This is a genomic window from Flagellimonas sp. ABD4_174 (assembly GCF_056160185.1).
Genome location: NZ_JBSWWP010000003.1, coordinates 1 through 57,671, shown reverse-complemented (window position 1 = coordinate 57,671; position 57,671 = coordinate 1). Strand labels below are relative to the sequence as shown.

Genomic DNA, 57,671 nt, shown 5'->3' with positions numbered 1-57,671 from the left:
AATTTATAAATTACTGCCGTTGGTTTTTAAGTTGCTTGCCTTTGTAGTACGGGGGCAAATTGCAGAACGTATAGATAGCTGGGCCAAGGTTTATCTAACCGAGGGTTTTAACGGAAATATACTTTATTCTAAAAACGAATCCATTGTATTTGCCAAAAACCAATGAGTTTCTTGTGATCTTGAGTAACAACCGTTATGGGAAGACCTATAGATCTTTCGAAAACGATCTATATAAGCTCATAGAGTAATCAAATCGCCAGAGTGCGGAGTAACTATTTCAGTTGGGGTCCGAACCGGTAACCCATCTGGATTTTAAATCCGCTAAATACTTGTATTTTAGCAGTGTGCATCTGTTGTTTTATATCCATGGATAGAAGCAATAGTGGAATCATCAATCAAATCAACGAACATGGAATACATACGCACAATTTTTTTATCGACTTTTTATATTTTTCTTGTTTTATCTTGTCGGGAAGAAAGGAAATTAAACCTAACATTGTTAAGCGACCAAATTCCAATAGATATCCCACTGGTCTTTGGAGAGGCAAATTAAATTTAACTAAGGCAGCTTAAAATACTCAACACACAAGTTTCAATAACACATCACGATGAACAAAATAATAGGATTATTGCTCTTTACCCTCACTTTGATTTCATGCAAAACCACCGGGGTCGAAATTATAGTGGATAATGGATTGTTGATTAAAAATGCACAGATCATATCACCAGAAGATCAAACCATATCCTCTAATGATTTTATTGTTACGGCAGGAGACAGTATCGTGTATGTAGGAGAGAAAAAGCCCAAGGTAAAAGGGGCGTTTACCACTATTGATGCAAAAGGAAAATATATAATTCCTGGACTGATCGATAGCCATGTGCATGTAACCGGGACCGATGCACTATCCGACGACGAGGAACTGCAACACCCCGAACTAGTAAAATTGTTTAGGGAACAACTTCCAAAAAGCTATTTATATTTTGGATATACCACCTTGATCGATTTGGGGACCGCCAAACCCGACAGATTGGTCGATTTTCAAAAAATGGAAGTAAGGCCAGATCTATATTATGCAGGGGGAGGCGCTGTAATCGGAAACGGCTATGGACTGTCCAATTGGGAAGATGAGGTTCCCAATTTTGTTTATCAGGAGAACGAGGCCTATCCCTTTCTGGATAATTATGTAAAAGAAAACCATACCCCAGAGGCCGTGGCGAAAAGAATAGCTGAATCCGGTGCAATTGTTTTAAAAACCTATTACGAGCCAGGGTTTGATCCTGCACAGCCGCGTTTTCCCACACCTTCTCAAAAATTGATGTCTAATTTGAAAAAGGAAGCGCACAAAAACAACTTGGTTTTGGCGGTTCATGGAAATTCGTTGGAGGCCCACGGATTTTTGGCAGAAGCAGAAGTAGATGTTATGGCCCATGGATTGTGGAACTGGGGCAACCATAGGTTGGATTCCACTATGGTGCTTCCTAATGAGATAAAAGACGTACTGGATGCGGAAATTAAAAGTAAGATAGGGTATATGCCAACCCTACAAGTGATCAATGGACTTTGGGAACTAACCAATGCCGAATATCTGGACAATACGGAGTTGGAACATGTGCTGCCCAAGCCGTTGCTCGATTACTACAAGGCAAATTCCAATATAATGTATGCCAATGTATTTGGTAATGCCCCAAAACATATTATCGCAACCAATTTTAACCGTATCTCTGAACAAGGCAAGCTCAGCATGAAATATATGAATGACAATGGCGGAAAGTTGCTGTTCGGCACAGATACACCATCCTCACCCACCTATGGAAATCCTCCGGGCTATAATGGGTATTTGGAAATGTTGGAAATGGCAAATGCAGGAATTCCCTTGAATAAAATTTTGGCTATGGCGACCATAGAAAATGCAAAAGCATTCCACCTTCAAAAAAGATACGGTACGGTAGAAGTGGGTAAAAAAGCCAATCTTCTTATTCTTAACAAGAATCCATTACGGGATATCACGGCTTATAATGATATTGAACAAGTAATTATTAATGGGCAATCCTTAAATAGAATGGACTTATCGGCGAAATATGTAGATGAGTAACCATAGAGGATATGATAATTGGAAACAATGGTATTTTTGTCAAAATAAAAATATGGGCCAAGGTAGAACCTTTTCACATGGATACCATTGTGGAACATACCACCGGCCAAATCATGTCCATGGAATTTGATGAAAAAAGATTAATAAAACACTTAAGGAGACATTATAATTAAAAAACAAATGAATAGAAAATATTTGCTACTGACTATAATAGGATTCAATGTAATGTTCTTTGGCTTTGGCCAAACCAACGTCAATAAATTGTATTTAGATCAAGAGCAGCCCCAAGCTAGTCCTAAATTATTTGCTCCCTCAATCGTAAACACGGACAGCATTGAAATCAATACAGTATTTAACCCGTCATTCACGGAACTGTTTTTTACAAGAATAATCGACAAGAAATTTGTCATTCACCATGCTGAATTCATTGAGGGTAAATGGAGTGAACCGAAACCCCTACAAATGTTTAAAGAGCAAGATAAAGAATCCGTTGCCATCGACCCCTCCATTAGTAAAGATGGAAACACCATGTATTTTCTTGGAATAAGTCCAGAAGATAACTCCAAAAAATCCAAACCTGATATCTACAAAAGCCAGAAAATAGATGGCAATTGGCAATTGGCCACAAAAGTTGGCCACCCCATATCCACTCAGGAATATACAGAATCGTACCCGGTTGTGGTCGCCGATGGCAGCTTGTATTTTACATCCAACAGACCTGGTGGCCTGGGGAAGGGAGATATCTATCGTGCTCAATATTTAGGAAATGGAAAGTTTGATACACCAGTGAATATTGGTCCACAAGTCAACTCTGAAAAAGGAGAAAGAAGCACTTATGTCTCTCCGGATGAAAGTTTTCTGATCACTGCAAATACGTACACTGATGAAAAAGGATTTGCGGTCTCGTTCAAGAAAAATGGCAAATGGCAGAGACCTGTTCCTTTTGAGCTTGGTGAGAATATAGATGAAAATTGGGTGTACTATTGCCCTTATATGTCACCGGACAACAACTATTTTTTCTTCTCAAAAAGATATAGTTCCCCACCAAACAGTGGTTGGAACGGGGTTACAAAAGGAGAAGTATACTGGGTGAATTCCGATGAAATTTTTAAAAAAGATAATTGAAAAGGAGTTGATAAAAATTAGGACCGGTAATAATTATGAAATTCAGAAAAGCTAGCATCAACGATGTCCCGACCATCATAGAAATGATTGCGGACGATACATTGGGCAGCAAACGGGAAAATTATACCCTTCCATTGCCCAAAGCCTATTATGATGCTTTTGAACGAATCGATACTGATAAAAACCAAGAACTCACTGTGGTTGAAAACGAAGTTGGAGAGGTGATTGGAGTTTTTCAAATGACGTTTATTCCCTATCTCACCTACCAAGGCGGTATTCGGGCCCAAATTGAAGGTGTACGTGTGCACAAGGAGCATCGTGGTATGGGAATAGGTAAAAGTGTATTCGAATGGGCCATAAATAGGGCAAAGGAACGTAATGCGCATCTATTGCAGTTGACCACGGATAAAAAACGGCCAGATGCCATTCGGTTTTACGAATCACTAGGGTTTAAAGCCAGCCATGAAGGTATGAAAATGCATTTTTGAACCCGACTTATACCTGATTTTTAGGAGTATAAAGCTCCATAGGTTCTTGCCTTCCTTCGAGTTCCATATTGCCCAACGGAACAAATTCTATATCACTAAACTTCCAAAGCGACACCAATTTTTCCGAAACAATGATCTCCTGCTCCATGGGCTTGCATAATTTTTGAATGCGAGCGGTAACATTGAGAACATCACCGGTATAGAAAATCTCTTTTTTTAGAGCACCGATCTCCCCTGTGGTAACCTTGCCCATATGCAACCCGGCCCTAAAAGAGGGAACAACGCCATATGTCTCTTCAAAATAGATTGATTTTTGTTGTAGACTCTTCCGCATGGCGTAAAAGCACAACAAACAGTTTTGGTTTTCAATGCCCTTCTGTAATTCCCAAGTAATTACAATTTCATCCCCAATATATTGATAGACCTCGCCCGTGTGTTCGATAATCGCATTGGACAGTTGATCATAATAATCCCTTAAAAATTTAAAATATAGCTCGTGTCCCAGTTGTTCAGCGAAAGAGGTGGAAGACTTCATGTCCAAAAACATAAAAATCCGGGATTCCTCCTTTGGAGTATGGTATTTTCCGGTTATGAGATTAATCATAAAGGTATGGCCCAGATATTCATTGATGTCCGAATACAGTAAGGACAAGAATATACTGAACGATAAAGAAATAAATGTGCTCAAAAATGTAATGCTAGCAACGTATTTGGAAAACTTTTGCCAAACCTCGGTGTCCAAAATGGATGTGCCAAGTTCAATACTTGCCGCCAAGGGAAAGGTAACTAGGTTGATAATAAGTATAAACAATAAGTAAAATCCCATTTTATAAAGGATTTTCTTCCAAAACGATTTGTTCTTGAATCGTTTGTCCAACCAAAGTACCTCTACTGCCCCCATTACGGTTCCCATTAAAAAAACGGCGAGGGAGGCAAAAATCAGAATGTCCCAAGATAGCGTAATGTCCGTTTCCGGTCGTTGATTTTGGTACTCGGTTGCCATGGATTCGATCAGGAGGATGAACCAACTCAATATCAACCAAATTGCCCCAAAGGGAAAAATTCGTTTAAAAAGATAACGCTGTTTGGGGTTTAAGAGTGGTTTCATATGGTAAAGGTATATGGAAATAGCATATGTATGGACCATTTGATTGCTATAAACCTTAAGATTTACCATCAAAAAATTATAGATATATCAATTTAGCGATATTTATCGGTGTTCCAGTACTATAAATTACTACTTTAGGAGAATATGCTCTCAAGGATTTCATTATCAGTTTGTTGAAATTGTATGTGTAATGAGTTCCATGTTGCGCATGCACATAAAAAAACTATTCAAACAATACTATAATGGAGAAGATCATGTACGATCGGGAATTTAATAGGTCTATTAAAGACCCCGAGAATTTCTGGATGGAACAAGCAGCAAATATCAGTTGGTTCCAAAAACCGCAAAGGGCATTGACCAAAGATGAAAATGGATTTTATCGTTGGTTCAAGGGAGGAAAACTCAATACCTCATATTTGGCATTGGATGCCCATATAGAAAACGGTCGGGGTGAGGAAATTGCACTTATTTACGATTCTCCCGTTACGCAAACGATGGAGAAAATTACCTATTTAGATCTAAGGGACAGGGTAAGCCGTTTGGCAGGCGGAATGAAGCGGCTCGGTGTTGAAAAAGGCGATACCGTGATCATTTATATGCCGATGATACCACAGGCAGTGATTTCCATGTTGGCCTGTGCCCGCTTGGGTGCCATCCATTCGGTAGTATTTGGTGGTTTTGCGCCCCACGAACTTGCTATTCGCATCGATGATGCCAAACCTAAATTGATCATTACGGCAACCTCCGGTATAGAAGTGGATAGAATAATACCCTATAAACCTATGGTGGACGAAGCTATAGGTTTGGCAGCGCATAAGCCAGAGCACGTAATTGTCTACAACAGACGTTTGGGAGCAGCGCGTCCGGATGGAGAAAACGATATCGACTACTCCACTTTAATGAAGATTGCCGACCCGGTTCGGTGTACCGAGGTAGATGCCACAGACCCCTTGTACATATTGTACACCTCCGGAACTACGGGAAAACCAAAAGGAATCATTCGGGATAATGGAGGACATGCCGTAGCCATGTACTATAGTATGAAAAATGTGTACGGTATTAATCCCCGCGAAGTATTCTGGGCCGCCAGCGATGTGGGTTGGGTAGTGGGGCACAGCTATATTGTATACGCCTCCTTGATATATGGTTGCACAACGGTTCTTTTTGAAGGGAAGCCGGTCCGTACTCCGGATGCCTCAACTTTTTGGCGTGTGGTCAGTGACCATAATGTAAAGGTGATGTTTACCGCCCCAACAGCAATTCGAGCAATCAAGAAGGAAGATCCCCAAGGCTCATTTATAGATCAATTCGATATGTGCGGCCTTCGGTATTTGTTCCTGGCAGGTGAACGATGCGATGTTTCCACCTTAAAATGGGCAGAAGGGAAACTTAAAGTACCGGTAATCGATCATTGGTGGCAAACAGAATCAGGTTGGCCCATTGTGGCCAACATGATGGGCTTTAAAGAACATTTCAAAGTAAAACCGGGGTCGGCCACGAAACCGGTATGTGGTTATGATGTACAGATTTTGCGTGCAGATGGTACGGCAGCCGATAAAGGAGAAGAAGGCTATGTTGCGATAAAACTACCTCTGCCCCCAGGAACTTTGCCCAATTTATGGGGAGATACCAACAGATTTGTAAAAGGGTATCTTGACAAGTTCGATGGCTACTATTTTTCAGGGGATGGGGGATATTTGGATGAAGATGGATATGTTTTTATAACTGGGAGGGTAGACGATATTATCAATGTGGCAGGTCACCGATTGTCCACTGCAGAAATGGAAGAGGTGGTAGCCAAGCATCCGGATGTTGCCGAATGTTGTGTTGTGGGAATTGAGGATGATTTAAAAGGACAGATTCCCTTGGCCATAACTGTGCTTAAAGCAGGTGCGGACATCGAAAGTTTACAGTTGCAGGCCGAAGTCGTGGCCGATGTAAGAAAGGAAATTGGTCCGGTGGCGTCTTTAAAAAAGGTGTTGGTGGCCGAACGATTGCCCAAGACCCGATCGGGCAAAATTTTGCGCAAAGTGATACGCGCCATTGCAGATGGAAAACCATATACCACACCTTCCACCATTGATGACCCCGTTATTTTACAGGAAATCCATGATCTATTTGAAGAGCAAATGGTAGGTTCATTTGAGCAAAAGGCGAAACAGTCGAGCTAGATATTGTGCTTAGTTTTTGTTGACTCTGAACGTTACACCTCTGTTGGTTATCACTCTTCCCGTTTTCATGGTCAAGAGGGCTTCATCAGAAATGATCGGGGTACAGCTTCCACTGCTGTTCGAAACGAGTACACGGTAAATAAATCCGTTGGAGTTCACATCCGGAGTGTTCAAAATAAGATTGGCGGTTTGCGTTCCGGTGTATTCGGAGCCATCGATTATGGTGCTAAAATTACTGCCCCCATCCGTGCTCACTTCCCACTGATAGGTGTCCGCGTTTGTTGTTGCCACGGTAAAACCTCCACTATTGCCCACTACTACCGTTTGATCTGTTGGTTGTGTGGTTATGGTGAACGGCGTTACCGTTATGGTTTGTTGCACATCAATACTGTTCCCGGCATCATCGGTAACCCTATAGGTACGGGTAATGGTTTCGGGGTTGCTACCTCCATCACTAACGTCACTTATAAAGGTCACTGTCGGATTTGAAGCACAATTATCGGCCTCATCGGAAATAACCGTAATATCCGCTGCAGGGATATCATCGCTACAATAAACAGAGATAGGAGATGGTGCACTGGCAGTTGGGGCAATTGTATCTACCGTAATTGTAGTGGTGGCCGCAATATTTGGATATGGAGGGTCGCCTGCCATACCGCCATATTCCACCAAATACCCTTTAGGTTGATAACTTCCGCTGGATGCCCCTGTGTTGGAAAGGTCGTTCCAGGAACCATCCAGTCCAACTCCCGGAGCAGTGATATGGGCATAATCCTCATCTCCAGATTGATTGGGTTCCCCTGTATTCCAAAATTCATACCCAAAGGCTGTTCCTCCAGAGGTTCCTCTCCAAAAGAGAGTACCGGCTTCCGGTCCGGTTACCCAATACCAATCACCTTCGGTGGCGGCATCGCTGGCACCTATCCAACCAGCACCGGGGGCTTGAGCACCCAATAGATCGGATTCGTCCTGCACCGTAATAGTGGCCAAGTAGCCTTGTAAACCATAAAATGTCCGTAAGGCAGCGGCATCCCTAGCTGCTGTCCAAGTAATGCCCAAAGAGGGAACATATTCGTAGTAGTGGCCTGTAGACTCCAAATAATTGGCCTCGTTCAATACTATGGAAAAAGTCCGGGTATCTCCAGAACTTACCATGGCCGTAGTCTGGAATTCAACGGCCGAGATCGCTGCTTCAAATTCGGCCAAGGTAGCAGGTCCGTTCAACAATAATCTTCCTTCGGAAGTATCCCAGCTTGCAGTGATGTTGGGGTGTGTGCCGGTAAGGTTCAAGACATCGCCCGAAACATCGTAGTTGGAGGTTATTTGAATATAAACAGCATCCACTGTACTGCTATCGGGATCTGTAATACTAATCGATTCCACTACTGGTATGGCATTTCCTGGGCAATATAATTGGTTTCCGGTTGCGGTTATGCTCGGTGGGTCGTCTGCGTCCACGGTGTCATCCCTAAAATCCAGATCGCCGCCGGATCCAAGGTCTCCATCGGAATCCGGTAATATCAAGGAACCTCCAATGGCATTGGTAGGGTCGTCAATATCCCCTCCGGGGTCACCATAGCCTGTTGTGGTATCCACGGTATTGTCTAGTCCGTCATTATCGTTATCCGACCCTGATAGTGCTAGGGATGCTTCTGTCGTGTCACCTGTGCCATCATTGTCGCTATCGGTATCCAAAAAATCGGGAGTACCGTCACCATCCGAATCAATTGCGGACAAGCCACTGCTTTCATAGGCATCGTCGAGACCATCGTTGTCGGCATCATTGCCCGACGGTGCCGTATACCCTGTCGATGTTTGGGCCTCCACATTATCGGGAATGCCATCGCCATCACTATCCAGGTCTTGATAGTTAGGAATGCCATCACCGTCGGTATCTACTGTGGTGCAGTCTACCGTACCGGGGTAACTGGCACCATGGACCCTTGCGCCAATCTGATAGGCCATGACCCTAAACGATTGGAAATTATTGGTGCTGACATTAAATGTAATCTCTGTAATTGAACCCGATGGTATTCCATTGGCACTTGCCAACCAGCTTCCATTATCGTATTGTATTTGCATATCGGACGTGGATACTACCGGGTCGGCACTTAAGAATACACTTACCGTGGTGCCGATGGGGATCACTTGTGAAAATTGAAATGAAATGATCGATTGCCCCGGATATGTGGTCGTAGAGTTATAGGCATACGTGGTGCTTGGGTTTCCTTCGGCATTGGAAGCATCACTGAAGTTTTGAATATTTGTTGCGGTCTGTACAAAATTTCCCGTAGCTCCACCACATTCATCCACATCCAGGACGCCATCATTGTCATCATCCACATCGCTGGCATCGTCAATGCCATCACCATCTAAGTCGGCACTGCCTACACTGCAAGTGGAGTACAATTTGGAAAATGGAATGTTCTGTTTGGAAATAGAGGGGCCTTGGTAGGCAACCGATAGGTTTTCCCCTCCGCCATTTTCAAAGAAAAGTACCTGGATATCGTGCAAACCGGTTGTTAGTGTAATGTTCCCCGATCGCTCTCGGGAACTATGTGCCCCATCGTTATTGACCACCTGGGTCCCATCTATATATAATTTGGAGCCATCGTCCGATGTGGTATAAAAAGTATACGAGCCAGGAGTGTCTATTTGAATAAAACCGGTATACCTAATACTAAAGTTATCTGTATCACCCGGGTCTTCTTGGTTTTGTAGATTATCCACATTAAAACTGGTGTACGTGCCGGATCCAATATATCCAGTTGTTGGGATATTGTCAACAGTACTTCCGGAAGGTGAACTATCGTAGAACTCAAAATCCACTTCACCTACACATAGATTTAGGGTTCCTTCGACCAAAATGTTGTCGATGTAATAGTGCTCATTTCCTGCATTATTACGCATTCTTACTCTAAGTTCAAGGAGGGAGCCTGTAGTTGGTAAGTTAATATTGTAAGAAGTATTTAATGGGTCTGAAGTTGACCCTGAAGCATTTACGAATTCAACCCAAGATCCTCCATCTACTCGATATTCTCCAATAAAATAGTCTGAACTTTCAAATCTATCAGCCCTATTTACATAAGTATCCATGCTAAAGTTAACAGTTGAGAATCCAAGAATGTTTATGGGTTGGGTAGACCAAATGCTTTCCGTGTTATTAAGGTTACGCCCTCTTAAAGCATTATTGTTGACATTTAATCTGCTTCCGTTTGTAGTGGACCAATTAGTGTAGGACATTCCTGTTGCCGTTCCACTTTGGGTATTGTTGGAGTAGCTATCAAAGTTTTCGCTCCAAATAGTGGTTTGTGAAAACGAAAAAAAAGTGCCTAAAAGGAAAAATGCCAATAATAGCATCCATCCAGTCGGGAAATGGTTCATTTTCTTTTTGGAGACTGAGGTTGTGCCCATGTAGATTTTAGATATGGTACAAAATTATAAGCAAATGGCGCGGTGCAAAATAATTGTTGTGAAAGACGGCAAAAGGAGGGTTAACCCTGTAAATATGTGGACAATGTTGAAAATTGATTGGACTTGCAAAAAGCCAACGGACAGTGAAAAACGGAAATTGAACACCATTTTAATAGACTTTCTTGCGGTAATTGGTTGAAAAATAGATGGACTAACCCCTACTTTTGTTTGTGGCGAGGTTGCACAAGCGATATAAATTGTTGTATATTTGCAAAACTGAACGGATATAAAAGTATTCATGAGGGGACCTTGAGTCCCCTCTTTTATTACTCATTTCTTATGTTGAAGGATAAAGTGGAATCATTATTGAACCAAGCGTTGGAAGAGCATCAGTCCTTGTTTTTGGTCGATTTTACCGTAGGGGGCGATAATGGGATCAAGATTGTTTTGGATGGGGATAATGGAGTTAGCCTGCAGGATTGTATGAACGTGAGTAGGGCCATTGAGCACAACCTAGATCGCGAAGAGGAGGATTTTTCTCTGGAAGTTACATCTGCGGGCGCTACGTCGCCTTTAATATTGCCGCGTCAGTACAATAAAAATGTTGGAAGAAAATTACAGGTCAAGACCAACTCCGAGGAATTGGAAGGTACGCTGGTCGAAACCTCGACAAATAGCATTACCCTAGAGTGGAAGGCCCGCGAGCCAAAACCAGTGGGTAAAGGAAAAGTTACGGTGCAGAAAACACAGGAAATTGCCTTTTCTGACATTAAAGAAGCAAAAGTTAAATTAAAATTTTAATTGTAGTAGAATATGGAAAACCTAGCGCTCATCGAATCCTTTTCGGAGTTTAAGGACGATAAGTTTATTGACAGGGTGACCCTTATGGCGATTTTGGAAGAAGTCTTCCGAAGTGCGCTCAAGAAAAAATTTGGTTCTGACGACAATTTTGATATCATTATCAACCCCGATAAAGGTGATTTGGAAATTTGGAGAAACCGTATCGTGGTCGAAGATGGCGAGGTAGAGGAGCCAAATGAAGAAATTTCCTTGTCCGAGGCCAGGAAAATAGAGCCGGATTTTGAGGTGGGTGAAGATGTTTCCGAAGAAGTGAAATTGATCGATTTGGGTAGGCGAGCGATATTGGCATTGCGCCAAAACCTGATTTCTAAGATCCATGAGCACGATAATACCACTATCTACAAGCAATTTAAAGACTTGGAGGGTGAGATTTATACGGCAGAGGTGCATCATATTAGGCACCGTGCCGTAATTTTGTTGGATGACGAAGGCAACGAGATCATTCTTCCAAAAGAAAAACAAATCCCGGCCGATTTTTTCCGTAAAGGGGATAACGTACGAGGTATTATTGAAAGCGTGGAACTTAAAGGAAACAAGCCGGCGATCATTATGTCCAGAACTTCCCCGAAATTCTTGGAGCAATTGTTCTTTCAGGAAATTCCTGAAGTTTTCGATGGTTTGATCTCCATTAAAAAAGCCGTTCGTATTCCAGGCGAAAAAGCAAAGGTCGCTGTGGACTCTTACGATGATAGAATCGACCCCGTTGGGGCTTGTGTAGGTATGAAAGGTTCAAGGATTCATGGAATTGTCCGTGAATTGGGCAATGAGAACATCGATGTAATCAACTGGACCAATAATCCCCAACTAATGGTTACCCGGGCACTAAGTCCTGCCAGAGTATCATCCGTTAAGTTGAACGAGGAGAAGAAAACAGCTCAAGTTTATCTAAAGCCAGAGGAAGTGTCCAAGGCTATTGGTAGAGGAGGTCATAATATTAGATTGGCTGGTCAATTAACTGGTTATGAGATAGATGTGTTTAGGGAAGGTGTAGAGGAAGATGTTGAGCTTACAGAGTTCTCCGATGAAATAGAAGGCTGGGTAATAGAGGAGTTCAAGAAAATAGGATTGGACACTGCACGCAGCGTTTTGGAGCAAGACGTAAAAGATTTGGCGAAACGAACAGATCTTGAAGAAGAAACAATCCAAGAGGTAGTTCGTATCCTCAAGGAAGAATTTGAAGATTAGGCTTATATTAGCAGCGAAAAATTAGGGCAAGTAAAATAATTTATGGCAGAAAATCCAACAATACGACTTAATAAAGTTCTTAGAGAATTGAACATTTCACTGGATAGAGCGGTCGACTATCTCAACTCGGAAGGGCATGAGGTAGAGGCACGTCCTACCACCAAGATTTCCAATGAAGTGTATCAAGTTCTGTTGGATGAATTCCAAACGGATAAGAGCAAAAAGGTTGCTTCCAAGGAAGTTGGTGAAGAAAAAAGAAAGGAGAAGGAAGCTATCCGAATGCGAATGGAGAAAGAGCAGGAGGAGCGCAGATTGGCCAAAGAAAAGAAAGAAGCCGAGCAGCAGGTCGTGAAGGCCAAGGCCGAATTATCCGGTCCAAAGACTGTGGGTAAAATTGATTTGGACAAAAAACCCGAACAACCTAAAAAGGAGGAGCCCAAGAAAGAGGAAGCTCCAAAACCCGAACCGGAAAAGGTTCAGGAAAAAGCTCCTGAAAAAGAAACGCCAAAAGTCGAGGCTCCAGCTCCCGTAAAAGAAAAGCCAGAAGAGAAAACAGAGCAAAAGGTCGAGGTAAAAGAGGAAGAAAAGCAGTCTGCGGAAGAGGTAGGCACAGGAACCATAAAGACCAATTATCAAAAACTCTCCGGACCAAAAATAACCGGGGACAAAATAGACTTATCGCAATTTAAAAAGCCTGCGAAAAAGAAAAAAGAAGATACCCAAAAGTCAAAAACTGGCGGAGGATCTTCCGATGGGGCGGAGCGTAAAAAGCGAAGAAGGAGAATAGTTAAGAATGGCCCACAAGCTGGAGGAGGTCGTAATAACAGAGGAGGCGCGGGTAGAAAAGGACAGCGTTCCAATGCACCCAAGGTAGAGCCTACCGAAGAAGAAGTACAAAAACAAGTACGTGAGACCCTCGAAAAACTACAGGGTAAATCCAACAAAGGTCGAGGAGCAAAATATAGAAGGGAGAAAAGAGATCAGCACCGTCAGCAAACGGAAAAAGATCTTGAACAACAGGAATTGGAAAGCAAGATTTTAAAGGTGACCGAATTTGTTACCGTGAACGAACTTGCCACGATGATGAATGTATCCACTACCCAGATAATTTCAGCGTGTATGTCTTTGGGCATCATGGTAACCATGAATCAGCGATTGGATGCTGAAACACTTTCCATTGTAGCAGACGAATTTGGTTATGAGGTCGAGTTTGTAACGGCCGAGATCGAGGAAACCATCGATGAGGTGGAGGATGCTCCCGAAGACTTGCAACCAAGGGCGCCCATTGTTACTGTAATGGGGCACGTAGACCACGGTAAAACATCGCTTCTGGATTACATTCGTGAAGAAAATGTAATCGCAGGGGAAAGTGGAGGAATTACGCAGCATATTGGAGCCTACGGTGTATCGCTGGAAGATGGTCAAAGAATTGCTTTCTTGGATACTCCGGGTCACGAAGCGTTTACCGCAATGAGGGCTCGTGGAGCACAGGTAACCGACATTGCCATTATCGTAATTGCAGCGGATGACGATATCATGCCGCAAACGAAAGAAGCAATCAGCCATGCCCAAGCGGCCGGGGTGCCCATAGTATTCGCGATCAACAAAGTGGATAAGCCTACGGCAAATCCTGATAAGATAAAAGAAGGATTGGCGCAAATGAACCTTTTGGTCGAAGATTGGGGGGGTAAAGTGCAATCGCACGATATTTCCGCAAAAACTGGTCAAGGAGTTCAAGAGCTTTTGGAAAAAGTTTTGCTTGAGGCCGAGTTATTGGAATTGAAAGCAAATCCAGAACGTTTGGCAACGGGAACCGTGGTAGAAGCATTTTTGGACAAAGGCCGGGGTTATGTGGCGACCATTTTGGTCCAGACCGGTACATTGAACATTGGTGATTATGTATTGGCGGGAACCTGTAGTGGTAAAGTTAAGGCCATGCAAGATGAAAGAGGACATAATATTACAAGTGCCGGACCCTCCACGCCAATATCTATTTTGGGATTGGACGGAGCGCCTCAGGCAGGTGATAAGTTCCATGTGTTGGAAGATGAGCGGGAAGCCAAGCAAATTGCGGCAAAACGTTCCCAATTACAACGCGAACAATCCGTAAGAACACAACGTCACATTACATTGGATGAAATTGGACGTAGAATTGCGTTGGGTGACTTCCAGGAGCTGAACATTATCCTAAAAGGTGATGTGGATGGTTCTGTAGAAGCTTTAACGGATTCCTTCCAAAAATTATCCACAGATGAGATTCAAGTCAACATCATACATAAGGGCGTAGGAGCGATAACAGAATCCGATGTATTGTTGGCCAGTGCCTCCGATGCGATTATAATCGGATTTAACGTAAGGCCGATGGGCAATGCTCGAACTATTGCCGATAAAGAGGAGATCGATATCAGGACCTACTCTATTATTTATGACGCCATCAACGATCTTAAAGATGCGATGGAAGGCATGTTGTCTCCAGAGATGAAAGAAGAAATCACCGGTAATGCCGAGATTAGGGAGACTTTCAAGATTTCGAAAGTGGGTACCATTGCAGGATGTATGGTAACCAGTGGTAAAATCTTTAGAAACTCCAATATTAGGCTGATCAGGGATGGTGTAGTAATCTATACTGGGGAGCTCGCCTCGTTGAAGCGATTCAAGGATGATGTGAAAGAAGTTTCCAAAGGATACGACTGCGGACTACAGATCAAGAATTACAACGATATTAGGGAAGGGGATATAGTAGAGGCCTTCCAAGAAGTGGCAGTGAAGAAAAAGCTGTAACGAGTATAATTCTAATCATAAAAAAACCCGCTCATCGAGCGGGTTTTTTTAGTTATTTGGAAGTGCTTTCTTCAGGTTTCAGGAGCATGGCGTCCGGATATTTTTTTCGTACTTCAAGATATTTTCTCTCGGCCTCCAATTTGGTCTTAAATTTTCCTAGCCTTACACGGTAGGTGGGAGATTCAAACTCTATTTTGGAATACCAGTCAGGGAAATCTACCTCGACTTGGTTCAATAGGTCTTGAGCCTTTTCAAAACTCCCAAAGCCCACTTGTATCTGATAAAAACCACTGTTTGCATTTACCTTGGCATACAGTTGAACCAATTGATCGATTTTTGGGTCTTGTTGAATGGTCACTTGGGCTTGCTGTGCCGAAAGCTGAGCGGCAAAGCCTATAATTAGTGCTGTGAATAGCGTGGTTTTCATAGTGTTTCAGTATTGTGATTATAACGCTTGTTGCAAAAGTAAATTATTATAGGTTAAACAAGTTGAAGCAAAGTTATTTAGAATCTTTATAAATTATGAGTTATAAATACCTTAACATTTCAAAAAATGCTTGTATGTCTTACTTTTGTGACCACTCTTGGTAGGGTGAAAAGCTATTGTTCTCAAACTCAATAGAAAGAATCGTGCCAAGGATTTCGATAGAAATTTCACGAATATGAAAAAGGTTTTATACCGCCATCTATTTTCAAAAGTTTTAGGTTTAACTTTCCTATTGTTCTCCACATCTTTTTATGCTCAAGAAGAGGCTGATGCCGCTGCTGAACAAACAGTGGAAGCTGTCGGAGGAGACCCGGTAAAGGGAAAACAACTGTTTAATCAGAACTGTGCCGCCTGTCACGCATTGGAGCGTAAAATGACGGGACCTGCACTGGCCAATGTAGAAACAAGGTTGGCTGAGGATGAAGGTTTGGACAAGGAATGGATCTATCAATGGATCAAGAATAGTCCTGCCATGATTTCCGCTGGAGATGCTTATGCTGTAAAAATATACGCAGAGTACAATCAAGCGGCAATGACCCCGTTCCCGACGTTGTCTAATCAGGATATCGATGATATTTTGGCGTATACTGCCGCTCCGCCGCCCGCGCCTGCAGCTGCTACAGCTGCTGCCGCCACTGGAGGTGATGCTGGTGGGTCAACTTCCGGTATTTCCAACGAAATGATACTTGGTGCATTGGTGTTGGTGTTCGGTCTGTTGGTCATGATGTTGATCTTGGTGAACAAGACCTTGCGCAGAATAGCCGAAGCAAATGGTGTTGTGATTGCGCAGGAGAAAGAAAAGCGCTTGCCAATTTGGAAAGCATTTGTTCAAAATCAGTTCTTGGTGCTGGTAAGTGTAGTGTTCTTGCTTTTGGCAAGTGCATACTTTGCTTACGGTTGGATGATGCAGGTAGGTATCGATCAAGGGTATGCCCCGGTTCAGCCGATCCATTATTCGCACAAAATTCACGCTGGCGATAATAAGATTGAGTGTAAGTATTGTCACTCTTCCGCAAGGACTTCCAAGCATTCCGGGATTCCTTCCCTTAATGTTTGTATGAACTGTCACAAATCTATCTACGAATACACTGGTAATCCAGAAGGTCCTTCAGCTGAAGATTTGGCCAATGGATATAGCAATGAATTTTATACGGGCGAAATCAAGAAATTGTACAAAGCGGTCGGTTGGGACGAGGAAAACCAAAGCTATACTGGTGAAACACAGCCAGTGGAGTGGGTTAGGATCCATAACCTACCGGATTTCGCATACTTTAATCACTCTCAGCACGTATCCGTTGCAGGAATTGAGTGTCAGACATGTCACGGTCCAGTAGAGGAAATGGAAGTTATGTATCAGCATGCTCCATTAACTATGGGTTGGTGTATCAATTGTCACAGGGAGACCAATGTGAAGGTTGAAGGTAATGAGTACTATGAGGCAATTCATGAAGAACTGTCCAAAAAGTATGGTGTTGAGGAATTGACCGCTGCCATGATGGGCGGTTTGGAGTGTGGTAAGTGTCACTATTAAGAATTAAAAGAAGATAATCTCAGATATATCGTATGGCATCAAACAAAAAATATTGGAAAAGTGAAGCGGAGTTGAATCCGAACGATTCCATTGTTGAGGCGCTAAGAAACAACGAGTTTACAGAGGAGATTCCCGTTGATGACTTTTTGGGGGACAAGGAAAAACTGTCCGCCTCCAATACTTCAAGAAGGGATTTCTTGAAATATGTCGGCTTCAGTACTGCGGCAGCAACCGTTGCAGCGTGCGAGGGACCTGTTCACAAATCTATACCGTATGTGGTCCAGCCGGACAATATTGTTCCAGGTGTGGCCAATTACTATGCTACAACTATAGCGGATGGTTTTGATTTTGCCAGTATTTTGGTGAAGACCCGTGAGGGAAGGCCGATAAAAATTGAAAACAATACGGATGCAAAGGTAAATGGTGGGGCCAATGCGCGAGTGCAAGCCTCTGTTTTGTCTCTGTATGATAGTAAAAGGGTTCAAGGGCCAATGGCCAATGGTGAGCCTATGGAATGGAAGGTGCTGGATGCTACGGTGATGGCCAAGCTGAACTCTTTGAAGGGTTCTAGTAAGCAAATTGCCCTTTTGACGCAGACATATGCAAGTCCGTCCACAACAAAATTAATTTCGGAATTTAAAGAGGCTTACGGGGAAAACGTGAACCACGTGGTTTACGATGCAATTTCCGAAGATGCTGCGCTTAATGCATTTAATAAGGCGTACGGTGAACGTGCCTTGGCCGATTATGATTTTGAAAAAGCTGAATTGATAGTGTCCTTCGGAGCTGATTTCTTGGGAGATTGGCAAGGTGGGGGCTATGATTCTGGTTATGCAAAAGGACGTATTCCAAAGAACGGGAAAATGTCCAGGCATATTCAGATGGAGTCCAATATGTCCTTGGCCGGGGCCAATGCCGACAAGAGATATCCAATGACGCCAACCCAGCAGAAAATTGCGCTGGCCAAATTGTATGGCAAGTTAAATGGTAGCAGTGTAGGCGGTGGTACATCTGATGTGGATGCTGCCGTGGACCAAGTTGCGGCTGAAATCAAAAAAGCAGGCAGCAAAGCAGTTGTTGTTACCGGATTAAATGATGAGAATGCACAATCTGTTGTATTGGCGATCAATAAATTATTGGCTAGTGAGGCATTTGATCCGATCAAGCCAAAATATGTGCGCCAAGGAGATGCTGCAAAGGTGAATAAATTGATTTCGGATATGAATGCCGGTCGTGTGGGTATGTTGATTACCGACGGTGTAAATCCAGCGTATTCATTGCCAAATGCAGAAGAGTTTGTTGCTGGTTTAGATCAGGTAGATCTTTCCGTAGCTTTTGCGTTCAATAATGATGAGACGGCACAGTCGTCCGATTATGTGGCAGCATCATCCCATTATTTGGAATCATGGGGCGATGCAGAGTTCAAAAAAGGACAATATAGCTTAATGCAGCCAGCCATTCGTGAGTTGTTTGATACCAGACAGTTTCAGACGGCACTTTTGAAATGGATGGGTGTGGAAAAAACATACTACGAATACATTAAGGAAAATTGGAATAATGATATTCTGCAAGGAGGTTCTTGGAACAAAGCTTTGCAGGATGGGGTATTTGAGGTTTCCGTGATGAATACAGAAGATGACGAGGTTGCTTCGGTCAATGAAGGTGAGGAAGAGCAACCGGAAATTGTACCAATAGCGTCCGCGATACGTTCTTTGGTGAATTCCACAAGCCCGGGCACGGAGCTGGTACTTTACTCAAAGGTGGGTATGGGTGACGGTCGCCAGGCCAACAACCCTTGGTTGCAAGAGTTCCCTGATCCGATTTCGAGGGTGTCTTGGGACAACTATGTTACCGTTTCCAAGGCCGATGCTGAAACTTGGGGGTTGGAGAATACCATAGTGGCCGATGGCGGTCTAAATGGTAGTTATGTCAATCTTACTGTGGATGGAAAGGTCCTGGAAAATGTTCCTGTGATCGTTCAGCCAGGACAAGCAGTGGGTACTGTAGGGCTTTCGTTCGGATACGGTAAAAAAGCCGGAATGCAGCAAGAGATGGCCACAGGGGTCAATGCATACGCTTTATATAGTAATTTTTCCGATGTACAGTCGGTTACGATAGAAAAATCAGCAGGAGTTCATGAGTTTGCCTGTGTGCAATCTCAAAAAACACTGATGGGTAGGGGAGACATCATCAAAGAAACTACTTTGGAGATTTTCAATACCAAAGATCATGCGGAATGGAACCCAATGCCGCATGTATCATTGAATCATCAGGAAATACCTGTTACCTCTCCAGATGCAGACCTTTGGGAGGAGTTTGATAGAAGCATCGGGCATCACTTTAACTTGTCCATCGATCTAAATGCATGTACCGGATGTGGTGCTTGTGTCATCGCATGTCATGCCGAGAACAATGTTCCGGTTGTCGGAAAGATGGAGATGCGCCGTTCCAGAGATATGCACTGGTTGCGAATAGACAGATACTACTCTTCCGAAGAGACCTTTGAGCAAGATAACGAGAAGAAAGATGGCATGGATGGCCTTTGGGGAGAAAATGGTTCTCTTGGAGGCTTTAGGGAGATGGAAGATCCGTCGGCCAATCCACAGGTAGCCTTCCAGCCGGTAATGTGTCAACACTGTAATCATGCACCTTGTGAAACTGTTTGTCCGGTAGCGGCAACATCGCATAGTAGACAGGGTCAAAACCATATGGCTTACAACCGTTGTGTAGGAACAAGATATTGTGCCAACAACTGTCCTTATAAAGTTCGTAGATTCAACTGGTTCTTGTACAATAACAACGACGAGTTCGATTTTAATATGAACAATGATTTGGGTAAAATGGTACTTAATCCAGACGTTAATGTGCGTTCTAGGGGGGTTATGGAAAAATGCTCAATGTGCATCCAAATGACCCAAAAGACCATTTTGGACGCGAAGAGAGACGGTCGAGTGGTGAAAGATGGTGAGTTCCAAACTGCTTGTTCTGCAGCATGTAGCAGCGGGGCTATGGTGTTCGGAGATGTAAACGATCACGATAGTAAAGTGGCCAAATTGAAAGAGGACGATAGGATGTACCATTTGTTGGAGCATGTGGGAACAAAACCAAACGTGTTCTACCATGTTAAGGTAAGAAACACCAACGAGGCTTAATCAATAAAAAAAGAAGTAACTAGAAGATAAATTATGGCGTCGCATTACGAAGCACCTATTCGAAAGCCCTTAGTAGTCGGAGACAAAGGTTACCACGATGTAACCGTGGATATTGCCCGTCCGGTTGAGGGAAAGGCCAACAAACAATGGTGGATTGTTTTTTCTATCGCATTAGTGGCATTCCTTTGGGGTCTAGGATGTATCATTTACACCATTTCAACAGGTATTGGGGTTTGGGGTCTTAACCGAACCGTAAACTGGGCCTGGGATATTACCAACTTTGTATGGTGGGTAGGTATTGGTCACGCAGGTACACTGATTTCAGCAGTACTTTTGCTTTTCCGACAAAAATGGAGAATGGCAATTAACCGTTCAGCGGAAGCCATGACCATTTTCTCGGTTGTGCAGGCGGGATTGTTCCCGATTATTCACATGGGCCGTCCTTGGTTGGCATATTGGGTACTTCCCATTCCTAACCAGTTTGGTTCCCTTTGGGTAAACTTTAACTCACCATTACTTTGGGACGTATTTGCGATTTCGACTTATCTTTCTGTATCGTTGGTATTCTGGTGGACAGGATTACTGCCCGATTTCGCGATGATTCGCGATAGAGCGGTAAAACCATTCCAAAAGAAAATATATAGCTTGTTGAGCTTTGGTTGGACAGGTAGAGCCAAGGATTGGCAGCGTTTTGAGGAAGTTTCCTTGGTATTGGCCGGTTTGGCAACACCTTTGGTACTTTCTGTACACACCATTGTATCCTTTGACTTTGCCACATCGGTAATTCCAGGATGGCACACTACCATTTTCCCTCCTTACTTTGTTGCGGGAGCAATTTTCTCTGGATTTGCCATGGTGAACACGCTACTGATCATTATGCGTAAAGTGTGTAATCTTGAGGCTTATATTACCGTACAGCATATCGAATTGATGAACATTGTAATTATGATTACAGGTTCCATTGTAGGATGCGCCTACATAACTGAGTTGTTCATTGCTTGGTATTCCGGAGTGGAGTACGAGCAGTATGCTTTCTTGAACAGGGCTACAGGACCTTATGCATGGGCTTACTGGGCCATGATGACCTGTAATGTGTTCTCGCCTCAGTTTATGTGGTTCAAAAAGTTGCGTACTAGTATTATGTTCTCTTTCTTCATTTCCATTGTGGTAAACATTGGAATGTGGTTCGAGCGTTTTGTGATCATCGTTACATCGTTGCACAGGGATTATTTGCCATCCTCATGGACCATGTTCTCCCCAACATTTGTGGATATTGGAATTTTTATTGGAACCATCGGATTCTTCTTTGTCCTGTTCCTCTTGTATTCAAGAACATTCCCTGTAATAGCGCAAGCCGAGGTAAAATCAATTTTGAAATCATCTGGAGAGAAGTATAAAAAATTAAGGGATGCTGGTCAACCTCTTTATCAAATGCCACAAGGTGTAAATAAAGTAGTGGGTTATGAAGAGCCCATAACGGATGATGTGTTGATGGGCGAAGTAAAGCCTACAGCAGGTGATAAGGTAGGTGTAACCGAATTGCTGAGCAGCATAGGTACATTCGATGCCGCTACGGAAACACCGGACGATTTGAAAGTTATCAAGGGAGTAGGTCCGGAAATGGAGCGTACCTTGAACGAAATAGGTATTTACACCTATGCACAGGTCGCCAGAATGACCGAAAAGGAGTATAATCTGTTGGACTCTATTACCGGAAGGTTCCCAGGTCGTGCGCAGCGTGACGATTGGGCGGGTCAAGCGAAGTTGTTAAACGATAAAAAATAATTATGGCATCAAAAGTTATACAAGCACTTTACACCGATGACGATGTGTTGATGCATGCCGTAAAAAAGGTTAGGGCAGAACACCATCATATAGAGGAGGTGTACACCCCGTTTCCTGTTCACGGTCTAGACAAAGCAATGGGATTGGCCGATACAAGAATCGCTATCACTTCATTCCTGTATGGATGTTTGGGATTGACCGTGGCCGTGGTTATGATGAACTTTATTATGATCGAGGATTGGCCACAGGATATTGGAGGTAAGCCAAGTTTTAGCTACCTGGAAAACATGCCGGCCTTTGTACCGATCATGTTCGAGCTTACCGTTTTCTTTGCAGCCCACTTAATGGTGATCACATTTTATCTTAGAAGTAGGATGTGGCCTTTTAAAAAGGCGGAGAACCCAGATAAAAGAACCACTGATGACCATTTTTTGATGGAGCTAGGTGTTCACGATAACGAGAATGAACTTGCCGAGCTGTTATGGGAAACAGGAGCGGTAGAAGTAAAAGTTACAGAAAAGGAGTCTTAATAATATGAAGCAATTAGGTAAAATAAGTCTTGCTTTGGCCTTGGTACTGTTTGCAGCCTCTTGTGCAGATAAGAACAGTCCAAACTACCAATTCATGCCAAACATGTACGAAACCGTAGGGTACGAAACTTATCAAGGTGTTGATAATGGATTGTTTCCTGATGGAACAGAGGCCATGTTGCCCGTAGTGGGGACCATTAATAGAGGTTACATGCCCTACGAAATAGAAAACACTCCGGAAGGTAAAGAGATGGCAAGGTTGAACCCAAGTCCATTGGATTCGCTTAATAGTGAAAAGAATTTAGCAAGAGGCAAGGAGCTGTACGATATTTATTGTGCCATATGTCACGGAGCTAAAGGAGATGGTCAAGGAAACCTTGTAAAAAGAGAAAAAATATTGGGTGTTCCCAGCTATGCCGATGCAGCTAGAAACATTACTGTCGGAACTACGTATCATACCATTTATTACGGGTTGAACTCAATGGGTTCTTACGCCTCACAGTTCGCCAATGAAGAAGAAATGTGGCAAGTGTCCGAATATGTGATGAAATTAAAGGAAGACCTAACAAAATAATAGGATAAGAAGAAACTATGTATACCTTTTCAAACAAACTTAGACTTGGATCTTTCATAGCCATGGGGCTTGGATTTATTTTCCTAGTAATTGGTTTTGTATCTGCCCCATCAACGGTGGAGGAAGCCAAGGCCATGGTAGCAGTGCATGACGATGGTCATGGAGGAGGGCATGCAGAAGCAGCCGATGCCCATGGCGTAGCAGAAGGTCACGGAGCCGAAGCTGCACATGGAGAAACACACGATGCTTCTCACGATGAGCATTTGTTGCACCAGTTGCAAAACCGTCCATGGTCCGCACTTTACGTAGCAGCATTCTTTTTCTTTATGATTTCTTTGGGAGTATTGGCCTTTTACGCCATACAACGTGCTGCACAAGCAGGATGGTCCCCATTGCTCTTTAGGGTGATGGAGGGTATTACGGCATATCTTGTACCCGGAGGTATCATTGTATTTGTAATATTATTGCTATCGGTATTGCACATGAACCACATGTTCGTATGGATGGATGCGGACACAGTGGCACACGATAAACTATTACAGGGCAAGGCGGGGTATTTGAACCCAACTTTCTTCTTGATAAGAGCAGCTATATTCTTGGGTGGATGGATTTTTTACCGTCAGTATTCCAGAAAATTGTCCTTGGCGCAAGATGAGTCGGACGATAACAGCAACTTTGTAAAGAATTTTAGATGGTCTGCCGCTTTCTTGGTATTCTATTTAATTTCTGAGTCCATGATGTCTTGGGATTGGATCATGAGCTTGGACCCACACTGGTTCAGCACCCTATTTGGATGGTATGTTTTTGCAAGTATGTTCGTATCCGGGATCACTGTTATTGCCATGGTTACCGTATACTTAAAATCAAAAGGGTATCTAGAGCAAGTAAATGATAGTCATATCCACGATTTGGCCAAGTTTATGTTCGGTATCAGTATATTCTGGACGTACTTATGGTTCTCTCAGTTTATGCTTATTTGGTACGCGGATATACCAGAAGAGGTAACTTACTATATAGCCCGTTTCCAGGACTATAAACTGCCTTTCTTTGGAATGTTGGTTCTTAACTTTGTGTTCCCATTATTGGTTCTTATGAACAGCGACTATAAAAGGGTAAACTGGTTTGTTATCATGACGGGAATAGTGGTGCTGTTTGGGCACTATTTGGATATTTTTAATATGGTAATGCCTGCAACGGTAGGGGATCAATGGTATATTGGTCTTCCGGAAATAGGAGGTATTTTGTTCTTTGGAGGTTTGTTCGTTTACTGGGTATTCACAGCGTTGACCAAAGCGCCATTACAACCCAAACGAAACCCATTTATTGAAGAGAGTAGACATTTTCATTATTAATACGATTTAAGTCTTAGATAGATATACGATGACTGCATTATTAACATTGACTGTTTTAGTATTGGTTGCGATTGCCATTTGGCAGATGACCAAGATTTTTGAATTATCGCAAACTAAAACAGAAAACGCTGAAATAGCCAACGATTCCGATAACAAGAACAATGGATACCTATTGTTTGCTTTTTTGATCTTTATCTATGGAATCACCATTTTCAGTTTTGCCAAATATTCTAAAATGTTATTGCCCGAAGCGGCATCAGAGCACGGTGGTGAGTACGACCAATTGATGTGGGTCTCAATGGCCATAATTTTCTTTGTACAGACCATTACACAAGCTTTGTTGCATTACTTCGGATACAAGTACAGAGGGCAAAAGGGCAGAAAAGCACTCTTTTTTGCCGATAACGATAGACTGGAGTTTATCTGGACCATTATCCCGGTAATCGTGTTGGCAGGTTTGATTCTGTGGGGTCTTTACACTTGGACCAATATCATGGATATTAACGAGGACGATGATCCGTTGATCGTTGAACTATACGCCCAGCAGTTTAACTGGACAGCCCGTTATGCCGGAGAGGATAACGTACTGGGTGATGCAAACGTACGCTTGATCGATATAGGTAAAGCAAATGTTTTAGGTTTGGACGAATCCGACCCCAATGCAGAGGACGATATTATTGTAAAGGAATTGCACTTGCCCGTTGGACGCAAAGTAAACATTAAAATGAGGTCTCAAGATGTATTGCACTCAGCATATATGCCGCACTTTAGAGCTCAGATGAACTGTGTGCCCGGTATGATCACACAATTCTCCTTCACACCTACGGTTACAACCGAAGAAATGCGCTTAAACCCGGATGTTGCGGACAAAGTAAAGCGAACCAATGCCCTTAGGGCAGAATGGGCTGCAGAAGGTAAGCCTAATTCGGACCCATGGGAGTTCGATTATGTTCTATTGTGCAACAAAATATGCGGAAAATCCCATTATAACATGCAGATGAAGATTATAGTGGAGACCGAGGAAGAGTACAATAAGTGGCTTGCCGAGCAAAAAACGTTCAAAGAAACTGTTATGGTGGACGAGAGCGGAGAGCAAGCATTCAACACCGAAGACGGCGAAGAAGTAGCTTTGGAAGAAACAACTTCGGTAGAGTAACAAGCAACAAAAAATAACAAAAAAAATTAATTGGAATATGTCTGAAGTAGCCCATGTAAGTCACGATGATCACCACGATGATCATGGACATCACCATAAGGAAACTTTCATTACAAAATACATTTTCAGTCAGGACCATAAGATGATATCCAAACAGTATCTCATCACTGGTCTAATTATGGGATTCATTGGTATAGCCATGTCATTGTTGTTTAGAATGCAATTGGCCTGGCCGGGTGAATCTTTCGGAATATTTGAAGCTGTTTTGGGGAAATGGGCTCCGGACGGTGTAATGGATGCCGATATTTATTTGGCATTGGTTACTATACACGGTACCCTAATGGTGTTCTTTGTACTCACACAGGGTCTTAGTGGTACGTTCAGTAACTTACTTATTCCATTACAAATCGGAGCAAGGGATATGGCTTCCGGATTTATGAACATGCTTTCTTACTGGATGTTCTTTGTTTCGTCCGTAATTATGATTATTTCTTTGTTTGTGGAAGCTGGACCGGCCGCTGCAGGTTGGACCATTTATCCTCCATTGAGCGCACTGCCCATGGCACAGCCGGGTTCTGGTATGGGTATGACACTTTGGTTGGTTTCCATGGCAATATTCATCGCATCCTCACTTTTGGGATCTTTGAACTATATCGTAACGGTAATCAACCTTAGAACAAAAGGGATGTCCATGACACGTTTGCCATTAACAGTGTGGGCTTTCTTTGTAACTGCGATAATCGGTGTGGTATCATTCCCGGTATTGCTTTCTGCCGCTTTGTTATTGATCATGGATAGGAGTTTTGGAACATCATTCTTCTTGTCCGATATCTTTATTCAGGGAGAAGTATTGCATTACCAAGGAGGATCTCCAGTACTGTACGAACATTTGTTCTGGTTCTTGGGACACCCTGAGGTTTACATCGTATTGTTGCCAGCATTGGGTATTACATCCGAAGTAATGTCTACAAACGCAAGAAAACCTATTTTTGGATATAGAGCAATGGTTGCATCGATTTTGGCAATTGCATTCTTGTCCACAATAGTTTGGGGACACCACATGTTCGTGTCCGGTATGAATCCATTCTTAGGGTCCGTATTTACATTTACCACATTATTGATCGCCATACCATCGGCGGTTAAGGCCTTTAACTATATCACCACATTATGGAAGGGAAATCTGCAGTTGAACCCTGCAATGTTGTTTTCCATTGGGTTGGTGTCAACATTTATCACGGGAGGTCTAACAGGAATAATATTGGGAGATAGTACATTGGATATCAATGTTCACGATACATACTTTGTAGTGGCACACTTCCACTTGGTTATGGGTATCTCCGCATTGTATGGAATGTTCGCAGGAATTTATCACTGGTTCCCGAAAATGTTCCAAGGCCGTATGATGAACAAAAACTTGGGCTACGTCCACTTCTGGATTACTGCAGTTTGTGCTTATGGGGTTTTCTTCCCGATGCACTTTGTAGGTATGGCCGGAGTACCAAGACGTTATTACGAAAACACGGCGTTCCCAATGTTCGATGAGTTGACCAACGTCCAAGTATTAATGACCGTATTTGCACTGATTGCTGGCCTTGCCCAATTGATTTTTGTGTACAACTTTATATCCAGTATTTTCTACGGTAAAAAAGGACCGGTTAACCCATGGGGATCAAATACATTGGAATGGACTACCCCACGCGAGCACATCCACGGAAACTGGCCTGGGGAAATCCCACATGTGTACCGTTGGGCTTACGATTACAGTAAGACATACGAAAATGGTGAGTATATTATTGCGGGACAAGATTTTGTGCCACAGAACGTTCCATTGCAAGAGAACGAGGAAGAACTCAATCATTAAGATCAAGAATATATTATTGTACAAACTGAGCCCGTCCCATAAGGATGGGCTTTTTTATTGGATTAGATTTTATACTGAATTGTATATCTTTAAAGGAAGATCCCCTTATCAAAATGCAAACCATCATGAAAAATATTGTAATCTTACTATTGATCACCTTCCCAATATTATCCAATGCACAACGAAAGCCTAAAATAAAGGGGAGCAGAATTGTCTCCGAGCTGAGCGAAGAATTGCCTCCCTTTAACGCCATTGTGCTCAACGATGATCTGGATATTCGATTGAACAAAGCACTAGGGCCAGGGTATCACTTGATCGCCGATGATAACTTGATCGATATACTCAAGTTTGAAGTGCAAGAAGGCACTTTGGTAATTAGTTCTTACTATAATATTACGGCAAAGAAACAACTGGAAATTACAATCAATTATACAGATTTACAGGCAATAACAGTAAAGAACGGCAGCGTGGTTTCCAACGAAGTAATAGATGCCGAGCAATTGTTTGTTGATGGATTTAACAACACCAAATTGGATATTCGGGCCAATGCAGCGGTAATGGATATAAATTTGGAAGATACCAGCAGCGGAACATTTAATGTGGAAGTGGATTCCCTCAATGTAAATTTAGGGGCCCGTTCAGATGCCTATGTATATGCGCAGATGGATTCTGGAGCATTGGATTTGGAAGGTAATTCATCTTTGACCATCGAAGGTACATCCGATAGGTTGCAAGCCAATATATTGGATTATGCAAAATATAAGGGCGAGACCATGGAAGTAGGGTCTTATCAACTTATAATTAGCGGAAACTCCAATGCAAGGGTCTATGCATTTAGGGATATTGCTATAAAAGCAACACAAGATGCTAGAATTTACCTCTACGGAACGCCCAAGATAGCAATAGATGAGTTTTTGGACACAGTACAACTCATAAAAAAGGAATAGCTTTAAAAATCACCGTTAATTGAAAGGTCATCAAGTTGTGCATAGCAGAGCTTTTCAATTATATTTGTTGAACGATGAACGAAAATTTAGATCCTACCGCCGAAAACCTATCACCAGAAGAGTTCGATATAGAAAGAGCTCTCCGGCCAATTAGCTTCGATGATTTTACAGGACAGGCTCAAGTGCTCGAAAACCTAAAGGTTTTTGTGCAAGCGGCCAATTTAAGGGGTGAAGCTTTGGATCATACTCTTTTTCATGGTCCCCCCGGCTTGGGTAAAACAACCTTGGCCCACATATTGGCCAATGAACTTGGTGTAAATATTAAGGTTACATCCGGGCCTGTTTTGGATAAACCCGGGGATTTGGCAGGCCTTTTGACCAATTTGGATGAGCGTGATGTACTGTTTATAGATGAAATCCACAGATTGAGCCCCATTGTAGAGGAATATTTGTACTCCGCAATGGAGGATTATAAAATCGATATTATGATCGAGACGGGGCCAAATGCACGTACCGTTCAAATAAACTTAAGCCCTTTTACATTGATAGGGGCAACTACGCGGTCCGGATTGTTGACTGCCCCCATGAGAGCCCGATTCGGAATACAGAGTAGGCTGGAATATTACAACACCGAACTATTGTCCACTATAGTTGAGCGCAGTGCCGAGATACTAAAGGTCCCCATCACCAACGATGCAGCCATAGAAATTGCGGGACGAAGCAGGGGGACACCGAGAATTTGCAACGCACTTTTAAGAAGGGTCCGGGATTTTGCCCAGATCAAAGGGAATGGCAACATAGATCTCGAGATTTCACAATTTGGACTCAAAGCACTTAATGTGGATGCACATGGCCTAGATGAAATGGACAATAAAATTTTGAGCACCATCATCGATAAGTTTAAAGGAGGTCCAGTGGGAATAACTACCTTGGCAACCGCTGTATCCGAAAGTGCAGAAACCTTGGAAGAAGTATACGAACCATTTTTAATACAACAAGGGTTTATTATGCGAACACCAAGAGGTAGGGAGGTTACAGAACTTGCTTACAAACACTTGGGCAGAGTAAAGGGAGGTACACAGGCGGGATTGTTTTAAAGCCGATGGTTGTAACAATCCTATTAACTTTTACCGTTACGTTAAAAATCTTTTTGTATCTTGTTTATTGTATTCATTTACAAGGTTCTATTAGGTTATTTAAACCAAAGAAATTCCCTACTTTTCCCTCATGCCAATTAAAAGTACATAAGGTTGTATTCCCAAAGTACACCACATTTTATTAAGATCAACGTGCATTTTTCTATGTAGATGACGGGAAACCATCCTAAATATTCGCCAATATCCAATTCTGATAAGATTCCGGAGCTTTCCGGTCAAATACGTAAGTTAATGGTCCAAGTAGGTATTGGGGTAGGCCTTATTTTGATATTGGCCATTACATTGTTATTGTTTCAGTTTGGTATTGGAAGTACTAGTGGTAACCTGGCCCCAGTTCCCGATGATGTATACCGTATGGATTACAATGTGTACAATCTGTCATCCACTATAAAAAATGAAAAAATCAAACTTGGATTCGAGATTTTTAGAAATACAACATTGCATGTAGGACCCAAACAAAAAGATTCAGTCAAAATATATGCAGGCAATAACTTGGCCTGCGCCAGTTGCCATATAAGCGGAGGAACCAAACCCTTCGCAGCACCATTGATCGGTGTGGTAAAACGTTTCCCCCAATTTAGAGGTCGAGAAAACAAAATGGGAACCATTGAAGAAAGGATCAATGGATGTATGGAGCGGAGCATGAATGGTAGAATATTGCCTGTAGCATCACAAGAAATGCAAGCCCTTATAGCTTATTTGGATTGGTTGGGCCGAGCAACTCCCCCGAACGGCAAGATTGAGGGACAGGGCTTCTTGAAGATTCAAATCCCTAATAGAGCAGTAGATCTTGCTCATGGCGAATCCGTTTACAAAGAACATTGCGTTATCTGTCATGGTCTGGACGGACAGGGGCAATTATTGGCCGAAAACGACCAATATCTGTACCCTCCATTGTGGGGCAGTGATTCCTATAACAATGGTGCGGGCATGACCCGCGTAATCACCGCGGCCCAATTTATAAAAGGTAATATGCCATTTGGCACTACATACGACAAACCTGTTCTTACCGATGAGCAAGCCTACGATGTGGCAGGGTACATCAATCAAAAAGTAAGACCTACCAAGCCCAATAGAGAGGCAGACTTTCCAGATCTTGTCAAAAAACCCGTATCTACTCCCTATGGTCCTTATGTGGATCCCTTCTCTCCCGAGCAGCACCAGTTAGGCCCGTTCCAGCCTATCATGGATTACTACCTTAAGGAACATCAACTTCGTAAAACCAAGTAAACACTACAAGCAATGAAAACAACAAGAACAACATCAAGACGAAATTTTATGGGAGCTATGATGCTGGGTGCCTCTGCATCCACATTAATGGCCTTTACCAATCCCGTTTTAGCGGGGATGGCCGATTATACCGAGTCGGAAATGAACGATGCGGAGGCATGGATGAAAACAATAAAAGGAAAACACAGAGTGGTATACGATGGTTCATATCCACATCACGGATTTCCCATAATTTGGAACTGGGCCTATTATTTGTCCAACAACGAGATGGGTTCCATGGATAATGAAATAACGGCCATGACGGTACTACGGCACGACGCTATTCCGTTTGCTTTTCACACCGACCTATGGAAAAAATACCCCTTGGGCACTATGTTCCATGTAAAAAAAGGGGACGGCACAGTATATGATCGCAACCCGTACTATGAACCGCAGGAGGGAGATTTCCCCATGCCTGTTATCCAGGGTATTAAGGATATGATCGGTCGCGGGGCCATGTTCTGTGTCTGTAATTTGGCCATAAAGGTCTATAGCGGAGCCGCGGCACAACAAATGGGCAAAGATGCATCGGAAGTGTACGAGGAATGGAAAGCAGCTGTATTGCCTGATATTCAGATTGTTCCTTCCGGCGTGTGGGCCTTGGGCAGGGCACAGGAAGAAGGTTGTGGTTATATTTTTGCAGGGAACACAATTTGATCAAGATGAAGAAACTACTGCTAATTTTAACACTATTGATGTCGGGCACAGTGCTCGGACAAACAGAGCCCATCAAATTGGTATTTGATGTAACCAGTAGCGATCCGGATGTGCATCGTATGGCCGCAAAACATTTGCAGTTGATGGCCGAAGCCTATCCGCAATCACAATTTGAAATGGTAATTTACAGCGGGGCTTATAAAATGGTAGATAAAAAAGCATCCGTGGCAGGCGAAATGTTGTCGGCAGTAGTAAATAAAGATAATGTGGATGTCGTAATCTGTGAGCAAACCATGAAAAGACATAAAATGACCATAGGAGATCTTATTCCCGGCGTAGGCTCGGTGCCCGATGGGATTTATGAGATCGTGATGAAGCAAAAAGACGGTTGGGGCTATATTAAAGAAGCAAAATAAAAGGGATTTTCGGGAGAAAAAGTTTAATCGATTAACTTTAGGGCATGAATGCCACCAAAAGGACACATTTGATCAAAACCGAGGCAAAACGCCTCGGTTTTTTATCTTGCGGGATATCCAAAGCGGAATTCTTGGAAGACGAGGCGCCACGATTGGAAAAATGGCTTAAACAAAACATGCATGGAGAAATGCAGTACATGGAAAACCATTTTGATAAACGTTTGGACCCCACAAAACTGGTCGAAGATTCCAAATCGGTTATCTCTCTATTGTTGAATTATTTTCCAGAAGAAAAGCAAAACCCGGACTCCTTTAAAATTTCCAAATATGCCTATGGGATGGATTATCACTTTGTGATAAAGGATAAACTAAAGAGTCTTCTCCATTTTATACAAGAAGAAATTGGCGAGGTGCATGGGCGGGCCTTTGTAGACTCTGCACCCGTACTGGATAAGGCCTGGGCCGCAAAAAGTGGACTCGGTTGGATCGGGAAACATAGTAATTTGCTTACCCAACAAGTGGGGTCTTTTTATTTTGTGGCCGAACTGATAGTGGATTTGGAATTGGAGTACGACGCACCTGTGACCGATCATTGTGGAACCTGTACGGCATGTATAGATGCCTGCCCAACAAAAGCCATAATTGAACCCTATGTGGTCGATGGCAGCAAGTGTATTTCTTACCTTACCATAGAACTTAAAAATGAGATTCCGAGCGAGTTTCAAGATAAAATGGACGATTGGATGTTCGGTTGCGATGTGTGCCAAGATGTATGCCCTTGGAACCGTTTTTCGAAATCACATAACGAACCACTCTTCAACCCAAATCCGGAACTGCTATCGTTCACAAAAAAAGATTGGGAGGAAATCACAGGGGAGATCTTTAATAAAGTTTTTAAAAAATCAGCGGTAAAAAGAACCAAATTGTCTGGATTGGAACGGAATATTCGCTTTTTGAAGAAATAGGTTTACTGCGATATTCATAAATTCGGCGGGTCACCTCAAGAATAAAATACTATATTGAACTATATTTTGAAGGATTCGTATGTTTCCAGTCAATATTTTGATGACCAGCTAAACCTTTAGTATGATTAAGATTAAAAAACCCAAATTAAGTTTTTGGCAGATTTTTAATATGAACGTTGGATTTCTTGGCATCCAATACAGCTTCGGGCTTCAACAAAGTGCCATTAATCCTATATTTCTTTTTTTGGGTGCCGAGGAAGAATTACTTCCAATATTGAACATAGCCGGCCCTGTGACCGGATTGGTGGTCCAGCCGATTATTGGAGCTATATCCGATAAAACTTGGTCACCAAGGTGGGGCAGACGGAAACCTTTCTTTTTAATAGGGGCCATAATGGGCAGTCTGTGCCTATTTGCCTTTCCATTGAGTCCGGCTCTTTGGTTTGCCGTCGGTCTGTTATGGATCTTGGATGTGGGCAACAATATGGCCATGGAACCATACCGTGCCTTTGTGGGCGATAAATTACCGGAATCCCAATTTAGTATTGGTTATCAAATGCAAAGTTTGTTCGTCGGGGCCGGTATATTATTGGCAAACGCGTCTATTTTTTTATTTCAGGATTGGTTCGGTGGAGGGCAAGAAGTGGACGGGGCTGTACCCAAATGGTTGTACTATTCCTTTTTTATAGGGTCCTTTCTTTCCATTGCAACCATTTTATGGTCAGTTTTAAAAACACCGGAAATCCCACCAACTGACCAAGAACTTGAGGAAATCAACAAGCACAAGTCTTTGCCTTTTTTGGAGCGGTTTAAAGTCCCTTTTGTGGAAATAGCGCATGCAGTTAAAGATATGCCCAATTTTATGTGGAAACTCTCCGGGGTTTATTTGTTCCAGTGGTATGCTCTTTTTGTGTACTGGCAGTTTATAACACCCTTGTTTAGGGTTTCCTTGGGTTTTGACACCTCCGAGGCTGCTGCACAGGCTGCAAAAATGAGCACCACATATAATGTGGTCACAGCGGTGGTTGCCTTGGTTTTGGTCCCGCTTACCATGCGGTTCGGTGGTAAAAAAGTATATGCTTTGAGTTTATTTGGTACAGCATTGGCTTTATTTTCAATACCTTATATCAAAGATCCGGTATATGTGCTGTTTCCCATGGTGCTATTTGGTATCGGGTGGGCAGCCATGATGGGCATACCCTATAGCATGGTCTCCAAAATTGTACCCCAGGAGCGAAGAGGAGTGTACATGGGTATTTTAAATATGATGATTGTTATTCCTATGGGAATACAAACACTCACTTTTGGGCCTATTTTCAAGAATCTATTAGGTGGGGATTCAATTAATGCGATGCTGTTTGCTGCCGTATTTTTTGTGATAGCGGCAATCTTGGCCATGCGGCTCAAGCTATCGGACAGTAAGGATGAGTATCCGTTGGATGCCTGATCTAAAGTAAGGGAAAGGATCTGCTAATATTATCGTGCGTTTTGGTATTGTTTAAATTGATTCATTGTATTTTAAGATAAAACCAATGAATGTCCTAACTTTACCAATTCATTTTTGACTATATGAGCAAGGAAAAGCAAAGACGTGAGGCATTACTCTACCACGCAAAACCACAACCCGGAAAAATTAAAATAGTACCAACAAAACCATATTCCACACAACGGGATTTGGCATTGGCCTACTCGCCAGGAGTAGCGGAACCCTGTCTGGAAATCGAAAAAAACAAGGACGATGTGTACAAGTATACCGCAAAAGGGAACATTGTTGCGGTAATTTCCAATGGTACCGCAGTTTTGGGTTTGGGAAATATTGGCCCAGAGGCATCAAAACCGGTAATGGAAGGCAAGAGCTTGCTCTTTAAGATATTTGCCGATATTGATGGAATTGACATCGAACTGGACACTACCGATGTGGAACGGTTCATAGAAACCGTAAAGACTATTGCGCCCACCTTTGGAGGAATCAATTTAGAGGATATTAAAGCTCCTGAAGCTTTCGAGATCGAACAGCGGTTAAAAGATGAGCTGGACATTCCCGTAATGCACGATGATCAACACGGTACTGCCATTATTTCCGCTGCGGCGTTGTTGAATGCACTGGAAATAGCCAACAAAAAAATCGAAGAAGTAAAAATAGTGGTAAGTGGAGCCGGAGCTGCAGCAGTTTCCTGCACTCGATTGTACAAAGCATTCGGTGCAAAGGCGGAAAATATAGTTATGCTGGACAGTAAAGGTGTGATCCGAAGTGATCGGGATACGCTTACTACAGAAAAAAAAGAATTTGCCACAGATAGAAAAATAGATACTTTGGAAGAGGCAATGGTAGACTCCGATGTGTTTATAGGACTTTCCATCGCAGATATCGTTTCGCCCAAAATGTTGAAATCCATGGCCGATAATCCCATTGTTTTTGCCATGGCCAATCCTAACCCAGAAATCGAGTATAACCTGGCTGTGAAAACACGTAAGGATATCATTATGGCGACAGGTCGTTCCGATCACCCTAACCAAGTGAACAATGTGTTGGGGTTCCCTTTTATTTTTAGGGGAGCATTGGATGTAAGATCTACCAAGATCAACGAAGAAATGAAAATGGCCGCAGTTCGCGCATTGGCCGATTTGACCAGGGAACCAGTGCCTGAGCAGGTAAACATAGCTTACGATGCAACGCGATTGACCTTTGGCCGGAATTATATCATTCCAAAACCATTTGATCCACGTTTGATCACTAAAATACCACCAGCTGTTGCAAAAGCGGCTATGGATAGCGGTGTAGCCCGTATGCCAATTCAAGATTGGGATCGGTACGAGGAAGAGCTTTACCAAAGATCGGGCAACGATAATAAGGTGGTAAGGCTATTGCACAATAGGGCTAAGGTAAACCCAAAACGTATAGTTTTCGCCGAAGCAGAGCTTTTGGATGTTATGAAGGCTGCGCAGATCGTGCATGATGAAGGTATTGCGACCCCAATTTTATTGGGCGATAAGCAAACTATAGAAAATTTAAAAGAAGAGCTCGATTTTGATGCAGAAGTGCCGATTATAGATCCGCGTTCAGATGAATTCAGTCAGATGCGTTCCAAGTATGCCCTAAAACTTTGGGAACAAAGAAAACGGAAAGGCGAGACAAAATATAGCGCCCGTGTAAATATGGGCAAGCGAAATTACTTTGGGTCCATGATGATCAAAGAAGGAGATGCAGATGGGATGATCTCTGGCTACTCCAGGGCATACCCCAAGGTGCTTCGACCTGTTTTCGAGGTTTTGGGTAGAGCAAAAAACGTTAAAAATGCAAGCACCGTCAATATAATGATCACCGAGCGTGGGCCACTATTTTTGGCAGATACATCCATTAACGTGGATCCTAATGCCGAAGAATTGGCCGAAATTGCCCAAATGACCGCAAATGTGGCCAAAACCTTCGGTTTTAAACCTGTAATAGCATTATTGTCCTATGCCAATTTTGGGTCATCCAGTCATCCAAATGCACAAAAAGTAAGAGAGGCTGTTCGAATTCTTCACGAACGTAACCCAGATTTGGTCGTGGATGGAGAAATTCAAACCGATTTTGCCCTGGATGCGGAATTGAGCAATAACAACTTCCCATTTTCAAAAATATCAGGGAAAAAGGTAAATACGCTGATATTTCCAAATTTGGAATCGGCCAATATCACCTATAAATTACTTAAAGGATTGCACGAGGCGGATTCCATTGGGCCGATAATGGTCGGCTTGACCAGGGCTGCCCATATCTTGCAATTGGGTGCAAGTGTCGATGAAATGGTAAATATGGCAGCGGTTGCCGTAATCGATGCGCAAGAGAGAGAAAAAAGAAGGAAAGCAAAAATGCAGGCCGGATAACCTATAAACCTAAATTGATGATTACCCATTTAAGAGGAAAGCTTGTTGAGAAAAATCCAACATACGTTATTGTGGAATGTGGAGGTGTAGGGTATTTTTTAAACATTTCATTACATACGTTTTCCTTGCTTTCGGACGAAGAAAATATTTTTATTTACACCGATTTGCTGGTTAAAGAAGATTCCCATACGCTTTATGGTTTTGCCGAAAGAGCAGAGCGGGATGTGTTTCGCTTACTTATATCGGTTTCCGGGGTCGGTGCCAGCACTGCTAGAACTATGTTGTCCTCATTGTCCCCTGCCGATGTCAGGGATGCCATTGCCAACGGAGATGTGCCCGTAATCCAGTCTGTAAAGGGGATTGGGGCCAAGACGGCCCAACGGGTAATCTTGGATTTAAAGGACAAAATTTTAAAAGTCTACGACATAGGCGAAGTTTCACAACAATCAAACAATACAAATAAAGAAGAAGCGTTATCTGCATTAGAGGTTCTTGGTTTTACCAGAAAGCAATCTGAAAAGGTCGTGGACAAGGTGCTTTCCCAAGACACTTTGTTAAGCGTAGAGAACATTATAAAACAGGCGCTGAAAAATTTGTAACTAGTTTGAAAAAAGGGGCAAAATCAATACTTAAACAGGCACGTTTTAGGTACATTTTCTTTGTTATATGTTTTCTGTCCATTTCCGTAACAATGGCACAGGACACCAATGAGCAGGTCCAAGACTCGGTAAAGACCGGAGTTGCTCTAGGTCGCCTTATTATGGAAAACCCGGACAGTATTGTTGCCAAGTACAGCTACGATCCCAAAACAAATACATACGTTTACACCGAGAGCATAGGTGATTTTAATGTCAATTACCCGTTGATCTTGACTCCGGAACAGTATTATGATCTCATCGAAAAGGAACAGATGAAATCCTACTTTAAGCAGAAAGCGGATGCCTATGCGGGAAAAAAGGAAGGAAGTGAGGAGGCCCGAAAAAACCTATTGCCCAATTTTTATGTCAACAGCAACTTTTTTGAGTCCGTCTTTGGAGGTAATACAATAGAGGTGATTCCGCAAGGTTCGGTGGCCATGGATCTTGGTATTTTATGGCAAAAGAACGATAACCCGGCACTATCGCCCAGAAATAGAACCAATCTTTCTTTTGATTTTGATCAACGCATCAGTCTAAGTTTGCTGGGAAAAGTGGGCGAGCGACTTCAAGTGACCGCAAATTATGATACCGAGGCTACTTTCGATTTTCAGAACTTGGTAAAACTGGATTATACCCCGACCGAGGACGATATCCTTCGTAAAATAGAAATAGGTAACGTAAATATGCCCCTCAATAGTTCCTTGATTACTGGGGCGCAGAGCTTATTCGGTGTAAAAACCCAATTGCAGTTCGGAAAAACAACCGTAACAGCAGTGTTCTCGGAACAACGTTCACAAAGCAATACTGTAGTTGCGCAAGGCGGAGGAACTGTGAATGAGTTCGCCTTGACCGCCTTGGATTACGATGAGGACCGTCACTTTTTCCTTGCCCACTATTTTAGGGATAATTACGACAGAGCCTTGGAATTTTACCCTTTTGTTCAAAGTAGGGTGCAAATTACACGTTTGGAGGTGTGGGTAACCAACAGGAATCAGCAGACACAGAACGTCAGGAACGTGGTGGCCATCCAGGATTTGGGAGAGGCTATTTCCGATAATACCCGTATTGGTGTAAACAATGGCGACCCTGCCGGTTTTTTCAACCCTTCTGCGGTAGCATCGGGCTTGCCCCAGAATGCCGCCAACGCATACGATCCCAATCAAATTGGCAGTGGGGCCCTTACACAATCCATTAGGGATATCGCAACTGTAGAATCGGGATTCAATATACCCGGCTACACCGTAAACCAAGGGTTCGATTACGCCATTTTGGAAAATGCACGTAAGTTGGAACCTGGTCGTGACTACGAGTTTGATTCCCAGCTAGGATATATTTCATTGAGCCAGAGCTTGAGCAACGATGAAGTTTTGGGTGTGGCTTTCCAATACACTTTTGACGGACAAGTATTTCAAGTGGGAGAGTTTGCCAACGGGGGTGTGGACGCGACCACAATACCGCCAAATTCCAATCTTATAGAAAACAACTCCTTGGTACTGAAACTGCTCAAGAGCAACATTACCAATGTGCAAGACCCTATTTGGGATTTGATGATGAAAAACATCTATTCCACAGGGGCCTATCAACTAAATCAAGAAGATTTTAAACTGAATATACTCTATTCCGATCCTACGCCGAGGAACTACATTACGCCCGTAGATCCAAATGCTGGATGGCCCACGGGATTACAAGATCAAATATTGTTGAATGTTTTCAATCTGGATCGTCTAAATATTTACAATGATGTACAGCCGGGAGGCGATGGCTTCTTTGATTATGTTGAGGGCATTACAGTAGATTCACAATCGGGTCGAATTATTTTTACCAAGGTAGAACCCTTTGGAGAGTATCTCTTTGAACTATTGGGGGGCGGAGTTTATGATGTGGACAATGATCAAGGATACAATCCCAATCAGCAGCGTTATGTTTTCCGAAACATGTATGCCAAGACCAAAGCAGCTTCCTTGCAAGATGCCGAGAAAAATAGATTCCAAATAAAAGGACGTTACACTTCGCAATCCGGAAACGGTATTCCGATCGGGGCATTCAATGTGCCCCAGGGTTCCGTAACGGTAACTGCCGGTGGTCGTCAACTGCAGGAAGGCATCGATTACACGGTAAATTATCAAGCGGGTACGGTTCAATTGTTGGACCCAAGTTTGGAGGCATCCAACACACCGATCAATATTTCGGTGGAAAACAATGCTGTGTTCGGACAGCAAACTCGAAGATTTGCGGGGGTAAACGTAGAGCATAAATTCAACGATAAATTTGTTTTGGGCGGTACCTTGCTCAATCTGAATGAACGGCCGCTCACCCAAAAATCCAACTACGGAATAGAACCGGTGAACAATACAATTTTTGGTCTAAATGGAAACTTTAGTACGGAAATGCCGTTCCTGACCCGCTTGGCGAACAAGTTACCAAATATAGATACCGATGTACCCTCTAACCTATCATTGCGCGGTGAAGTCGCTTTTTTAAGGCCCAACTCACCAAAAAATGCGGATTTTCAAGGGGAAACAACGACTTATTTGGACGATTTTGAAGGGGCCCAGGCTTTGATCGATATTCGCTCGTCCCTAGGATGGACCTTGGCAAGTCCGCCAGTGGAATTTTTAAACGATAGAACCGGTATCGATGTGGGCTATGAACGTGCAAAAATGGCGTGGTACACCATCGACCCTATTTTTTATACCAACCAAAGACCTTCTGGAATGTCGGACAACGATATTTCCTTGAACTCGACCCGTAGGGTATTTATAGATGAAGTATTTACTGAGACCGATATAGCCCAAGGGCAGACCCAGGTGCAGAGCACATTGGATATTGTGTATTACCCTAACCAAAAAGGACCTTACAACGCCAATCCAAGTTTTGAGAGCGAAACACCCGAAGCCAAATGGGCAGGTATAATGCGACCATTGAGCAGTACCAATTTTGAGCAATCCAATGTGGAATTTGTACAGTTTTGGGTATTGGACCCTTATATTGACGGCGAAACCGCAGGTAACAATGCGGGCGAATTGGTTTTGAACTTGGGGAACATCTCCGAGGATATTTTAAAGGACGGTCGTAAACAATACGAAAATGGACTTCCTGCAAGCACGAACAATGAGGTGCCCAGGGAAACTATCTGGGGACAGGTACCATCGACTCAATCCTTGGTGTATGCTTTTGATGCCGACGAAGCCAACAGAACAGCCCAAGATTTAGGTCTGGATGGGTATGGTGATGCCGAGGAGGCCGCTATATACAATGGACCGGCAGAAGACCCTGCATTGGATAACTATCAATATTACTTGAACCGGGATGGTGGAATTTTAGAACGTTATTTGGATTTTAACAATACTCAGGGTAACTCCCCGGTGGCAGTAACCGATACCAATAGAGGTTCCACAACATTGCCCGATGTAGAAGATATTGACAGGGATTTGACCATGAACACGGTGAACAGTTATTATGAATACCGGATTCAGATTAAACCTAACACCACTATAGATGATCAATATGTAACCGATATTCGTGAAGGACAAACCCCGACATTGCCCAATGGTACGCAGTTGAACCGTAGATGGATTCAATATAAAATTCCGTTGAGCGATTTTACCGATGCTGTTGGGGGAATCTCCGATTTTAGATCCATCAGTTTTATGCGAATGTACCTTACTGGCTTTTCCGATGATGTAGTATTGCGATTTGCTACGCTGGATTTGGTTCGTGGTGACTGGAGGACCTATACAAATTCGTTACAGCCCAATGTGGACAATGATCCTACCGACGACGCAACGGTTACCGATGTAAATACAGTAAATATTGAAGAGAATTATGGAAGGCAGCCCATACCATATGTACTGCCTCCAGGAGTAGTTCGGGAGCAATTGAACAATAATAACACCATTATCCGCCAAAATGAGCAATCACTATCATTTGTGGTGGAAAATTTGGAGTCCGAAGATTCCAGGGGAGTATTCAAAAATGTAAATATCGACGTGCGCCAGTACGAGCGTTTAAAAATGTTCATGCACGCCGAAAAAATATTCAATACCGATTATTCCGATAACGATACACCTTTAGTAGGCTTCTTGAGAATTGGAACGGATTTCTCACAAAACTTTTATCAACTGGAATTGCCTCTTCAATTTACACCCTTTGGTTCAACATCATCCGAAGAGATTTGGCCAGACGTCAATGAACTGGATGTCGCACTGAGCGATTTGAGCAAGGTGAAATCCAAAGGAATATCCGATCAAACTTTGGATGAAATCAACTATTATGAAATTGTGGATGGTGAAGCTGTACCGGTAGATGAGTTTGCACCGAGAACACTTGGTAGAGTCCGAATCGGGATTCGAGGAAACCCGTCCTTGGGAAGTATTCGTGGAATGATGGTAGGTATCAAAAATATCGATGATATTCCTGCAAGAGGCGAAGTTTGGTTCAATGAACTTCGTTTGGCAGGATTGGAAAACAATGGAGGCTGGGCCGCTACGGCAGCCTTGGATGCAAACATGGCCGATTTTGCAAATGTGACAGCAACCGGAAGCAAAAGTACTTCCGGGTTCGGATCTATAGATCAAACCCCTACAGAACGTGCCTTGGAAGATGCGATTTCCTACGATGTGGTCACCAATGTAAATGTAGGGCAATTGTTTCCAAAAAAATGGAACCTACAACTACCGTTCAATTATGGTATTTCCGAAACCTTGATCACCCCCGAATTTGATCCAGTCTACGATGACCTTAGATTGGATGATAGGATTGCTGCGGCATCTACCCCAGAAGAGGCCGAAACCATAAAACAACAAGCAGAGGATTACACCAAACGGACCAGCATTAATTTAATAGGTGTCCGTAAAAATAGAGGGGAGGAAGCGGAAGAGAATTTCTTCGACATAGAAAACTTCACCTTTAACTATTCCTATAACGAAACAAACCATAGGGATTTTGAGGTAGCCGAACTAAGAGATCAAAATGTATCGACAGGATTTGTGTACAATCATAATTTTAAACCGGCACCTGTAGCGCCTTTTGCCAAGAAAGACTCTATGCTTACCGGCAAATATTGGCAATGGCTCAAGGATTTGAACTTTAATGCGTTGCCGACCAGCATATCGGTAAATGCCAATTACAACCGATCCTTTAATCAACAAAGGTATCGCGATGTTTTGGAACCAGGGGTGGAGGCTTTGGAATTGCCATTGTTGCAGCAGCGGAATTACCTGTTCAATTGGCAGTATGCCCTTAATTATAGTCTGTCCAAATCTTTACGGGTAAATTTAACCGCATCCAACAACAACATAGTTCGGAACTATTTTAATGTGGACGACAACCCCGATTCTGGAATCAACGAAGCATTAGATCTTTGGGATGGCTTTTTTGATGTGGGGGAACCCAATCGTCATGCACAACAAATGCAATTGAACTACGAGCTGCCATTTAGTAAGATCCCGTTCCTCAATTTTATAAATGCACAATACACCTACACCAGTAATTTTGATTGGCAACGTGGTGGGGATGCACTACGAGAGGTGGCCAATGAGGATATCAACGTGGTGCAAAATGCCAGTACGCATACATTGACCGCCAACATGGGCATGCAACGTTTCTATGACTTTTTGGGACTTAAAAAACGAGACGGCAAAGTAACGGCAAACCAGGCTCCGGTGCGCAGGGACAAGGCCGGTAATCCTGTAAATGAAGCTAGTGGTAATGGCCCGCGAAAAACAAGTAAAGGGTTCAATACATTGGTGGATGTGCTTACCATGGTAAAAAGAGTGAACGTAAATTATAGCGAAAACAGGGGAACAGTATTACCAGGTTACACACAATCCATAGGGTTCATCGGAACGGCCCGTCCAACATTGGGCTTTGTTTTTGGTAGCCAGGCAGATGTGCGTTTTGAAGCGGCCAGAAAAGGATGGTTAACAGACTATCCGGAGTACAGTACACAGTTTATGCAGAACATGAACAAACAGCTCAATATAACTGCCACGGCCCAGCCTACCCAAGATCTTACCATAGATTTGAGTGCCGACAGGAGTTTTACGAGCTCTACACAAGAAAGCTATAGTCCAGAAGAGTGGAGCAATGGCTTGGACGGTCTTATCAACGAAATGGGGAACTTCAGTATTTCCACGGTAATGATCGGTACCATTTTTAATAAAAGCGATGAGTTCGATTCTGAAACTTTTGAGCAGTTTAAACAAAATAGGATTACTATCGCCAACCGATTGGTGTCCGATAGAGGTGGTGATCCAGGTGAATTGGATGAAGAAGGGTTTCCGGAGCGGTATGGTAAAACTCAACAAGAGGTGCTGCTTCCCGCATTCTTTGCGGCTTACACAGGACAGGATGTGGAGCGTGTAAACCTGGATGCTTTTAGGGATATTCCGATTCCCAACTGGAACATAAAGTATACGGGCCTCATGAAGAATCGTTGGTTTAAAAAGAAATTTAAACGCTTCTCATTAACTCACGGGTATCGAGCAGCGTACAGTGTTAACTCCTTTCAAACGAATTTGGAGCGCCAGAATACCACGATAGATCCGGAAAACGGGGATTTCTTGCCAAAGACCCTGATCAATAATGTGGTGCTTACCGACGAATTTAGCCCGTTGATGCGTGTGGACTTTGAGATGCAGAGCTCCTTTAGTGTATTGGCAGAAGTAAGGACCAGTAGAACATTGTCCTTGAGTTTTGACAACAACTTGTTAACGGAAATAAACGGGAGCGAATATACCCTAGGTTTGGGATACCGGTTTAAAGATGTAAAATTTGTGACCAACATTGGAGGGGAAAAAACAAGGTTAAAAGGGGATTTGAACCTAAAAGCCGACTTGTCGTTGCGAGATAATATTACCATTATCCGAAATTTGGATATCGATAACAATCAGATCACATCCGGACAAAAATTAATGTCCTTAAAGTTTACAGCGGACTATGCCTTGAGCAAAAGTTTGAACGCTTTGTTCTTCTATGATCATTCGTTCTCCGAGTTTGCGGTATCCACGGCATTTCCACAAACAACCATTAATGCTGGTTTTACCTTGAGGTATAACTTTGGGAACTAATCGTTTTTAATTGCATTTTGTCTTCAAGTTTGTTTGAAAAGCTTTCAGCAATCCGTTACATTTGTCCATCTACAAATTCAAACTTAAAGTAATGAACATACCGTCAGAATTAAAGTACACAAAGGATCATGAGTGGGTCAAGATAGATGGAGATATCGCCACCGTGGGTATTACGGATTTCGCACAGAGCGAATTGGGGGATATTGTTTACGTTGAAGTGGAAACTTTGGACGAAACTTTGGATAAAGAGGAGGTTTTTGGGACCGTTGAAGCGGTAAAGACCGTTAGCGACCTTTTTTTGCCGCTCAGCGGAGAGATTGTTGAGTTTAATGAAGCCTTAGAAGACGAGCCGGAAAAGGTGAACACAGATCCTTATGGTGATGGTTGGATGATAAAAATAAAAATGAGCGATGCCTCCGAAGTGGAAGGTCTCATGAGCGCGGATGATTACAAGTCCCTTATAGGTGCTTAAAAAAAACATATATACCTTATTATTTATAAGCTGGGCAATGTTTATTACAATGCTCAGCTTATTTTCTTTCTCGAATATGGAGTTGGATGCCGGACGCCTAAATGTTCCATATGCCGATAAAATCACCCATTTTATATTTTATATGGTCTTTGGTTTTGTGGGTTGTTTAAGTTTGCGGGAAAGAACCAAAGGAAGCTTTGGTATAAGCAGGACCATCAATATTGTTCTTGTAACTGCCATAGCTTATGGAATTTTAATGGAAGCCTTGCAATATGCCGTTACGACCGATCGTATGGCCGAATTTGGCGACGTTTTGGCAAATACACTGGGCGCATTTGCAGGTATAGGACTAATTCGGTGGGTTTTTTCTAAGAAAAACCCGTTAAAATGGAAATTTTAATTGTTTATTTAACCAATTAATAATTAAATTAGCAAACACTAAATTAAGAAAAGGAGAAAAAGGATGGAACCAAAAAAGAACCCGAAAGCGGACGTGGCAAGGAACAGCGCACTATACTTTGTTATAGGATTGGCAGCTGTTTTGGCTTTAGTCTACGGAGCCATGGAGTGGAAAAAATATGACAAGGCCAACAATTACGACATTTCTATGAATGTTGAAGATCAGTTGGACGAAGAAGTACCGATGACCGAGCAGATTAAAACTCCACCACCGCCACCGCCACCAGCTGCCCCCGAGGTAATCGAGGTTGTAGAGGATGAAGAAGAAGTGGAAGAGACCGTAATCGAATCTACCGAAACCAGTCAAGAAGAAGAGGTAGTGGAAATCGAAGAGGTTGAAGTAGAGGAAGTAGAAGAAGATATATCGGTTCCCTTTGCGGTGATTGAGGATGTACCTGTATTTCCAGGTTGTGAAGGAGCAAGCGATAAAAAAGCATGTTTTCAAGAAATGATGCAGAAGCATATTCGTAAAAACTTCCGTTACCCTGAAATTGCCCAAGAAATGGGTGTTCAAGGTAGGGTAAGTGTAATTTTCGTTATCCAAAAAGATGGAAGCATCGGAAATATTAGAATGCGTGGACCAGATAAGAATTTGGAGGCAGAAGCATTGCGAATCATTCAAAAACTACCTAAAATGACTCCTGGAAAGCAGAGAGGAAGACCCGTAAAGGTTCCTTTTAGTATTCCAATTACGTTTAAGCTTCAGTAAAAGCACATAAAATTCCTGTCGAGGCAGGAATGGAAAAAGCCCGAGTGAATTTTCATTCGGGCTTTTTTGATGCAATTGACCCAAAGAATCATAAAACTTTAGCTTTGGTTGCAAAAGATATGCACTGGCGTTATCTTTGCGAGCCAATATAGATGTGGATGAAATCTGCCGTAGGTTCCGTAAAAAATAATTCCCTTTCCTTACTATTTTCAGATTTTAAGGAGATTACCAAGGCCAAATTGGCTGTCAGTGTGGTTTTCTCCTCCATTGCTGGATACTTTTTGGGAGCCTATCAAATCAATTTGGTCTCCGTTTTGCTGCTCATGTTTGGTGGTTATTGCATGGTAGGTGCGTCTAATGCATACAATCAAATCATAGAAAAGGATTTGGATGCTTTGATGAAACGGACCAGGAACAGACCTATCCCGTCCGGGCGAATGTCGGTAAAAACAGCATTGATCATTGCTATTGTATTAACGGTTTTGGGTGTATTGTCCCTGTTTGCACTAAGTCCAAAAACAGCTATGTTCGGGGCAATTTCCATTTTTTTGTACACCAGTGTCTACACGCCGTTGAAAACCAAGTCACCACTATCGGTCTTTGTTGGCGCCTTTCCCGGAGCCATTCCCTTTATGTTGGGTTGGGTCGCGGCAACGGACGAATTTGGTATTGAACCCGGAACTTTGTTCATGATCCAGTTTTTTTGGCAATTTCCCCACTTTTGGGCATTGGGCTGGATGTTGGACGAGGATTACAAACAAGCAGGATTTAAAATGCTGCCCACCGGCCATAAAGATAAAGGTACTGCATTGCAGATAATACTGTACACCATTTGGATGATAGTGATATCGATCATACCTGTATTCGGTTTTACCGGAAGGTTGCAACTTTCAATTCCGGCAGCAGCCATTGTACTGTTGTCAGGGTTGGTCATGCTATTTTTTGCATTCAAACTCTACGAAAATAGGGATAACCCCTCAGCACGTAGATTGATGTTGGCCAGTGTAACCTATATTTCATTGATTCAAATTGTATACGTAATAGATAAGTTTATTAGCTAAGATGGATTTAACCCAAGGAACAGCAAAGGAAAAGAACAGGAGAGCAAAGAAAATGATGCTCTGGTTTGGTATAGTGAGTTTGATCATGGGATTTGCCGGTTGGACCAGTGCCTACATCGTGAGCAGCAAACGAGAAGATTGGGTGAGCGACCTGGATTTGCCCAGTGCCTTTTTTATAAGTACGGCTATTATTGTCTTGAGCAGTATTACCTATGTCTTGGCAAAAAAGGCTGTAGCCAAGAACAACCAAAAAAATGGAACCATTTTCTTGGTGTTGACTTTGGCCCTTGGAATAACTTTTATATCCCTTCAGTTTTATGGATTTTCCCAAATGCTGGAGAGTGGCTATTATTTTACAGGGCCCACTAGCAATATAAAAATGTCCTACGTATTTTTGTTGGCCGCTGTGCACATTGCACATGTTGTGGCCGGACTGATAACCCTTTTAGTGGTATTGGTTCAGCAGTTAAGAAAAAAATATGCCCCGGATAATATGTTGGGAATGGAATTGGGCGCTTCATTTTGGCATTTTTTGGATTTTATCTGGGTATATCTAATTCTATTTATGTATTTCGTAAAATAAATTTTGATTGGAGCAGTTTTCATTCAAGTTTATCTTTTTCAATACATCAAAAAATGTAAATTTGTGAAAGTTTTAATAAAACGACCTTTTATATGGATGCAACGGTAAGTACCGGTACAGAAGACAGCGTTTGGGGAGGTGGCAACAAACCACTCGGCGCTAGCTATGGAAAAATGATGATGTGGTTCTTTATCATGTCGGATGCCTTGACCTTTTCCGGGTTTTTGGTAGCCTACGGATTTTCAAGGTTTAAGTTCATAGAGTTATGGCCTATTGCAGATGAGGTGTTTACCCACGTGCCATTTTTTCATGGAAATTACCCCATGTATTATGTGGCCTTTATGACTTTTATTTTGATCATGTCTTCCGTGACCATGGTTTTGGCCGTGGACGCAGGTCATAAAATGAAACAAAAAAGCGTGATCCTTTACATGTTCCTTACCATTATAGGTGGTGCAATATTTGTTGGGTCACAAGCTTGGGAATGGGCAACCTTTATAAAAGGGGATTTTGGTGCTTTGGAAACCAATTCGGGCAGGATCCTTCAGTTTGTTGATGCCGAGACGGGGGAAAGGGCCGCTTTGGCAGATTTTGCCAAGACCTTGCCGGAAGAAAGAGTAAAACACGAACCAAGTGAAGGTATCTGGTTCCAAGGTGAAGGCTATAAAACTTCTTACTCCTTGAACGAGGTAGTGGAAGGGTTTAAGGCCACACCGAATATCCTGATCAGAACCGAACAATTGACCGAGGAAGGCGAAAAAACACTTTTGGATAGAAAGCAATCCCTTGCCAAAATACTAGAGGCCAACCAAGTGGTGGAAGGGGCCAATCTTGTACATAACGAATATGGTCACAGGTTGTTTGCCGATTTCTTTTTCTTTATTACAGGATTTCACGGATTCCACGTATTCTCCGGGGTCGTGATCAACATAATCATTTTCTTTAATGTAATCTTGGGTACCTATCAGCGAAGAGGACATTACGAAATGGTAGAAAAAGTTGGTCTTTACTGGCACTTTGTGGATTTGGTATGGGTATTCGTATTTACTTTCTTTTATTTGGTATAAAAACATTCAGCATACATGGCACACGAACATAAACTTGAGATATTTAGAGGACTTTTAAAATTTAAGTCGAATACCCAAAAAATTTGGGGAGTGCTTATCTTCCTAACAATAGTTACGACCATCGAGGTTGTATTGGGTATCATCAAACCAAGATCATTGACCCATAGCTTCTTTTTGGGCATGAAGTTGATCAACTGGATATTTATAATCCTAACCTTGGTAAAGGCCTATTACATTGCATGGGACTTTATGCACCTAAGGGACGAAAAAACATCGTTAAGAAGGGTTATTGTATGGACCCCCGTATTCTTGATCTGTTATTTGATTTTTATTCTGCTTTTCGAAGCGAATTATATATACAGTGTTTATAAAGACGGGTTCATTACTTGGAACTTCTAATACAACACCATTGTTTTTAACAATTTAAAAAGACGGTTTTCCAACCGTCTTTTTTTATTTTTGCAATGATGTAACACTATGAAGAAGAAAATTGTTTTAGCCGTTCTTTTTATACTCCCGGTCGTGGTCTATTTATTTTTTGCATCGGGAGTAAATAACTTTGGGCGTTTGCCTATACTCAGCGAAAATGTGTCCGATGTCACAGCATTCGATTCCTCTGTAAAATTAAAGGGCAAAATCACCATATTGGGATTTTTGGGCCATAATATCAGCGCTAAGCAAGGAAATGCATTTAACCTCAATCAAAAAATCTACAAAAGATTTGGGGAGTTTAACGACTTTCAGATGGTAATGGTGGTTCCCGAAGGAAACCAAGATCAAGTTGAAGCCTTAAAAGATGAATTGGGTAAACTTTCCGACATCGATAAATGGCATTTTGCCTATGGGACGGATGACGAGATTAAAACACTTTTCCAAACCTTGCAGAGCAATGTTACATTGGATGCCGACCTATTTACCCCCAACGTGTTTATAATAGATAAGGATTTAATGCTTCGGGGAAGGACCGACGATGAGGATGAAGGAATAAAATACGGTTTCGATACCTCGTCCGTAGCAGAATTGAACAATAAAATGGTGGACGATGTCAAGATTATTTTGGCAGAATACCGTTTGGCCTTAAAAAAGAACAATGCCGACAGGAGCAAATAAAAAAAAGAAGCATACCTATATTTGGGTATCTGCAATTATTCTGGTCTTTGGAATATTCGCCGTTTACGAAATTACCAAGCGGGTAAAAGGTGACACTATTGTGGAGAACGATCGCATGAGTGCCAGGCTCGGAAAGGCCGAAGTAGGGTTTATAGAGAACCAGGGCGAAAAACGGAAAGTGCCCGCATTTTCTTTTTATAATCAGGATAGCGTGTTGGTAACCAATAAGGACTTTTTGGGAAAAGTCTATGTAGTCGACTTCTTCTTTACCACTTGTCCCACAATTTGCCCTGTAATGACCAAGAATTTGGTGGCAATCCAGAATACTTTTTCCGAAAGTGGGGACTTTGGTATAGCATCTTTTACCATTAACCCAAGATACGATACACCTTCCGTGTTAACGGAATATGCCGAAAAATATGGAGTTACCGATGAAGATTGGCATTTAATGACGGGCGATCAGGAAAAAATCTATCAATTGGCGCAAGAGGGCTTTTATATCTTCGCCAATGAAGACGAAGCAGCGCCCGGAGGGTTCGAGCATTCCGGCATGTTCGCCTTGGTGGACAAAAATGGGTATATTAGATCGCGTAAGGACCAATTTGGCAATCCGTTGATTTACTATCGCGGTACCATTACCGAGAAACAAGGTGAAAATTCAGACGGGGAAACCCAACAGATCACCATACTAAAAGAGGACATAAAAACACTATTGAAAGAATGACCGAGGACTTTTCATTAAAAGAAAAACGTTACAATAGATTAATTACCATAGTATCAATTGCAATACCCTTGGTGGTAGCTTTGTTGTTCGGATATAAGATACCCAATGCAAAACCCTTATCTTTTTTGCCCCCGATTTATGCAAGTATAAATGGCCTAACGGCGATTTTGTTGATAGCTGCCATAATTGCCATAAAGAATGGACGCCAATTGATTCACCGCAGATTAATGATGATAAATATTGTACTGTCCGCCTTATTTTTGGTGATGTATGTGGCATATCATATGACATCGGAGACAACCATATTTGGAGGCGAGGGCCCAATCAAGTTTGTGTACTATTTTATTCTGATGACCCATATAGTTCTTTCTATATCGGTTATCCCATTGGTATTGATCACCTATTCAAAAGTGTATCTGGATGATTTTGAAAGCCACAGACAATGGGCAAAATATACATTTCCCATTTGGCTGTACGTGGCTATAACCGGTGTTTTGGTCTATGTTATGATTTCACCCTACTATCCTTATTAATATTTCCATGAAAACCAAACTACTTGTCTTACTCCTGGTTATGATCGTTTTTCCAACCGTTACAGAGGCGCAATGTGCTATGTGCAGGGCCGTAGTGGAAAGCGAATCGGATGGAAAAACGGCCGAAGCGATCAATAATGGTATTGTTTACCTTATGGCGGTTCCCTATATTTTGGTGGCAAGTCTCTTTTATTTTATCTATAGAAAAATGAGGAGTTGATCCCTCGTGCGCACGCTTTTTTTACTTGAAACTGTAACAATTGGCCTTTTTGATTGTCTTATTGATGTACCATAGGTAACTCATCAATCAAAAATAGCTGACCCATGTTCGACTTGGAAAGGTGGCAAGAGATATTTGACACCATACGAAAGAACAAACTTCGCACATTTTTAACCGGACTTTCCGTAGCCTCCGGTATTTTTATTTTGGTAATATTATTGGGTTTTGGCCAAGGTATGAGGAACGGTATCGAACACGAGTTCAAAGAGGATGCCTCTACCAGTGTTTGGGTGTGGCCCGGTGTTACCTCCAAAGAGTACAAGGGTCTAAATCCCGGAAGACGAATTCAACTTGTTAATGAAAATTATACACGGGCGAGCGCCATGTTCAAGGATGAGCTGGAGTATGGGTCCTCACGAATTTTTGTGCGCGGGGTAAGTGTCAACTACGGTAAAGAAGCATTGATCTATGGTGTCCAGGGAGTGGCGTCGGATTTTCAGTTTATAGAAAATGCGGATATGGTAGAAGGGCGGTTCATTAATTACCAAGACGAAGTTTCCAACGGCAAAGTAGCCATCATCGGCAAAAAAATCAAAACAGATGTTTTTGGAGCGGTAGATACCCCAATAGGTGAGTTTATCGATATCTCCGGTATACCTTTTAAAGTGATCGGGGTGTACAGGGAAATGGAAGATCGAGAAGAAGAACGTATCTATATCCCCATAACAACAGCTCAAAGAACTTTTAATGGAGGCAATCGGGTAAACAACATGGCATTTACCTTGCCCGCTGTCGAGAATTTTGATGAGGCAGTGGCCCAAGCGATTGATTTCAAAAACGGACTTAGTGCCTATCTGCAACAATCCCATACCATTGCTCCGGACGATACTGGCGCCTTAGAGGTATGGAGTGCTATGGAAGAGGCCAAACGATATTATGGGCTTACCAATAATATTAAACTGTTCTTTTGGTTTGTGGGCGTATGTACCATAATCGCAGGAGTAGTCGGTGTAAGCAATATCATGATGATTGTTGTAAAAGAGCGAACCCGGGAAATTGGAATTAGAAAAGCATTGGGGGCCAAACCATGGTCCATAATCGCTATGATCTTGCACGAAGCCATATTTGTAACCGCAATTTCAGGATTTGGAGGGCTTATTTTTAGTATGGCACTATTGGAAATAGTTGGACCAAATATAGAAGTGGATTACATTTTGAATCCATCCGTAAACTTCAACGTGGCCTTTTCCACAGTGATCGTACTGATAGTCGCCGGTACTTTGGCTGGGTTTATTCCGGCCTACAGAGCAGCAAAAGTTAAAGTAATCGAATCTCTTAGAGATGAATAATACACATTGCCAAAATGTTCAATAAAGATAGATGGCGGGAAATTATCGAGGTGCTCACCACTAATGTGTGGCGCACCATATTCACGGCATTTGGTGTATGTTGGGGCATATTTATCCTTATAGTGCTGTTGGCTGCGGGCAAAGGCCTGGAAAATGGCATAAAACAGGATTTTGGGAACATTGCCACGAACACCATGTTTATGTGGACACGTGCCACGACCAAAGGTTATGAAGGACTCCCAAAAGGTCGAAGATTTGAATTTAAAATTGATGATGTTCAGGCCATTCGGGACAATGTTCCCGACCTTAGGTTTATTTCTCCCAGAAACCAATTGGGCGGTTTTGGGGGCAACAATAATGTGGTCCGAGGAATCCGAACAGGAGCCTATAATGTTTATGGCGATTATCCAGAAATCATCAATCAAGACCCAATGGCCGTAACCTCCGGACGCTTTTTAAATTACAACGACATCAACGAAAAAAGAAAGGTGGCCATTATAGGGCAGGGTGTAAAAAACGATCTGTATGATAAAGATGAAGATGCGATTGGTACCTATATTAAAATACAAGGGGTCAATTTTATGGTGATAGGCACTTATAAAAAAAATAATAGTGGAGGGGGCGAAGAAGGCCAAAAAGAAATATTTGTACCCTTTACCTCCTTTTCCCAAGCATTTAATCGTGGAGAGAATGTGGGTTGGATGGCCATTACGGCAAACGATGGTAGTTCCATTTCTCAACTTAAGGACAAAATTGTAGCTGAGATGAAGAAACGCCATAAAGTACACCCCGAAGATACCCGTGCTGTGGGCTATTTTGATTTGTACGAGCAATATAATCGTGTGGAGAGCTTGTTCGGAGCATTAAAGGCTGTTGCCTACATCGTCGGAATTATGGTGTTGTTGTCCGGAATAATCGGGGTGAGCAATATTATGCTGATCGTGGTCAAAGAACGCACCAAGGAAATTGGGATACGCAGGGCTTTGGGCGAACAGCCATGGTCCATAAAAAAGCAAATTTTGATGGAATCCATATTTCTGACCCTTATTTCGGGAATGGTAGGAATAATTTTTGGTTCACTGGTCATTTTTGGAATCAATTCCCTGTTGGATAATGTAGGTCCCGTGGATATGTTTATGAGTCCCAGCGTAAGTGTGGGCGTGGTAAGCGGAGCGTTGACCATATTAATGGTCTCAGGGCTTTTGGCAGGTTTCATTCCAGCTCAGAGTGCCATACGGGTAAGGCCCATAGAAGCCTTGCGAACGGAATAAAAAGTTAAAAGAATCAATCAATAACATAAATTAAAATGAAAAAATCGGTAACCATTGTCATCTTGTTGCTCATCGTAATTGTATTCGGTGGCTCCATGTATTACCTATACCAGAAAAATGCCGAGGACCCGGTAGTATATCAGACAGAAACCCCTTCCACACAGACCATTGTAAAAAAAGCAGTGGCCACTGGCAGCATTCTTCCTTTGGAAGAAGTGTTGATCAAACCGAATATTTCCGGAGTAATAGAGGAAATATATGTTGAGGGCGGCGATTATGTAAAATCCGGAGATCTTTTGGCCAAAATTAAGGTAGTACCCAATCTCTCTGCCTTGAACGATGCCCGAAACGGAATAGATGAAGCCAAGATCAATCTGGATGATCAAAAACGAAATTACGAGCGTCAGTCCACCTTATTTGGCAAAGGCGTAATTTCTAAAACAGATCTCGAAAGAGCACAGGTTTCCTACGATCAGGCCAAACAAGCCTATGCGGCTGCCAATAAAAGGTTCGATATAGTTAAAACAGGAACCACGAGCGGTCTAAGCAGTTCGGCAAATACCATGATCCGGGCCACGGTAAGCGGAATGGTCCTGGAGGTTCCCGTAGAGGTCGGTAATCAAGTGATCGAAAGCAATACCTTTAACGAGGGGACCACAATCGCAGCAATCGCCGATGTGGATAAAATGATATTTGAAGGAAAAGTGGACGAATCCGAAGTCGGGAAAATTAAAGAGAACCTACCATTGGAAATCACTGTGGGAGCAATAGAGAACAAGGTTTTTGATGCTGTTTTGGATTATATTGCCCCTAAGGGCAAGGAGGAAAATGGTGCAATTCAGTTTGAGATCAAAGGAACCCTTAAAAAAAATGACACAGTATTTATAAGGGCCGGCCTAAGTGCCAACGCTTCCATTATTTTGGCCAAGGCCGATAGTGTATTGGCGCTAAAAGAAGCCTTGGTACAGTTTGATGGAGACACTAAAAAACCATTTGTGGAGGTAGAAACCGCCGACCAACAATTTGAAAGGAAGGATGTGGAACTTGGTGTGAGCGATGGCATTTTTGTAGAGGTTAAGTCAGGGGTAACAGCTGCCGATAAGGTAAAAGTTTGGAACGCATTGGCAGAAGAATAAAGGGCATGGACGGGCTAAATCAAAAAAAAGTAAAAAATCCTGTAACAATTTAACAACATTTCTGTCTTACATACAGAGGTAAAAGTAAGATAGCTAACATCACCAATCATGATAGAAATCAAAGATCTTCATAAATCCTATAAAATGGGGAGCAACTCCCTTCATGTTTTAAAAGGGATAAACTTTAAAGTAGAAGAAGGGGAGCTAGTGGCCATTATGGGGTCTTCAGGATCTGGAAAATCAACTTTGTTGAACATTTTAGGAATGTTGGACGGTGCTGATTCCGGTGAGTATACCTTGGATGGTGTGCCGATCAAAAACCTGAGCGAGACCAAAGCGGCGCAATACCGGAACAAATTTTTAGGATTTATCTTTCAGTCGTTCAACTTGATCAATTATAAAAGTGCCGTAGAGAATGTAGCTCTTCCACTATACTACCAAAAAGTTCCGAGAAAAGAACGTCAGGAAAAGGCCATGAAATATTTGGAACGAGTAGGTCTAAAGCCATGGGCGGGACACTTGCCCAGCGAACTTTCCGGTGGACAAAAACAAAGAGTGGCCATTGCACGTGCCATGGCTGCCGAACCAAAGGTACTATTGGCAGATGAGCCGACCGGAGCCTTGGACAGTAAAACTTCTTATGAGGTAATGGATCTTATCCAAAAGATCAACGATGATGGAAATACCATTCTGGTCGTTACCCACGAGGAGGATATTGCACATATGTGCAAACGTATTGTACACCTTAAAGATGGTGTTATTGTAGAGGACAAGAAAATAGAACAAGTAAGAGCGGAGCAATATGTTTGATCGCGATATTTGGCAGGAAATATTCAATACGCTAAAAACCAATAAGCTTAGAACCTTTTTAACCGGTTTTTCGGTAGGGTGGGCCATATTTATCTTGGTTATGCTCTTGGCTTCGGTTAACGGTATGCAGAATGGGTTTGTGGGCCAGTTCAATGATGATGCCACCAACTCAATATTTGTGCGCCCCGGAACAACTTCTAAAGCATACGGCGGGTTCGAGGCCGGAAGACGTATCCAGTTAAAAAATGACGACCTGGAATACATAAAGCAAAGCTTTCCAAAGGACATAGAATACATCAGTGCAAGATATTTTTCCAATACCACGGCAAGATATAAAAGCGAAACAGGCTCATATTCGGTGCAGGCTACCCACCCGGATCACCAAGCCATAGAAAAAACCGTAATTGTTGCCGGTAGATACATTAATGAGGCAGACGTGGTCAATAAGGCCAAGGTTGCCGTAATCGGACGAAAAGTTGCCGAAGACCTTTTTGATAAAGAAGATCCATTGGGAAAGTTTGTGGAATTCAACGGTTTGCCGTTTCGGGTAATCGGAATTTTTACTGATGATGGTGACGATAATGCCGAAAGGAGAATCTATGCCCCGGTGAGTACATATCAACGGATCTATGGAAATACGAACCATATTAACATGATCGCCCTTACCTATAATCCAACATACGATTTGTCCAAAGCACTCGAGTTTTCAGGTAGGCTAGAGGATTTAATGAAGCGACGGCATAAAATAGATCCAGAGGACCAAGCAGGTCTATATGTTTGGAACTATGCCCAAGCTTTTGATGATATCAGCAGTTTTACCGCAGTTTTAAAAGGGATCGGTATTGGGGTCGGATTTTTAATTTTGATCGCAGGTATCGTAGGTATCGGTAATATTATGGTGTTTACCATCAAAGAACGAACCAAAGAGATAGGTGTGCGCAAAGCCCTTGGGGCAAGGCCACGTCAAATTGTGAACTTGGTGTTGTTGGAGTCCGTTTTTATCACCGCAATTTCCGGCTTTGTAGGGCTGTTGTTCGCTTGGATGATTTTGGCAGCCTTGGGCCCCATGATAGAAACACCGGCCTTTAGTAATCCATCCGTAGAGCTTTCTACCGTGGTTACCGCCACCATTATTTTGATAATCGCAGGAGTATTGGCAGGTTTGCTGCCCGCCATGAAAGCTGCAAATGTTAAACCCATTGTTGCACTAAGTGATAAATAGTTATGTGGTTATTTGATAGGGACTTGTGGATAGAAATTTTTCATACACTGAGCAAAAATATGTTCAGGACCTTCCTCACCATGCTCGGCGTAATTTTCGCGATGATCATCTTGGTGCTATTGTTGGGGTCGGCCAATGGTATGAGCAATGGTTTCAATAAATTGTTTGCCGGAACAGCATCGAACAGCTTGTTCGTTTGGGGCCAATCGACCTCCGAACCCTATAAGGGTTTTGAGCGTGGCCGTAGAATCCGATATAAGATCGAAGATGCCGATATCCTTAAAAAACAAATACCGGAAATAGAG

Annotated in this window: 46 protein-coding genes (1 of these 46 running past the window's edge); 43 read left to right on the top strand and 3 right to left on the bottom strand. The window is 42.6% G+C overall.

The genetic code is table 11. The annotated features are described in order from the left end of the window. The 4 genes from ACXAFK_RS14655 to ACXAFK_RS14640 form a co-directional block, all read left to right on the top strand. Window positions 1–166 carry the 3' portion of a hypothetical protein gene (locus ACXAFK_RS14655; RefSeq protein ID WP_474958254.1) on the top strand. 5 nt of this gene lie to the left of the window's left edge, so the window shows 166 of its 171 coding nt (coding positions 6–171); the start codon falls outside the window, past its left edge; it ends in the stop codon at window positions 164–166. A 442-nt stretch (window positions 167–608) separates the two neighbouring features. Further along, window positions 609–2,093: an amidohydrolase family protein gene (locus tag ACXAFK_RS14650; RefSeq protein ID WP_474958253.1), complete on the top strand. Its 1,485-nt coding sequence runs from the start codon at window positions 609–611 to the stop codon at window positions 2,091–2,093. A 180-nt stretch (window positions 2,094–2,273) separates the two neighbouring features. Beyond that, a complete protein-coding gene (locus tag ACXAFK_RS14645; protein WP_474958252.1) occupies window positions 2,274–3,218 on the top strand; it encodes a TolB-like translocation protein in 945 nt (314 codons plus the stop codon). Between the two features lie 35 nt (window positions 3,219–3,253). After that, window positions 3,254–3,706, top strand: a complete 453-nt coding sequence (locus ACXAFK_RS14640; protein ID WP_474958251.1) for an N-acetyltransferase family protein — start codon at window positions 3,254–3,256, stop codon at window positions 3,704–3,706. Between the two features lie 7 nt (window positions 3,707–3,713). On the opposite strand, the gene ACXAFK_RS14635 is transcribed toward ACXAFK_RS14640, so the two are convergent. Further along, window positions 3,714–4,814: an adenylate/guanylate cyclase domain-containing protein gene (locus tag ACXAFK_RS14635; RefSeq protein ID WP_474958250.1), complete on the bottom strand. Its 1,101-nt coding sequence runs from the start codon at window positions 4,812–4,814 to the stop codon at window positions 3,714–3,716. Window positions 4,815–5,053: 239 nt separating this feature from the next. Here ACXAFK_RS14635 and ACXAFK_RS14630 point away from each other — a divergent pair, with 239 nt between their 5' ends. Continuing rightward, on the top strand, window positions 5,054–6,985 hold the full coding sequence (locus ACXAFK_RS14630) for a propionyl-CoA synthetase (RefSeq protein ID WP_474958268.1): 1,932 nt from the start codon (window positions 5,054–5,056) through the stop codon (window positions 6,983–6,985). Window positions 6,986–6,994: 9 nt separating this feature from the next. On the opposite strand, the gene ACXAFK_RS14625 is transcribed toward ACXAFK_RS14630, so the two are convergent. Beyond that, on the bottom strand, window positions 6,995–10,399 hold the full coding sequence (locus tag ACXAFK_RS14625; protein WP_474958249.1) for a PA14 domain-containing protein: 3,405 nt from the start codon (window positions 10,397–10,399) through the stop codon (window positions 6,995–6,997). 339 nt (window positions 10,400–10,738) lie between these two features. Between ACXAFK_RS14625 and rimP the strand changes: the two genes are divergently transcribed. The 3 genes from rimP to infB are packed head-to-tail and all read left to right on the top strand — an operon-like array spanning window position 10,739 to window position 15,226. Then, a complete protein-coding gene (gene rimP, locus ACXAFK_RS14620) occupies window positions 10,739–11,200 on the top strand; it encodes a ribosome assembly cofactor RimP (protein ID WP_474958248.1) in 462 nt (153 codons plus the stop codon). A gap of 12 nt (window positions 11,201–11,212) precedes the next feature. Further along, entirely contained in the window at window positions 11,213–12,445 is a 1,233-nt protein-coding gene (gene nusA / locus ACXAFK_RS14615) for a transcription termination factor NusA (RefSeq protein ID WP_224835464.1), read from the top strand. A gap of 42 nt (window positions 12,446–12,487) precedes the next feature. Next, window positions 12,488–15,226: a translation initiation factor IF-2 gene (gene infB, locus ACXAFK_RS14610; protein WP_474958247.1), complete on the top strand. Its 2,739-nt coding sequence runs from the start codon at window positions 12,488–12,490 to the stop codon at window positions 15,224–15,226. 52 nt (window positions 15,227–15,278) lie between these two features. On the opposite strand, the gene ACXAFK_RS14605 is transcribed toward infB, so the two are convergent. Further along, window positions 15,279–15,653, bottom strand: coding sequence for an SPOR domain-containing protein (locus tag ACXAFK_RS14605; protein WP_474958246.1), 375 nt, complete (start codon window positions 15,651–15,653; stop codon window positions 15,279–15,281). Between the two features lie 235 nt (window positions 15,654–15,888). Between ACXAFK_RS14605 and ACXAFK_RS14600 the strand changes: the two genes are divergently transcribed. The 35 genes from ACXAFK_RS14600 to ACXAFK_RS14430 all read left to right on the top strand — a co-directional run. Continuing rightward, window positions 15,889–17,244, top strand: coding sequence for a c-type cytochrome (locus ACXAFK_RS14600; RefSeq protein WP_474958245.1), 1,356 nt, complete (start codon window positions 15,889–15,891; stop codon window positions 17,242–17,244). A gap of 32 nt (window positions 17,245–17,276) precedes the next feature. After that, a complete protein-coding gene (locus ACXAFK_RS14595; RefSeq protein ID WP_474958244.1) occupies window positions 17,277–20,396 on the top strand; it encodes a TAT-variant-translocated molybdopterin oxidoreductase in 3,120 nt (1,039 codons plus the stop codon). Between the two features lie 33 nt (window positions 20,397–20,429). Beyond that, window positions 20,430–22,181 carry an NrfD/PsrC family molybdoenzyme membrane anchor subunit gene (nrfD, locus tag ACXAFK_RS14590; RefSeq protein ID WP_293296663.1) on the top strand — a complete coding sequence of 584 codons (1,752 nt, stop codon included), beginning with the start codon at window positions 20,430–20,432 and terminating at the stop codon, window positions 22,179–22,181. A gap of 2 nt (window positions 22,182–22,183) precedes the next feature. Next, the gene (locus ACXAFK_RS14585; protein ID WP_224835458.1) at window positions 22,184–22,711 is read left to right on the top strand and encodes a DUF3341 domain-containing protein; all 528 of its coding nucleotides are present in this window, start codon (window positions 22,184–22,186) and stop codon (window positions 22,709–22,711) included. A 4-nt stretch (window positions 22,712–22,715) separates the two neighbouring features. Next, the gene (locus tag ACXAFK_RS14580; RefSeq protein WP_474958243.1) at window positions 22,716–23,285 is read left to right on the top strand and encodes a c-type cytochrome; all 570 of its coding nucleotides are present in this window, start codon (window positions 22,716–22,718) and stop codon (window positions 23,283–23,285) included. Window positions 23,286–23,302: 17 nt separating this feature from the next. Then, complete coding sequence (locus ACXAFK_RS14575) at window positions 23,303–24,637, top strand: quinol:cytochrome C oxidoreductase (RefSeq protein WP_224835456.1); 1,335 nt, start codon at window positions 23,303–23,305, stop codon at window positions 24,635–24,637. A 28-nt stretch (window positions 24,638–24,665) separates the two neighbouring features. Beyond that, window positions 24,666–25,793: a cytochrome c oxidase subunit II gene (locus ACXAFK_RS14570; RefSeq protein WP_224835455.1), complete on the top strand. Its 1,128-nt coding sequence runs from the start codon at window positions 24,666–24,668 to the stop codon at window positions 25,791–25,793. Window positions 25,794–25,830: 37 nt separating this feature from the next. Next, a complete protein-coding gene (locus ACXAFK_RS14565; protein WP_224835454.1) occupies window positions 25,831–27,654 on the top strand; it encodes a cytochrome c oxidase subunit I in 1,824 nt (607 codons plus the stop codon). Between the two features lie 125 nt (window positions 27,655–27,779). After that, the gene (locus tag ACXAFK_RS14560; RefSeq protein WP_474958242.1) at window positions 27,780–28,601 is read left to right on the top strand and encodes a GIN domain-containing protein; all 822 of its coding nucleotides are present in this window, start codon (window positions 27,780–27,782) and stop codon (window positions 28,599–28,601) included. A gap of 74 nt (window positions 28,602–28,675) precedes the next feature. Then, complete coding sequence (gene ruvB / locus ACXAFK_RS14555; RefSeq protein ID WP_293296657.1) at window positions 28,676–29,698, top strand: Holliday junction branch migration DNA helicase RuvB; 1,023 nt, start codon at window positions 28,676–28,678, stop codon at window positions 29,696–29,698. Window positions 29,699–29,908: 210 nt separating this feature from the next. Further along, on the top strand, window positions 29,909–30,988 hold the full coding sequence (locus ACXAFK_RS14550; protein WP_474958241.1) for a c-type cytochrome: 1,080 nt from the start codon (window positions 29,909–29,911) through the stop codon (window positions 30,986–30,988). Window positions 30,989–31,000: 12 nt separating this feature from the next. After that, a complete protein-coding gene (locus tag ACXAFK_RS14545; protein ID WP_474958240.1) occupies window positions 31,001–31,684 on the top strand; it encodes a Tat (twin-arginine translocation) pathway signal sequence containing protein in 684 nt (227 codons plus the stop codon). A 5-nt stretch (window positions 31,685–31,689) separates the two neighbouring features. Beyond that, the gene (locus ACXAFK_RS14540) at window positions 31,690–32,100 is read left to right on the top strand and encodes a DsrE family protein (RefSeq protein ID WP_474958239.1); all 411 of its coding nucleotides are present in this window, start codon (window positions 31,690–31,692) and stop codon (window positions 32,098–32,100) included. Between the two features lie 44 nt (window positions 32,101–32,144). Continuing rightward, complete coding sequence (queG, locus tag ACXAFK_RS14535; protein WP_369884940.1) at window positions 32,145–33,065, top strand: tRNA epoxyqueuosine(34) reductase QueG; 921 nt, start codon at window positions 32,145–32,147, stop codon at window positions 33,063–33,065. Window positions 33,066–33,186: 121 nt separating this feature from the next. Continuing rightward, a complete protein-coding gene (locus ACXAFK_RS14530) occupies window positions 33,187–34,512 on the top strand; it encodes an MFS transporter (RefSeq protein ID WP_262902806.1) in 1,326 nt (441 codons plus the stop codon). A gap of 122 nt (window positions 34,513–34,634) precedes the next feature. Then, window positions 34,635–36,932 carry an NADP-dependent malic enzyme gene (locus ACXAFK_RS14525; RefSeq protein WP_474958238.1) on the top strand — a complete coding sequence of 766 codons (2,298 nt, stop codon included), beginning with the start codon at window positions 34,635–34,637 and terminating at the stop codon, window positions 36,930–36,932. A 17-nt stretch (window positions 36,933–36,949) separates the two neighbouring features. Beyond that, the gene (gene ruvA / locus ACXAFK_RS14520; RefSeq protein ID WP_474958237.1) at window positions 36,950–37,531 is read left to right on the top strand and encodes a Holliday junction branch migration protein RuvA; all 582 of its coding nucleotides are present in this window, start codon (window positions 36,950–36,952) and stop codon (window positions 37,529–37,531) included. A 5-nt stretch (window positions 37,532–37,536) separates the two neighbouring features. Continuing rightward, window positions 37,537–44,640 carry a T9SS outer membrane translocon Sov/SprA gene (gene sov / locus ACXAFK_RS14515; RefSeq protein WP_474958236.1) on the top strand — a complete coding sequence of 2,368 codons (7,104 nt, stop codon included), beginning with the start codon at window positions 37,537–37,539 and terminating at the stop codon, window positions 44,638–44,640. Window positions 44,641–44,731: 91 nt separating this feature from the next. Then, window positions 44,732–45,112 carry a glycine cleavage system protein GcvH gene (gene gcvH / locus ACXAFK_RS14510; protein WP_224835444.1) on the top strand — a complete coding sequence of 127 codons (381 nt, stop codon included), beginning with the start codon at window positions 44,732–44,734 and terminating at the stop codon, window positions 45,110–45,112. A gap of 49 nt (window positions 45,113–45,161) precedes the next feature. Continuing rightward, window positions 45,162–45,512: a VanZ family protein gene (locus tag ACXAFK_RS14505; RefSeq protein ID WP_474958235.1), complete on the top strand. Its 351-nt coding sequence runs from the start codon at window positions 45,162–45,164 to the stop codon at window positions 45,510–45,512. A gap of 63 nt (window positions 45,513–45,575) precedes the next feature. After that, window positions 45,576–46,280 (top strand): energy transducer TonB, encoded by a 705-nt coding sequence (locus ACXAFK_RS14500; RefSeq protein ID WP_369884945.1) that lies wholly within the window; start codon window positions 45,576–45,578, stop codon window positions 46,278–46,280. A 158-nt stretch (window positions 46,281–46,438) separates the two neighbouring features. Continuing rightward, window positions 46,439–47,341 carry a heme o synthase gene (gene cyoE / locus ACXAFK_RS14495; protein WP_474958234.1) on the top strand — a complete coding sequence of 301 codons (903 nt, stop codon included), beginning with the start codon at window positions 46,439–46,441 and terminating at the stop codon, window positions 47,339–47,341. A gap of 1 nt (window position 47,342) precedes the next feature. After that, window positions 47,343–47,924, top strand: a complete 582-nt coding sequence (locus ACXAFK_RS14490) for a cytochrome c oxidase subunit 3 (protein ID WP_369884947.1) — start codon at window positions 47,343–47,345, stop codon at window positions 47,922–47,924. A gap of 92 nt (window positions 47,925–48,016) precedes the next feature. Beyond that, window positions 48,017–48,991 (top strand): cytochrome c oxidase subunit 3, encoded by a 975-nt coding sequence (locus ACXAFK_RS14485; protein ID WP_252078994.1) that lies wholly within the window; start codon window positions 48,017–48,019, stop codon window positions 48,989–48,991. Between the two features lie 15 nt (window positions 48,992–49,006). Then, entirely contained in the window at window positions 49,007–49,390 is a 384-nt protein-coding gene (locus tag ACXAFK_RS14480; RefSeq protein ID WP_474958233.1) for a cytochrome C oxidase subunit IV family protein, read from the top strand. A gap of 78 nt (window positions 49,391–49,468) precedes the next feature. After that, complete coding sequence (locus ACXAFK_RS14475; protein ID WP_474958232.1) at window positions 49,469–50,101, top strand: hypothetical protein; 633 nt, start codon at window positions 49,469–49,471, stop codon at window positions 50,099–50,101. Next, on the top strand, window positions 50,082–50,825 hold the full coding sequence (locus ACXAFK_RS14470) for an SCO family protein (RefSeq protein WP_474958231.1): 744 nt from the start codon (window positions 50,082–50,084) through the stop codon (window positions 50,823–50,825). Before ACXAFK_RS14475 ends, ACXAFK_RS14470 begins: the two co-directional genes overlap by 20 nt. Beyond that, window positions 50,822–51,358: a DUF420 domain-containing protein gene (locus ACXAFK_RS14465; protein WP_224835435.1), complete on the top strand. Its 537-nt coding sequence runs from the start codon at window positions 50,822–50,824 to the stop codon at window positions 51,356–51,358. The genes ACXAFK_RS14470 and ACXAFK_RS14465 overlap by 4 nt, the downstream gene beginning before the upstream one ends. A 7-nt stretch (window positions 51,359–51,365) precedes the next feature. After that, window positions 51,366–51,578, top strand: coding sequence for a hypothetical protein (locus ACXAFK_RS14460; protein WP_224835434.1), 213 nt, complete (start codon window positions 51,366–51,368; stop codon window positions 51,576–51,578). Between the two features lie 104 nt (window positions 51,579–51,682). Continuing rightward, entirely contained in the window at window positions 51,683–52,927 is a 1,245-nt protein-coding gene (locus ACXAFK_RS14455) for an ABC transporter permease (protein WP_224835433.1), read from the top strand. 14 nt (window positions 52,928–52,941) lie between these two features. After that, a complete protein-coding gene (locus ACXAFK_RS14450) occupies window positions 52,942–54,198 on the top strand; it encodes an ABC transporter permease (protein WP_474958230.1) in 1,257 nt (418 codons plus the stop codon). 35 nt (window positions 54,199–54,233) lie between these two features. Beyond that, the gene (locus tag ACXAFK_RS14445) at window positions 54,234–55,334 is read left to right on the top strand and encodes an efflux RND transporter periplasmic adaptor subunit (RefSeq protein WP_474958229.1); all 1,101 of its coding nucleotides are present in this window, start codon (window positions 54,234–54,236) and stop codon (window positions 55,332–55,334) included. Window positions 55,335–55,442: 108 nt separating this feature from the next. Next, window positions 55,443–56,144 carry an ABC transporter ATP-binding protein gene (locus tag ACXAFK_RS14440; protein WP_224835430.1) on the top strand — a complete coding sequence of 234 codons (702 nt, stop codon included), beginning with the start codon at window positions 55,443–55,445 and terminating at the stop codon, window positions 56,142–56,144. Further along, entirely contained in the window at window positions 56,137–57,366 is a 1,230-nt protein-coding gene (locus ACXAFK_RS14435; protein ID WP_224835429.1) for an ABC transporter permease, read from the top strand. Before ACXAFK_RS14440 ends, ACXAFK_RS14435 begins: the two co-directional genes overlap by 8 nt. A 59-nt stretch (window positions 57,367–57,425) precedes the next feature. Beyond that, a partial coding sequence (locus ACXAFK_RS14430) for an ABC transporter permease (protein WP_474958228.1) occupies window positions 57,426–57,671 on the top strand: 246 nt, incomplete at its 3' end.

Excerpts from the sequence above, each read along its gene's own strand:
- ACXAFK_RS14650 (WP_474958253.1), top strand. The coding sequence starts at position 609 with ATGAACAAAATAATAGGATTATTGCTCTTTACCCTCACTTTGATTTCA.
- ACXAFK_RS14645 (WP_474958252.1), top strand. The coding sequence starts at position 2,274 with ATGAATAGAAAATATTTGCTACTGACTATAATAGGATTCAATGTAATG.
- ACXAFK_RS14640 (WP_474958251.1), top strand. The coding sequence starts at position 3,254 with ATGAAATTCAGAAAAGCTAGCATCAACGATGTCCCGACCATCATAGAA.
- ACXAFK_RS14635 (WP_474958250.1), bottom strand. The coding sequence starts at position 4,814 with ATGAAACCACTCTTAAACCCCAAACAGCGTTATCTTTTTAAACGAATT.
- ACXAFK_RS14625 (WP_474958249.1), bottom strand. The coding sequence starts at position 10,399 with ATGGGCACAACCTCAGTCTCCAAAAAGAAAATGAACCATTTCCCGACT.
- rimP (WP_474958248.1), top strand. The coding sequence starts at position 10,739 with ATGTTGAAGGATAAAGTGGAATCATTATTGAACCAAGCGTTGGAAGAG.
- nusA (WP_224835464.1), top strand. The coding sequence starts at position 11,213 with ATGGAAAACCTAGCGCTCATCGAATCCTTTTCGGAGTTTAAGGACGAT.
- infB (WP_474958247.1), top strand. The coding sequence starts at position 12,488 with ATGGCAGAAAATCCAACAATACGACTTAATAAAGTTCTTAGAGAATTG.
- ACXAFK_RS14605 (WP_474958246.1), bottom strand. The coding sequence starts at position 15,653 with ATGAAAACCACGCTATTCACAGCACTAATTATAGGCTTTGCCGCTCAG.
- ACXAFK_RS14600 (WP_474958245.1), top strand. The coding sequence starts at position 15,889 with ATGAAAAAGGTTTTATACCGCCATCTATTTTCAAAAGTTTTAGGTTTA.
- ACXAFK_RS14595 (WP_474958244.1), top strand. The coding sequence starts at position 17,277 with ATGGCATCAAACAAAAAATATTGGAAAAGTGAAGCGGAGTTGAATCCG.
- nrfD (WP_293296663.1), top strand. The coding sequence starts at position 20,430 with ATGGCGTCGCATTACGAAGCACCTATTCGAAAGCCCTTAGTAGTCGGA.
- ACXAFK_RS14585 (WP_224835458.1), top strand. The coding sequence starts at position 22,184 with ATGGCATCAAAAGTTATACAAGCACTTTACACCGATGACGATGTGTTG.
- ACXAFK_RS14580 (WP_474958243.1), top strand. The coding sequence starts at position 22,716 with ATGAAGCAATTAGGTAAAATAAGTCTTGCTTTGGCCTTGGTACTGTTT.
- ACXAFK_RS14575 (WP_224835456.1), top strand. The coding sequence starts at position 23,303 with ATGTATACCTTTTCAAACAAACTTAGACTTGGATCTTTCATAGCCATG.
- ACXAFK_RS14570 (WP_224835455.1), top strand. The coding sequence starts at position 24,666 with ATGACTGCATTATTAACATTGACTGTTTTAGTATTGGTTGCGATTGCC.
- ACXAFK_RS14565 (WP_224835454.1), top strand. The coding sequence starts at position 25,831 with ATGTCTGAAGTAGCCCATGTAAGTCACGATGATCACCACGATGATCAT.
- ACXAFK_RS14560 (WP_474958242.1), top strand. The coding sequence starts at position 27,780 with ATGAAAAATATTGTAATCTTACTATTGATCACCTTCCCAATATTATCC.
- ruvB (WP_293296657.1), top strand. The coding sequence starts at position 28,676 with ATGAACGAAAATTTAGATCCTACCGCCGAAAACCTATCACCAGAAGAG.
- ACXAFK_RS14550 (WP_474958241.1), top strand. The coding sequence starts at position 29,909 with ATGACGGGAAACCATCCTAAATATTCGCCAATATCCAATTCTGATAAG.
- ACXAFK_RS14545 (WP_474958240.1), top strand. The coding sequence starts at position 31,001 with ATGAAAACAACAAGAACAACATCAAGACGAAATTTTATGGGAGCTATG.
- ACXAFK_RS14540 (WP_474958239.1), top strand. The coding sequence starts at position 31,690 with ATGAAGAAACTACTGCTAATTTTAACACTATTGATGTCGGGCACAGTG.
- queG (WP_369884940.1), top strand. The coding sequence starts at position 32,145 with ATGAATGCCACCAAAAGGACACATTTGATCAAAACCGAGGCAAAACGC.
- ACXAFK_RS14530 (WP_262902806.1), top strand. The coding sequence starts at position 33,187 with ATGATTAAGATTAAAAAACCCAAATTAAGTTTTTGGCAGATTTTTAAT.
- ACXAFK_RS14525 (WP_474958238.1), top strand. The coding sequence starts at position 34,635 with ATGAGCAAGGAAAAGCAAAGACGTGAGGCATTACTCTACCACGCAAAA.
- ruvA (WP_474958237.1), top strand. The coding sequence starts at position 36,950 with ATGATTACCCATTTAAGAGGAAAGCTTGTTGAGAAAAATCCAACATAC.
- gcvH (WP_224835444.1), top strand. The coding sequence starts at position 44,732 with ATGAACATACCGTCAGAATTAAAGTACACAAAGGATCATGAGTGGGTC.
- ACXAFK_RS14505 (WP_474958235.1), top strand. The coding sequence starts at position 45,162 with ATGCTCAGCTTATTTTCTTTCTCGAATATGGAGTTGGATGCCGGACGC.
- ACXAFK_RS14500 (WP_369884945.1), top strand. The coding sequence starts at position 45,576 with ATGGAACCAAAAAAGAACCCGAAAGCGGACGTGGCAAGGAACAGCGCA.
- cyoE (WP_474958234.1), top strand. The coding sequence starts at position 46,439 with ATGAAATCTGCCGTAGGTTCCGTAAAAAATAATTCCCTTTCCTTACTA.
- ACXAFK_RS14490 (WP_369884947.1), top strand. The coding sequence starts at position 47,343 with ATGGATTTAACCCAAGGAACAGCAAAGGAAAAGAACAGGAGAGCAAAG.
- ACXAFK_RS14485 (WP_252078994.1), top strand. The coding sequence starts at position 48,017 with ATGGATGCAACGGTAAGTACCGGTACAGAAGACAGCGTTTGGGGAGGT.
- ACXAFK_RS14480 (WP_474958233.1), top strand. The coding sequence starts at position 49,007 with ATGGCACACGAACATAAACTTGAGATATTTAGAGGACTTTTAAAATTT.
- ACXAFK_RS14475 (WP_474958232.1), top strand. The coding sequence starts at position 49,469 with ATGAAGAAGAAAATTGTTTTAGCCGTTCTTTTTATACTCCCGGTCGTG.
- ACXAFK_RS14470 (WP_474958231.1), top strand. The coding sequence starts at position 50,082 with ATGCCGACAGGAGCAAATAAAAAAAAGAAGCATACCTATATTTGGGTA.
- ACXAFK_RS14465 (WP_224835435.1), top strand. The coding sequence starts at position 50,822 with ATGACCGAGGACTTTTCATTAAAAGAAAAACGTTACAATAGATTAATT.
- ACXAFK_RS14460 (WP_224835434.1), top strand. The coding sequence starts at position 51,366 with ATGAAAACCAAACTACTTGTCTTACTCCTGGTTATGATCGTTTTTCCA.
- ACXAFK_RS14455 (WP_224835433.1), top strand. The coding sequence starts at position 51,683 with ATGTTCGACTTGGAAAGGTGGCAAGAGATATTTGACACCATACGAAAG.
- ACXAFK_RS14450 (WP_474958230.1), top strand. The coding sequence starts at position 52,942 with ATGTTCAATAAAGATAGATGGCGGGAAATTATCGAGGTGCTCACCACT.
- ACXAFK_RS14445 (WP_474958229.1), top strand. The coding sequence starts at position 54,234 with ATGAAAAAATCGGTAACCATTGTCATCTTGTTGCTCATCGTAATTGTA.
- ACXAFK_RS14440 (WP_224835430.1), top strand. The coding sequence starts at position 55,443 with ATGATAGAAATCAAAGATCTTCATAAATCCTATAAAATGGGGAGCAAC.
- ACXAFK_RS14435 (WP_224835429.1), top strand. The coding sequence starts at position 56,137 with ATGTTTGATCGCGATATTTGGCAGGAAATATTCAATACGCTAAAAACC.